General features: G+C 60.6%; 61 protein-coding genes (2 of these 61 cut by a window edge). 26 read left to right on the plus strand and 35 right to left on the minus strand.

Annotated features, from left to right (window positions below):
* Positions 1 to 1071: the 5' portion of a TIGR03808 family TAT-translocated repetitive protein gene (locus tag ACIQWS_RS04455; RefSeq protein WP_403170673.1), read on the minus strand. Its footprint begins 258 nt before the window's first position; 1071 of the gene's 1329 nt are visible here — the first part of the coding sequence; it begins with the start codon at positions 1069 to 1071; the stop codon falls past the left edge of the window.
* 107 nt (positions 1072 to 1178) lie between these two features.
* Here ACIQWS_RS04455 and ACIQWS_RS04460 point away from each other — a divergent pair, with 107 nt between their 5' ends.
* Positions 1179 to 1664: a GreA/GreB family elongation factor gene (locus tag ACIQWS_RS04460; RefSeq protein ID WP_403170676.1), complete on the plus strand. Its 486-nt coding sequence runs from the start codon at positions 1179 to 1181 to the stop codon at positions 1662 to 1664.
* Between the two features lie 91 nt (positions 1665 to 1755).
* Here the strand turns inward: ACIQWS_RS04460 and ACIQWS_RS04465 are convergent, their stop codons facing one another.
* The 13 genes from ACIQWS_RS04465 to ACIQWS_RS04525 form a co-directional block, all read right to left on the minus strand.
* Complete coding sequence (locus ACIQWS_RS04465) at positions 1756 to 1932, minus strand: AbrB/MazE/SpoVT family DNA-binding domain-containing protein (protein ID WP_403170681.1); 177 nt, start codon at positions 1930 to 1932, stop codon at positions 1756 to 1758.
* Between the two features lie 79 nt (positions 1933 to 2011).
* Positions 2012 to 3004: a magnesium/cobalt transporter CorA gene (gene corA, locus ACIQWS_RS04470; protein WP_288192885.1), complete on the minus strand. Its 993-nt coding sequence runs from the start codon at positions 3002 to 3004 to the stop codon at positions 2012 to 2014.
* Between the two features lies 1 nt (position 3005).
* Positions 3006 to 5138 (minus strand): methylmalonyl-CoA mutase, encoded by a 2133-nt coding sequence (gene scpA / locus ACIQWS_RS04475; protein WP_403170687.1) that lies wholly within the window; start codon positions 5136 to 5138, stop codon positions 3006 to 3008.
* Complete coding sequence (locus tag ACIQWS_RS04480; RefSeq protein ID WP_346305649.1) at positions 5135 to 6577, minus strand: methylmalonyl-CoA mutase subunit beta; 1443 nt, start codon at positions 6575 to 6577, stop codon at positions 5135 to 5137. The genes scpA and ACIQWS_RS04480 overlap by 4 nt, the downstream gene beginning before the upstream one ends.
* A gap of 304 nt (positions 6578 to 6881) precedes the next feature.
* Positions 6882 to 7244 carry a hypothetical protein gene (locus tag ACIQWS_RS04485; protein ID WP_403170711.1) on the minus strand — a complete coding sequence of 121 codons (363 nt, stop codon included), beginning with the start codon at positions 7242 to 7244 and terminating at the stop codon, positions 6882 to 6884.
* Between the two features lie 184 nt (positions 7245 to 7428).
* Positions 7429 to 7995 carry a GNAT family N-acetyltransferase gene (locus ACIQWS_RS04490; protein WP_403170724.1) on the minus strand — a complete coding sequence of 189 codons (567 nt, stop codon included), beginning with the start codon at positions 7993 to 7995 and terminating at the stop codon, positions 7429 to 7431.
* A 51-nt stretch (positions 7996 to 8046) separates the two neighbouring features.
* Positions 8047 to 8277: a hypothetical protein gene (locus ACIQWS_RS04495; protein WP_204276690.1), complete on the minus strand. Its 231-nt coding sequence runs from the start codon at positions 8275 to 8277 to the stop codon at positions 8047 to 8049.
* A 95-nt stretch (positions 8278 to 8372) separates the two neighbouring features.
* Entirely contained in the window at positions 8373 to 8783 is a 411-nt protein-coding gene (locus ACIQWS_RS04500; protein WP_403170730.1) for a GFA family protein, read from the minus strand.
* A 51-nt stretch (positions 8784 to 8834) separates the two neighbouring features.
* Positions 8835 to 9149, minus strand: coding sequence for a cupin domain-containing protein (locus ACIQWS_RS04505; RefSeq protein ID WP_346305645.1), 315 nt, complete (start codon positions 9147 to 9149; stop codon positions 8835 to 8837).
* A gap of 84 nt (positions 9150 to 9233) precedes the next feature.
* Positions 9234 to 9578, minus strand: a complete 345-nt coding sequence (locus ACIQWS_RS04510) for a hypothetical protein (RefSeq protein ID WP_403170735.1) — start codon at positions 9576 to 9578, stop codon at positions 9234 to 9236.
* A gap of 313 nt (positions 9579 to 9891) precedes the next feature.
* Positions 9892 to 10155 (minus strand): hypothetical protein, encoded by a 264-nt coding sequence (locus ACIQWS_RS04515; RefSeq protein WP_403170738.1) that lies wholly within the window; start codon positions 10153 to 10155, stop codon positions 9892 to 9894.
* 108 nt (positions 10156 to 10263) lie between these two features.
* Positions 10264 to 10776 (minus strand): hypothetical protein, encoded by a 513-nt coding sequence (locus ACIQWS_RS04520; RefSeq protein WP_346305643.1) that lies wholly within the window; start codon positions 10774 to 10776, stop codon positions 10264 to 10266.
* Between the two features lie 67 nt (positions 10777 to 10843).
* A complete protein-coding gene (locus ACIQWS_RS04525) occupies positions 10844 to 11269 on the minus strand; it encodes a hypothetical protein (RefSeq protein ID WP_346305642.1) in 426 nt (141 codons plus the stop codon).
* A 244-nt stretch (positions 11270 to 11513) separates the two neighbouring features.
* Between ACIQWS_RS04525 and ACIQWS_RS04530 the strand changes: the two genes are divergently transcribed.
* Positions 11514 to 11891 carry a nuclear transport factor 2 family protein gene (locus tag ACIQWS_RS04530; protein ID WP_223611433.1) on the plus strand — a complete coding sequence of 126 codons (378 nt, stop codon included), beginning with the start codon at positions 11514 to 11516 and terminating at the stop codon, positions 11889 to 11891.
* Positions 11892 to 12089: 198 nt separating this feature from the next.
* Here the strand turns inward: ACIQWS_RS04530 and ACIQWS_RS04535 are convergent, their stop codons facing one another.
* The 5 genes from ACIQWS_RS04535 to ACIQWS_RS04555 all read right to left on the minus strand — a co-directional run bounded on the left by ACIQWS_RS04535 (position 12090) and on the right by ACIQWS_RS04555 (position 14499).
* Complete coding sequence (locus ACIQWS_RS04535) at positions 12090 to 12341, minus strand: GlsB/YeaQ/YmgE family stress response membrane protein (protein ID WP_223611432.1); 252 nt, start codon at positions 12339 to 12341, stop codon at positions 12090 to 12092.
* Positions 12342 to 12415: 74 nt separating this feature from the next.
* Positions 12416 to 12745, minus strand: coding sequence for a hypothetical protein (locus ACIQWS_RS04540; RefSeq protein WP_346305641.1), 330 nt, complete (start codon positions 12743 to 12745; stop codon positions 12416 to 12418).
* Positions 12746 to 12909: 164 nt separating this feature from the next.
* Complete coding sequence (locus ACIQWS_RS04545; RefSeq protein ID WP_403170750.1) at positions 12910 to 13299, minus strand: DUF930 domain-containing protein; 390 nt, start codon at positions 13297 to 13299, stop codon at positions 12910 to 12912.
* 131 nt (positions 13300 to 13430) lie between these two features.
* Positions 13431 to 14279: a class I SAM-dependent methyltransferase gene (locus tag ACIQWS_RS04550; RefSeq protein WP_403170754.1), complete on the minus strand. Its 849-nt coding sequence runs from the start codon at positions 14277 to 14279 to the stop codon at positions 13431 to 13433.
* 40 nt (positions 14280 to 14319) lie between these two features.
* Positions 14320 to 14499 carry a hypothetical protein gene (locus ACIQWS_RS04555; RefSeq protein WP_223611428.1) on the minus strand — a complete coding sequence of 60 codons (180 nt, stop codon included), beginning with the start codon at positions 14497 to 14499 and terminating at the stop codon, positions 14320 to 14322.
* A gap of 226 nt (positions 14500 to 14725) precedes the next feature.
* Between ACIQWS_RS04555 and ACIQWS_RS04560 the strand changes: the two genes are divergently transcribed.
* A complete protein-coding gene (locus tag ACIQWS_RS04560) occupies positions 14726 to 15490 on the plus strand; it encodes an SDR family oxidoreductase (protein ID WP_403170760.1) in 765 nt (254 codons plus the stop codon).
* A gap of 384 nt (positions 15491 to 15874) precedes the next feature.
* A complete protein-coding gene (locus ACIQWS_RS04565) occupies positions 15875 to 16015 on the plus strand; it encodes a hypothetical protein (protein ID WP_223611426.1) in 141 nt (46 codons plus the stop codon).
* Positions 16016 to 16448: 433 nt separating this feature from the next.
* Here the strand turns inward: ACIQWS_RS04565 and ACIQWS_RS04570 are convergent, their stop codons facing one another.
* Entirely contained in the window at positions 16449 to 17942 is a 1494-nt protein-coding gene (locus tag ACIQWS_RS04570) for a PLP-dependent aminotransferase family protein (protein ID WP_403170765.1), read from the minus strand.
* Positions 17943 to 18048: 106 nt separating this feature from the next.
* On the opposite strand from ACIQWS_RS04570, the gene ACIQWS_RS04575 reads away from it, so the two are divergent.
* On the plus strand, positions 18049 to 19266 hold the full coding sequence (locus tag ACIQWS_RS04575; protein WP_403170769.1) for an MFS transporter: 1218 nt from the start codon (positions 18049 to 18051) through the stop codon (positions 19264 to 19266).
* Here ACIQWS_RS04575 and ACIQWS_RS04580 read toward each other — a convergent pair.
* On the minus strand, positions 19194 to 20402 hold the full coding sequence (locus ACIQWS_RS04580) for a TIGR03862 family flavoprotein (RefSeq protein ID WP_403170771.1): 1209 nt from the start codon (positions 20400 to 20402) through the stop codon (positions 19194 to 19196). The two genes, ACIQWS_RS04575 and ACIQWS_RS04580, sit on opposite strands and share 73 nt — an antisense overlap.
* Positions 20403 to 20633: 231 nt before the next feature.
* On the opposite strand from ACIQWS_RS04580, the gene ACIQWS_RS04585 reads away from it, so the two are divergent.
* Both ACIQWS_RS04585 and ACIQWS_RS04590 read left to right on the plus strand, forming a co-directional pair.
* The gene (locus ACIQWS_RS04585; protein WP_162700345.1) at positions 20634 to 20843 is read left to right on the plus strand and encodes a cold-shock protein; all 210 of its coding nucleotides are present in this window, start codon (positions 20634 to 20636) and stop codon (positions 20841 to 20843) included.
* A 202-nt stretch (positions 20844 to 21045) separates the two neighbouring features.
* The gene (locus ACIQWS_RS04590; protein WP_403170782.1) at positions 21046 to 23001 is read left to right on the plus strand and encodes an elongation factor G; all 1956 of its coding nucleotides are present in this window, start codon (positions 21046 to 21048) and stop codon (positions 22999 to 23001) included.
* A gap of 55 nt (positions 23002 to 23056) precedes the next feature.
* Here the strand turns inward: ACIQWS_RS04590 and ACIQWS_RS04595 are convergent, their stop codons facing one another.
* Together ACIQWS_RS04595 and ACIQWS_RS04600 are read right to left on the minus strand one after the other, a co-directional pair.
* On the minus strand, positions 23057 to 24586 hold the full coding sequence (locus ACIQWS_RS04595; protein ID WP_403170786.1) for an ABC-F family ATP-binding cassette domain-containing protein: 1530 nt from the start codon (positions 24584 to 24586) through the stop codon (positions 23057 to 23059).
* Between the two features lie 356 nt (positions 24587 to 24942).
* Positions 24943 to 26421: a DUF2778 domain-containing protein gene (locus ACIQWS_RS04600; protein ID WP_403170790.1), complete on the minus strand. Its 1479-nt coding sequence runs from the start codon at positions 26419 to 26421 to the stop codon at positions 24943 to 24945.
* A gap of 339 nt (positions 26422 to 26760) precedes the next feature.
* On the opposite strand from ACIQWS_RS04600, the gene ACIQWS_RS04605 reads away from it, so the two are divergent.
* Together ACIQWS_RS04605 and mctP are read left to right on the plus strand one after the other, a co-directional pair.
* Complete coding sequence (locus ACIQWS_RS04605; RefSeq protein WP_223611419.1) at positions 26761 to 26958, plus strand: DUF3311 domain-containing protein; 198 nt, start codon at positions 26761 to 26763, stop codon at positions 26956 to 26958.
* A complete protein-coding gene (mctP, locus tag ACIQWS_RS04610) occupies positions 26948 to 28420 on the plus strand; it encodes a monocarboxylate uptake permease MctP (RefSeq protein WP_223611418.1) in 1473 nt (490 codons plus the stop codon). Before ACIQWS_RS04605 ends, mctP begins: the two co-directional genes overlap by 11 nt.
* A 182-nt stretch (positions 28421 to 28602) precedes the next feature.
* Here the strand turns inward: mctP and ACIQWS_RS04615 are convergent, their stop codons facing one another.
* A complete protein-coding gene (locus ACIQWS_RS04615) occupies positions 28603 to 28965 on the minus strand; it encodes a DUF2267 domain-containing protein (RefSeq protein ID WP_403170800.1) in 363 nt (120 codons plus the stop codon).
* A 272-nt stretch (positions 28966 to 29237) separates the two neighbouring features.
* Between ACIQWS_RS04615 and ACIQWS_RS04620 the strand changes: the two genes are divergently transcribed.
* From ACIQWS_RS04620 to ACIQWS_RS04640, 5 genes are all read left to right on the plus strand, one after another.
* Positions 29238 to 30773 (plus strand): helicase HerA-like C-terminal domain-containing protein, encoded by a 1536-nt coding sequence (locus tag ACIQWS_RS04620; protein WP_403170805.1) that lies wholly within the window; start codon positions 29238 to 29240, stop codon positions 30771 to 30773.
* Between the two features lie 29 nt (positions 30774 to 30802).
* Positions 30803 to 31699: an alpha/beta hydrolase family protein gene (locus ACIQWS_RS04625; protein ID WP_403170808.1), complete on the plus strand. Its 897-nt coding sequence runs from the start codon at positions 30803 to 30805 to the stop codon at positions 31697 to 31699.
* A 231-nt stretch (positions 31700 to 31930) separates the two neighbouring features.
* Positions 31931 to 32638 carry a L,D-transpeptidase gene (locus ACIQWS_RS04630; RefSeq protein ID WP_223611415.1) on the plus strand — a complete coding sequence of 236 codons (708 nt, stop codon included), beginning with the start codon at positions 31931 to 31933 and terminating at the stop codon, positions 32636 to 32638.
* A gap of 382 nt (positions 32639 to 33020) precedes the next feature.
* Positions 33021 to 33899, plus strand: coding sequence for a branched-chain amino acid aminotransferase (locus tag ACIQWS_RS04635; protein WP_223611414.1), 879 nt, complete (start codon positions 33021 to 33023; stop codon positions 33897 to 33899).
* Between the two features lie 155 nt (positions 33900 to 34054).
* Complete coding sequence (locus ACIQWS_RS04640; protein WP_105737248.1) at positions 34055 to 34654, plus strand: superoxide dismutase; 600 nt, start codon at positions 34055 to 34057, stop codon at positions 34652 to 34654.
* 224 nt (positions 34655 to 34878) lie between these two features.
* Here ACIQWS_RS04640 and ACIQWS_RS04645 read toward each other — a convergent pair whose 3' ends face one another.
* A complete protein-coding gene (locus ACIQWS_RS04645; protein WP_346307893.1) occupies positions 34879 to 35322 on the minus strand; it encodes a helix-turn-helix domain-containing protein in 444 nt (147 codons plus the stop codon).
* Positions 35323 to 35456: 134 nt separating this feature from the next.
* Here ACIQWS_RS04645 and ACIQWS_RS04650 point away from each other — a divergent pair, with 134 nt between their 5' ends.
* Complete coding sequence (locus tag ACIQWS_RS04650) at positions 35457 to 36749, plus strand: MFS transporter (RefSeq protein WP_403170822.1); 1293 nt, start codon at positions 35457 to 35459, stop codon at positions 36747 to 36749.
* Here the strand turns inward: ACIQWS_RS04650 and ACIQWS_RS04655 are convergent.
* The 5 genes from ACIQWS_RS04655 to ACIQWS_RS04675 all read right to left on the minus strand — a co-directional run bounded on the left by ACIQWS_RS04655 (position 36667) and on the right by ACIQWS_RS04675 (position 40114).
* Positions 36667 to 37176, minus strand: coding sequence for an EVE domain-containing protein (locus ACIQWS_RS04655; RefSeq protein ID WP_403170826.1), 510 nt, complete (start codon positions 37174 to 37176; stop codon positions 36667 to 36669). The genes ACIQWS_RS04650 and ACIQWS_RS04655 overlap by 83 nt on opposite strands.
* Positions 37173 to 37559 (minus strand): VOC family protein, encoded by a 387-nt coding sequence (locus ACIQWS_RS04660; RefSeq protein WP_403170829.1) that lies wholly within the window; start codon positions 37557 to 37559, stop codon positions 37173 to 37175. The genes ACIQWS_RS04655 and ACIQWS_RS04660 overlap by 4 nt, the downstream gene beginning before the upstream one ends.
* Positions 37560 to 37628: 69 nt before the next feature.
* Positions 37629 to 38321: a YafY family protein gene (locus ACIQWS_RS04665; RefSeq protein WP_346307897.1), complete on the minus strand. Its 693-nt coding sequence runs from the start codon at positions 38319 to 38321 to the stop codon at positions 37629 to 37631.
* Positions 38322 to 38382: 61 nt separating this feature from the next.
* Positions 38383 to 39051 (minus strand): hypothetical protein, encoded by a 669-nt coding sequence (locus ACIQWS_RS04670; RefSeq protein ID WP_403170837.1) that lies wholly within the window; start codon positions 39049 to 39051, stop codon positions 38383 to 38385.
* Between the two features lie 178 nt (positions 39052 to 39229).
* A complete protein-coding gene (locus ACIQWS_RS04675) occupies positions 39230 to 40114 on the minus strand; it encodes a carbon-nitrogen hydrolase family protein (RefSeq protein ID WP_403170841.1) in 885 nt (294 codons plus the stop codon).
* Between the two features lie 195 nt (positions 40115 to 40309).
* Between ACIQWS_RS04675 and ACIQWS_RS04680 the strand changes: the two genes are divergently transcribed.
* The gene (locus ACIQWS_RS04680) at positions 40310 to 40783 is read left to right on the plus strand and encodes an SRPBCC family protein (protein ID WP_403170843.1); all 474 of its coding nucleotides are present in this window, start codon (positions 40310 to 40312) and stop codon (positions 40781 to 40783) included.
* Here ACIQWS_RS04680 and ACIQWS_RS04685 read toward each other — a convergent pair whose 3' ends face one another.
* Positions 40784 to 41653 (minus strand): LysR family transcriptional regulator, encoded by an 870-nt coding sequence (locus ACIQWS_RS04685; RefSeq protein WP_403170846.1) that lies wholly within the window; start codon positions 41651 to 41653, stop codon positions 40784 to 40786.
* A 224-nt stretch (positions 41654 to 41877) separates the two neighbouring features.
* Here ACIQWS_RS04685 and ampC point away from each other — a divergent pair, with 224 nt between their 5' ends.
* The 5 genes from ampC (at position 41878) to ACIQWS_RS04710 (ending at position 46359) form a co-directional block, all read left to right on the plus strand.
* Positions 41878 to 43056 carry a class C beta-lactamase gene (gene ampC, locus ACIQWS_RS04690; protein ID WP_403177483.1) on the plus strand — a complete coding sequence of 393 codons (1179 nt, stop codon included), beginning with the start codon at positions 41878 to 41880 and terminating at the stop codon, positions 43054 to 43056.
* A gap of 214 nt (positions 43057 to 43270) precedes the next feature.
* On the plus strand, positions 43271 to 43615 hold the full coding sequence (locus tag ACIQWS_RS04695) for a hypothetical protein (protein WP_346307901.1): 345 nt from the start codon (positions 43271 to 43273) through the stop codon (positions 43613 to 43615).
* Between the two features lie 188 nt (positions 43616 to 43803).
* Complete coding sequence (locus tag ACIQWS_RS04700; RefSeq protein ID WP_346307902.1) at positions 43804 to 44256, plus strand: cytochrome c; 453 nt, start codon at positions 43804 to 43806, stop codon at positions 44254 to 44256.
* A gap of 22 nt (positions 44257 to 44278) precedes the next feature.
* On the plus strand, positions 44279 to 45202 hold the full coding sequence (locus tag ACIQWS_RS04705; RefSeq protein WP_403170853.1) for a c-type cytochrome: 924 nt from the start codon (positions 44279 to 44281) through the stop codon (positions 45200 to 45202).
* 188 nt (positions 45203 to 45390) lie between these two features.
* The gene (locus ACIQWS_RS04710) at positions 45391 to 46359 is read left to right on the plus strand and encodes an aliphatic sulfonate ABC transporter substrate-binding protein (RefSeq protein WP_403170856.1); all 969 of its coding nucleotides are present in this window, start codon (positions 45391 to 45393) and stop codon (positions 46357 to 46359) included.
* A gap of 18 nt (positions 46360 to 46377) precedes the next feature.
* Here the strand turns inward: ACIQWS_RS04710 and ACIQWS_RS04715 are convergent, their stop codons facing one another.
* The gene (locus ACIQWS_RS04715) at positions 46378 to 46824 is read right to left on the minus strand and encodes a MarR family winged helix-turn-helix transcriptional regulator (protein ID WP_403170860.1); all 447 of its coding nucleotides are present in this window, start codon (positions 46822 to 46824) and stop codon (positions 46378 to 46380) included.
* A 73-nt stretch (positions 46825 to 46897) separates the two neighbouring features.
* On the opposite strand from ACIQWS_RS04715, the gene ACIQWS_RS04720 reads away from it, so the two are divergent.
* Positions 46898 to 48001 (plus strand): FAD-dependent oxidoreductase, encoded by a 1104-nt coding sequence (locus ACIQWS_RS04720; protein ID WP_403170865.1) that lies wholly within the window; start codon positions 46898 to 46900, stop codon positions 47999 to 48001.
* Positions 48002 to 48003: 2 nt separating this feature from the next.
* On the opposite strand, the gene ACIQWS_RS04725 is transcribed toward ACIQWS_RS04720, so the two are convergent.
* Complete coding sequence (locus ACIQWS_RS04725) at positions 48004 to 48342, minus strand: metallophosphoesterase (protein ID WP_346307906.1); 339 nt, start codon at positions 48340 to 48342, stop codon at positions 48004 to 48006.
* A 170-nt stretch (positions 48343 to 48512) separates the two neighbouring features.
* Between ACIQWS_RS04725 and ACIQWS_RS04730 the strand changes: the two genes are divergently transcribed.
* Positions 48513 to 48959 (plus strand): hypothetical protein, encoded by a 447-nt coding sequence (locus ACIQWS_RS04730; RefSeq protein WP_403170870.1) that lies wholly within the window; start codon positions 48513 to 48515, stop codon positions 48957 to 48959.
* A gap of 98 nt (positions 48960 to 49057) precedes the next feature.
* Here ACIQWS_RS04730 and ACIQWS_RS04735 read toward each other — a convergent pair whose 3' ends face one another.
* On the minus strand, positions 49058 to 51163 hold the full coding sequence (locus ACIQWS_RS04735) for a S9 family peptidase (protein ID WP_403170873.1): 2106 nt from the start codon (positions 51161 to 51163) through the stop codon (positions 49058 to 49060).
* Positions 51164 to 51919: 756 nt separating this feature from the next.
* On the opposite strand from ACIQWS_RS04735, the gene ACIQWS_RS04740 reads away from it, so the two are divergent.
* Positions 51920 to 52357, plus strand: coding sequence for a MucR family transcriptional regulator (locus ACIQWS_RS04740; RefSeq protein WP_091880604.1), 438 nt, complete (start codon positions 51920 to 51922; stop codon positions 52355 to 52357).
* A 62-nt stretch (positions 52358 to 52419) separates the two neighbouring features.
* On the opposite strand, the gene ACIQWS_RS04745 is transcribed toward ACIQWS_RS04740, so the two are convergent.
* Entirely contained in the window at positions 52420 to 52755 is a 336-nt protein-coding gene (locus ACIQWS_RS04745) for a cytoplasmic protein (RefSeq protein ID WP_403170878.1), read from the minus strand.
* Between the two features lie 196 nt (positions 52756 to 52951).
* On the opposite strand from ACIQWS_RS04745, the gene ACIQWS_RS04750 reads away from it, so the two are divergent.
* Positions 52952 to 53407: a helix-turn-helix domain-containing protein gene (locus ACIQWS_RS04750; protein ID WP_346307910.1), complete on the plus strand. Its 456-nt coding sequence runs from the start codon at positions 52952 to 52954 to the stop codon at positions 53405 to 53407.
* A protein-coding gene (locus ACIQWS_RS04755; protein ID WP_403170886.1) for a DUF6456 domain-containing protein crosses the window boundary here: on the plus strand, positions 53404 to 53961 show its 5' portion. It continues 249 nt past the right edge of the window; 558 of the gene's 807 nt are visible here — the first part of the coding sequence; its start codon is at positions 53404 to 53406; its stop codon lies off the right edge, out of view. Before ACIQWS_RS04750 ends, ACIQWS_RS04755 begins: the two co-directional genes overlap by 4 nt.

Genomic DNA, 53961 nt, shown 5'->3' on the forward strand with positions numbered 1-53961 from the left:
GTACAGGGCCGCGTTCTCGATGACGTTGCCCGTCACGGCAATATCCGCTTCGACGCTGATGCCGATGCCGAAACCCGGCGCATCGGCGGGATAGGGCCCGATGGCGGTGAGGTTGCGCACCACATTGCCGCTGCAGGTGCCCATGCGACCGCCGCCATCGAAATTGACCATGGAAATGCCGCTGGCCGCGCCATCGACGATGTTGTTGGCGATCACCGCGCCTTCGAAGGCGAATTCGGAATAAAGCGCCATCTCGCCGCTGCCGGTGCAATTGTTGCCGATGATCTGCACATTGTTTCCGGCATTGGCGCGGACGGCGGAGAAGGCGCACCCCACCAGCACATTGTTGGAAACAAGCACATTGCCGGCACGGAACACATTGATGCCATTGCCGTTCTGGCCGGTGCCACCGCCATCGGCGCGGATATTCTCGACGCGGTTGCCGCTGACGATGGTCCCGTCCGGCCCCTGTGCATCGCGAAAAATCAGAATGCCGCCATTGCCGCAATCGCCGATATGATTGGCGGTGATGTCGAGCCCGGCGGATTGCGACGCAAAAATACCCGCATCCCGGGCGCCGCTGATGCGGTTGTTGCGGATACTGCCGCCGCATTGGGAAAGCGCAATGGCGTTTTTGCCCGATGCCGCGAAATCGCAATCCTCGATGACAATCCGGGTGACATTGGCAGCATCGGCCAGCGCCTTGGCACCGCCGGCAAGCGGTTGGTTCGCGCCGTCGATGACAAGCCCGCTGAGGCGGATCTGCGCGCCGCTGCTGGCCCTCAGAAAGGAACCGCCGCCGCCATAAACGAGGCGGGTTGCGCCGGGAATGCCGGCGAGATTGGTCCGTGCGGGCAAATCCACGCCGGAAACAATATAGGTTCCGGGTTGCAGGAAAATCTGATCGCCGGTCGCGCTCGCCTTGTGCAGGAGGGCATTGAGGGCCTTGCCCTGATCGTCAGGCGATCCCGGATTCAGCCCTGTGGACGCCGCCGCAAAAGCGCGGCCGGGCAGGAGTGCCCCGGCACCGAGCCCGGCCATTCCACCGAGAACAAGACGTCTGTCGATCACGGGCTTTACCTCAGGTTCAGCGTTTGGACAGGCCAAGGATTGTGTGTCTTTTGGCCAATCGATTGATGGCACTTGCAGCTTGGTCAGGCAAGGCATACCTTCACCGGATGAGCAGAGCTTTCACCAAGGAAGATGACAGCAATTCATCGATTGATCTGGGCGAGCGCCCCGTCAGTCCGCACCGGAATCTGGTGACCGAAAACGGTCTTGCCATGATCGATGCGGAAATTGCTGCCCTGCATGAGGAACTGGCCAAGGGCAATGCCGAGGCCGACCGTGACCTGATCGCGCGGGCCTCGCGTGACCTGCGTTACTGGACGGCGCGGCGGGAGACGGCGGAGGTTTCCCATCCCGACCCCGGCAGCTCCGTGGTGCGCTTCGGCATGACGGTGACCATCGCCGACGAGCATGATACCCGCCACAGCTGGGCCATCGTCGGCGAGGACGAGGCCGATGCCAGCCACGGCAAGATTTCGCACGTCTCGCCCATGGCGCAACTGATGTTCGGCAAATCGCTCGGCGATATTTTCGAACTCAACGGCCGCGAATGGGAAATCATTGCGATCGGACTGCCGCAGGTTGAATCAGAATAACCAGAGAAAGCCTTAAACCATTCACTTATAACGGCTTTTGGCTGGCCGCCCCAATTAGGCTGGAAAAGGCAGGCTCAGCTTTGCAGATGCATCACAAGCCATTTCGATCTGCCCCAGAAGCAACAGCAGACGGTATTAGGATCAATCCCTTGCCTGTTTCTAAGACCTCAAGTTCGTCACCAATTTTAAGATTGTAACGATCAAGAATTTCATCTGGAATAATGAAACCAACTTCGTCTCCGATCTCGATCAAGGTGACCACATACATGATCTGCGCCCCAGTGTTGCGAATGAATTACAACACCTGCAGTCAAGTGAATCAAGATTGCTGATCTCATCACTTCGTCTTACAGCCAGCCCTTCTTGCGGAAGATCAGCAGCGGGATGACGGCCGAGGCAATCATCATGCCGATAGCCATGGGATAGCCCCACATCGTCTTGAGTTCCGGCATGAATTCGAAATTCATGCCGTAGATCGAGGCCACCAGCGTTGGCGGCATGAAAGCGACGGCCGCCACCGAGAAGATCTTGATGATGGCGTTCTGTTCGATGGAGATGAGGCCAACCACCGTATCGAGCAGGAAGGTGATCTTGTTGGAGAGGAAGTCGACATAGGTGCTCAGCGACTGCGTGTCACGCTCCAGCGACTTGATCCACGCCTTCGTCTCTTTCTTGTAGCTGTTCTGTTCGGTAATGGCGGCGAGGTAGACCAGCAGGCGGCTCACCCCGGCAATGCTTTCCCGCACCTTCGACAGAAACGCACCCTGGCCGCCGATCCGCGTGAGGCTGTCGCGGAAATTCTTCGTCGTCATCGGCTTGTCATTGTCGGAACGGCGGAAGATCGTGTGGGAGTTCTGGTCGATATCCGAGGCGACGCCTTCGAGAATATCGGCAATGCGATCCGTCACGGCTTCGATGATCCCAAGCAGAATGGTCACGCCGCTGCATTTGTCGTTGATCAGCCCGTTGCCGGGCTTCGACGCCCGGCTGACATAGAGGCTGAAGGCGCGCGGCTCGGCATAGCGCACCGTGACAAGGAACGAACCCGTCAGGATGAACGAGATCGGACTGATGGCGTGATGCTTGTCCTGGGTGAAATAGAGGATTGGTGCCGTCAGGTACTGTCCGCCATTTTCCGTATAGAAACGGCTGGACTCCTCGATCTCCACCATATCCTCGCGGGTAGGGATGGCGGTCTTGGTCCAGGTCTCGGTCTGCACATCCTCGTCATGGGTGGGATTGAGCAGGTCGATCCAGACCGTATTGTCTGGCAGGGCATCGCCGACCTTGGCCGGGCGTGCGGCCAGATGATCTGCTTCAAGCGTATAAACAACGATCATGTCACAATGAACCCAGCAAGGTATCGATCAGCTTTTCCGCCGCTTCGCCGATCACGGTTCCCGGCGGGAAGATAGCGGTCGCGCCTGCCTTGAGCACGGCATCGAAATCCTGGGGCGGAATGACGCCGCCGACAATGATCAGAATATCGTCGTGCTCGCGCCGTTTCAGCGCCTCTTTCAGTTCGGGAACAAGGGTGAGATGCCCGGCTGCCAGCGAAGACACGCCGACAATGTCGACATTGCTCTCAATGGCAAGCTCCGCCACTTCATCCGGTGTCTGGAACATGGCGCCGACGATCACGTCGAAGCCGAGATCGCCGAATGCCGTTGCAATCACCTTCTGGCCGCGGTCGTGGCCGTCCTGGCCCATCTTGGCGACGAGGATGCGTGGCTTTTCGCCGGTGCGCTTTTCATAGGCGGCGGCCTTGGCCTGCACCCGGTCGATCACCGCGCTCTTGCCGACTTCCTTGCGGTAGACGCCGGAAATGGTGCGGATATCGGCGACATGGCGGCCATAGGCCTTTTCCAGCGCCAGCGATATTTCACCGACCGTTGCCCGGGCCCGTGCTGCCTTGATGGCGAAATCGAGGAGGTTGCCGGCGCCGGATTTGGCGGCGCTGGTCAAGGCGGTCAAGGCGCCGTCCACGGCGGTCACATCGCGCGTGCCCTTGAGCTGCTGCAGCTTCGACAGCTGGCGGGCCCGCACCTCGGCATTGTCGATCTTCAGCACATCGATTTTGACGTCATCGACCGGCCGGTAGGAATTGACCCCGATCACCGGCTGCTGGCCGCTGTCGATGCGTGCCTGGGTTCGTGCCGCTGCCGCCTCGATGCGCAGTTTGGGAATGCCCTGTTCGATGGCTTTCGCCATGCCGCCGAGCGTCTCGATTTCCTCGATATGGGCGAGCGCCCGCGTCGCCAGATCGTGGGTCAGGCGCTCCACATAGGCCGAGCCGCCCCAGGGATCGATGATCCGCGTGGTGCCGGATTCCTTTTGCAGGATCAGCTGGGTGTTGCGGGCGATGCGGGCCGAATGGTCGGTCGGCAGCGCCAGCGCCTCGTCAAAGGAGTTGGTGTGCAGCGACTGGGTATGCCCTTGGGTCGATGCCATCGCCTCGATCATGGTGCGCATGATGTTGTTGTAGGGGTCCTGCGCGGTCAGCGACCAGCCGGACGTTTGCGAATGGGTGCGCAGGGAGAGCGAGCGTTCGTCTTTCGGGTTGAAGTTCTTCTTCAGCAGCACCGCCCAGAGCAGGCGCGCGGCGCGCATCTTGGCGACTTCCATGAAGAAATTCATGCCGATGGCCCAGAAGAACGACAGGCGCGGCGCGAACGTATCGATGTCGAGCCCGGCGGCGACACCGGCCCGGACATATTCGATGCCGTCGGCAATGGTATAGGCAAGCTCGAGATCGGCGGTCGCGCCGGCCTCCTGCATGTGATAGCCGGAAATCGAGATCGAGTTGAATTTCGGCATATTCTGCGAGGTATAGGAGAAAATGTCCGAAATGATCCGCATCGAAGGTTGCGGCGGGTAGATGTAGGTGTTGCGCACCATGAACTCTTTCAGAATGTCGTTCTGAATGGTTCCGGCCAGCAGTTTCTGGTCGACGCCCTGTTCTTCGGCGGCAACGATGTAAAGCGCCAGAATCGGCAGGACCGCGCCGTTCATGGTCATCGACACGGTCATTTCGCCGAGTGGAATGCCATCGAACAATTGCTGCATGTCGAGAATGGAATCGATGGCCACGCCCGCCATGCCGACGTCACCGGCCACGCGCGGATGATCGCTGTCATAGCCGCGGTGCGTGGCAAGATCGAAGGCTACGGAAAGGCCCTTTTGGCCGGCCGCCAGATTGCGCCGGTAAAATGCGTTGGATTCTTCCGCCGTCGAAAACCCCGCATATTGCCGGATCGTCCAGGGCTGCTGGACATACATGGTGGGGTAGGGCCCGCGGATGAACGGGGCCGATCCTGGAAACGTGTCGAGGTGGGACAGGCCCTTCAGTGCCGCATCGCCATAGGCACGCTTGACGCGGATACCTTCCGGGGTTTTCCACGCCGCTGCTTCGGGCTTGCGGGCAGACGCTTTGGGCTCTTGCCAGTCGATCTGGGTAAAATCGGGAACTCTCATTCTGCGGAAGCCTGCAATGTTTCATCGATGCGCGGGAAGGTCAGCGGCTCGCAGTGAACCACACCATCCGTCGGCAGCGGCATATGGGGGGCATCAAGCACGGTCACTGGCCGCTCTTCCTTCGCAGGGAAAAGTGTCGTTCCGATGATCGCACGCGTGCCGGACCGGTATTCTTCGTTGCGCGCCGTCCGCGCCGCGATGATGCGCTGTTGGAAGCGGTCTTCGACCAGACTTTGCAGAATGCCGCCTTCCTTTTCCAGCATCTGGAATTCCTTCCATGCGGCCTCGCACAGGGCGTCGGTCAAGGCTTCGATCGCACCCGAACCGGCTCCCGGATCGGCGACGAAGGCAAGGTTGCTCTCGTCGGCCAATACCAGCTGGGTGTTGCGGGCAAGCCGCCGGGCAAACGGGTCGGGCAGGCCGTGGGTGATGGTATGCGGCAGGATGGCGAGGCTATCGGCACCGCCCACTGCCGCCGCAAACGCCGCAATCGTGGTGCGCAGCGTATTGGTTTCGCAGTCCTTTTTCGTCATCATCCGCATGGAGGTTTCCGCATGGATGGTTGCGGCAGACGGGGGAATGCCACAGGCCTCCTGCAGGCGAGCCCAGAGGCGGCGCAGCGCCCGCAGCTTGGCGATGGACAGGAACTGATCCTGATCGACGGCGATGGAAAAACCGATATGCGGAGCGGCGTAGACAATCGGCTGGCGCGCTTGCTCGAACAGGCGGAAATGGCCCGATGCGATGGACAGCATGGCGCCCAGCTCCTGCGCCTCCGTTGCACCGGCATTGTGGTAGACGCGGCCATCGGCTTCCAGCACGATCCCCGGCAGGTCGGTGGAGAAGAACCCGGCTAGCGACTGCGGCAGGGATGCCTTGAGCGCCGCCAGCGTCATGCGCAGGCGGCCGGTTCCGGCCAGCGTTGCCGCGGGATCGATCCCCAGCGAGAAGCTCAGTGTTTTCGGGTTGATGTTGCGCGGGCGCATGTAATCGACGAACCAGTCGGCACAGGCGCGGCTTTTCGGATGCACGTCCATGCGCAGGTGGATCATCTCCAGATGCACGCCGCGCAGCACCTGATCGACCGCCTCGCGCGTTGACGGCAAACCGTAGCCAAACGCATTGGGTGCCCCTTCGAACACCAGCGAAATACCGGTCGCGCCGTTTTCCAGATCTTCCAGAAGCTGCCTGTTGGCGCGAACCGGGTCCGGATCGTCAATGCGCTGGACGATATGCCATGGCTGCGCCGGATTGCGGCGCGGGGTCAGTTTGGCATTCTTGCGGCGTTCATACAGCGGCTCGATGGGAATATTGTCGTCGGTCCGCGAGACGAGGGCCTCATGGAAATCCGCACCCTTCAGGGCCTTTTGCGCCAGTTTGACCCAGCCCTCGCGGTTTGCCGCGGCAAACGCCGTGTCCTTTAGGATAGACGCGTCCATGCTCACTCCCGGTCGAATCAAACCGGCTTTCCGCCGAATGAGATCATTTCGGCCGGAAACCGGCGTCACTGTTGGTTTTCGGTACGCAAAAACGCAATTTGCGTCAGGCCCGATATTTCCTGCCAACTTTAGGGGGTGTTATGCTGCTTCGCAATAAAACAAAACATGTGGCCCTGAGATAGTGGGCCCGGAAAACCTGCTTCGGCTGGTCGATATGGTCCAGCTGTCGGCACCGTCGACGTGACGGACCGGTGAATCCCTGCTTTCCGCGGGATCGACGATGCCGGCAGCAGCCTCGATCCGGTTATTGATGTGACCGGCCGGGACCGCCGTCATTGCTGGTCCGGTAGCGGGGAATGAAGACCCGGCGGCCGTCTGACCGTGCCATTCCGGAATGCCCATTCCAACCCGGACGATTACCGCGGTAGTCCCAGTGGCGCCTGCCATAATCGCGGCGGTAATAGTCCCGCCCGTAATAGTTGCGCCCGTAATAGCTGCGTCCATAGCGCGGACCGCCAAAATAGACCGAATCATAGTAGCCGCCGTAGCCACCATAATAACCGCCATAGCCGCTATATCCCCGGTAGTAGGTACCTTCGACGCACCCGGACAGCGCCAGGCCTGAAAAGCCGATTACGGCTGCAACGATAAGAGACTTGATAGACATCGGATTTACTCCCGAACATCATACTTGTTTACTCAAACAAGTTCAGCCGTGAATGGTTCCTTAAATTCTTCTTCTGTTCCAGTAGATTTTATACGGCCAAGCCGGATGAACAGTCACAATTCAGCTGTTCCGGTAATCTATTGTGTTGTCTACAGAAAGTCGGCGTATGGCCACCGCGTGAAAATCAATGCGCCGCGCGCAGGAAAACATATTCGATCCCGTCAATCTCATCCATTTCCTCGCCGACCTTGGCAAAGCCCAGGCGCTGTACGATCCGAAGGGAGGGCGGGTTGTCCGGCGATACGGAGGCGGCAAAATGCTGGACGCCATGGACATCGCCCGCCCACTCCATGACGGCTTTGGCCGCTTCGGAAGCGTAGCCGTGGCCCCTGTCACTTCTGAAGATGAGATAGCCGAACTCGACGGCATTGCGCGCATAGGACTGCAGATAATCGGGATCGGGCCGGGTGTGAAACCGGATGTGGCCGATCATGCGCCGCTCCGCGGTCAATATGATCGCGCGCACGGACCACGGCAGATAATCCGGGTCTTCGCCCAGACGCATCCGGCCAGCTTCAAGAGCACCGGGGTCCTCAAGCAACTCGTGCGGTATGGATGTTCCGGTCATGCGGCTGGCGTGGGCGAGATCACCGGCCAGGCAGGCGGTGACCGCATCGGCGGGCATGAGCCGAAGGGTAAGGCGGGGGGTGACGATGTCGTCGATGGCGGGTGCGGTGCGGTCTGTGATCATGCGCTGCAACCTATCCGCCCGATTGAAGCTCATCAAGCGGGCAGCGGCCGGTCAGGATCGGATGGCCGATCCCTTGTCGAGTACGGCGCACAGCTGCACGAACTCGGTCGCCTCGATGGGCGTATCGCCGTTGATGTAAATTCTCGACACGTCCCGAAGCTGGGGAATGGCCATGCACGCCTGATCGACACTCGGATATTTGTGCTCTGTCGAAGCCAGATTGTTGTCGAGGGTGAGTACGATTGTTTCTGCGTCGCGATTGACATCAGATGGATCGATCACGGTCTACTCCTGGTGCTCATTGACTTGCGAGCACCGATTTTACGGCAAAAGGCAGCAATGCCAAGCGGCGAAAAACCAGCGCTGTGGATAACCTGTTAATCATCCTCTTGGTCAAGGGACCTGTCGCAATGCAGGTTCGGCAACCAGGGAAGGGCGGATCGCCGCCACAGTTCCTCCCGGGGAACAAGGCTGTCGCGTTGCGTCATGCAGCCGGTACGCAGCATGTAATGGGCTGGATGCGCATCGATACCGGTGGAGTAGAGCGGTGTGCCGCAGTCCGCGCAAAATCCCTGAATGCGCTGTCTGCCGCTATCGGCTGTCTTTACATAAGTTTTTGGGGTGCACCCGACAAACCGCAGTGTGCTCGCAGCTGCAGGCACGGAGACCCGGAACGCGGTGCCTGTGAGCTGCTGGCAGTCGGTGCAGTGACAGATCGTGACCGCAGCAAGGTCCACATCCGCTTCGAATCTGATCTTGCCGCAATGGCAGGAGCCATCCACTTTCATTGTACTTCTCCCGTTGCGGCCACGAACCCGGGCAGTCTGAAATTTCCAGAGCTAGGCACCGAGCGTTTCCGGCTTCTTGATCTCGATTTCGACAAAGGCAATCGCATGCGGGGAGCCGTTCATGACATCGTGCTTGATGCCGGACGGGCGCTGATAGGACTGGCCGGCGGCCAGCGGCACGTCGGTGACATCGGTTCCGTTGTGAATGCGCAGGGTTCCATCGACCAGCATGACGACGAAATAGGGCCATCCATGCTCATGCCAGCCCGTGACGGCGCCCGGCTGAAAATCCCAGCGGGTTATGCGCACGGCATCATCGTCTTGCTGAACGGTCGGTATTGCGGGCAGATCGCACTGGAAGGCCAATTGTCATATTCCCGATTGATATTGCAGTTTTCGTTGCCGATCCAATCCTGCCCGCGGCGGGAATGCAAGTGGCCTGGCCTGTTGTCACAGTCCGGGGCTGCATGTTTCCGCCGTGCGGTCCTGCTGCCGTTGCTCGCGCAGTGCCGCTGCCGCATTCAGTCCGGCGAACAGGCACAGGGAGGCGCACATCAGCGCGACGGCCAGACTGAACGGCTTTCGCAGCGTTCTGGCGTGCAGCGCGAGGCCGGTGCCATACACCAGCAGGGCCGGCACGGCATAGAAAAGCACCTGAAGCGGACCGTCGCAATCCACGCCGTCGATGCCTTGCGCCTTGTATTCGTTGACGGGTAGTCCGCCCGCCAGAAGCGCCAGCGGCAATGCCGCAGCCAGTATGAAATATCCCAGCCATTTCAGACGGATGCTTGCCATGAACACGATGATCTCAGGGAGCGCGAAGGGGATCCTGCAGGGAATGGGGCGGTATCTGGCCGGGCCCGGCATGTTTCTTTGAGAACAGCGCAAGGGCTCCCAGAAGGGCAAACATAAGAACAAGCACGCCGATCACAAGGCATTTGTGTCTCATCAGGCATCTCCATTGTGACGTCGATGTGACTGTGAAACAGTTTTTTGGCAGCAATCGGGTCGCAGGTCAAATTCGCTCCGCTGGCGCGGGCCGAATGGGCGATGCAGACAAGAAAAAACCCGGCAGGACGGCCTTGCCGGGTTTTGGTTCAGATGGAAATCAGCGGCAGACGCGGACTTTTCTGATGATGATTCGGCCATGCACACGGTGCCGTTCCGTCCGGACGAAACAGTGGCGATTCCACCGGCGATAATGACGCCGGTAGCCCGGCCGGTAATCGACGTTCTGGACAACGCTGCCCGTCGTGCCGGAAGGGCTGGTGGTCTGGACCAGCGGTACGGAGAGCGGGGCCGCTTCGGACGGCGCGTTGAACGCCATCAGGGATGTAACGGCAATCGCCGTGGCAAGTATCAGGCTTTTCATGTTGAACCTCTGAGCTGTTGACACGACAACAATACATTGGCTTTGCGCCCGGTTCCCACATGACAAAAATTTTAGGTTCGGCAGCGCTGGGAAGACACTGTTGCAATCCTAGGGCGAATCGCCGGCTTGCCACCCGGGCAGAGTGCGCTGTTCGTCCTCGGTCAGATCCATCGCAAAGGTGCCAATGGTCCTGTTTCCCTTGGCAAAGGCCAGGACCGACAGGAGACTGGTTACCAGGGCCGGGTCTTCGGCTTTCGGATAGATGTGCAATGCAAGGGTGGCCATATCGACCCACGCCCGTTCATAGGCGTCCATCAACCATTCCGGAATCGGGGGATTGCGGTCATTGTTCAGGCGGGCGGCTTCAATGGTGGCGACAAGGGCGAAGGCGTTCCAATCCCTGAGCTTGAGCTGCCAGGCGATCCGCACGATTTCCGGGACGGCGGCATAGGCAGCCGTGTCCACATCCCCGTGATGATGCAGGTTTTCCCACAATTCGTCCCAGGCGAGGGTGAAATCCCCCTGTTCGAGTGCCTGAAGCGCATCGGACGGGTTGTAGAGATCACGATAGCCGCTGCGAAGTGTGTACCAGCGCTCATCGGTCCAAGCCAACAAACTCATGACTGTCCCCTGCATGTTTTCACCGGGTCAATCAATCGCGTTGTTCAGGCGAAAGCAAGAACGTCTGCTAATCCTGATAAATATAGGATGCGCACATATCGCTGTTGCTGGCCGGCGCCTTGTCGCCGGTGAACACGGCAACCTCCGTCAGCCCTTCGCCGGCGCGCCAGGTGGCGACATAGGAAACATCGCCGGACCCGCACAGCCTGTTGCCGTTTTCCAGTTCGGGATCCGCAGGGGTTTCGACTTTGTAGACCGATGCGTTGAGATTCTTTCCATCGACAATGAAGTGGTCGCCGAGCAACGACGAAAAAGCCAGCGCCTCGCCATTGGCAAAGGTAATGCTGAAATCGTCCATTTCTATATCGCCGGTGATGCTTTGGGCCGTATTGCTATAGGCTGTATAGGTGTCACCATCGGCCCATGATTGGCCGCCTTGGGCGGCGAGAATGAAAAAGGTGGCGGGCAGGAGATAAAGTAAGCGGTATTGCATGCGGGCCCTCCGGTCAAACCTGTCGGGGTGGATCGCGATACTGCCGCACCCCTTCTGGACGAATTTGCAGCGATCATCTTGGCATTGATCTCATGGGGCTTTTCCCGGCATCGTGCAAGCGCGAACGGCTGTCATCAAGCGCTTTAAAATACCCTTTTGCGTCTTCCTGCACCAGGCCGGATTTGCTACCACCCCATGCCCGTATCGCACGGGAGAAACAGCCAGGCGCAAGGAAATGCCCGATATGAATGCAAACGTGGACACCAGCGACGCGACGCGCCCCGTTCAGGGGCAGCTCGAGGCCTACAATGCGCGCGATATCGATGCATTCATGCGGTTCTGGGCCGACGACTGCCAATACTACGCATTTCCCGATCAGCTGCTGGCCAATGGGGCGGCGGAAATCCGCGCGCGACATATCGTGCGCTTCCAGGAGCCCGATCTGCAGGGCAAGCTGCTCAAGCGCATGGCGGTCGGAACGATGGTCATTGACCAGGAAACGGTCACGCGCACCTTTCCCGAGGGGCCGGGCGAGGTGGATGTCCTTGCCATCTATGAAATCAACAATGGCAAGATCGCCAAGGCGTGGTTCAAAATGGGCGAGCCGAGGCTGTTTGTCTGATCAGTCCCGGCTGCTTCAACGCCTCACAGGTGGATTGCTTGCTACCCAGGATTGTGGCAAGCAGTGGCATGCAGGGGCCTCGACAGGCCGAACACCCGAAGGCACAACGAAAACCGCCATTTGCCGGGTTATCGCTTCGGCAAACGGCTGAAATCGTCAAAACTGCCCGGTTACGCGCAACCGGCCGGGCAGCGGCTGTCAGCGGCGGATGGCTCGCCCGACACCGACCAGAATGCAGGCACCGATGAATCCGGCGATGAGATAGCCGATCCAGCCGGTCAGAACGATGCCGAACACCGATAGAATGGCATTGGCAAGAACCGCGCCGACGATACCCAGAATGATATTCATGACGATGCCGGTGTCGCTCTTCATGAACATCTCGGCCAGCCAGCCGGCCAGACCGCCGATAATGATGGCTGCAATCCAGCCCACGCCTGCAGTTCCCATATCAATACCCTCCGTTGTGAACATTCACGATCATTCAAACGGCGGATCGCGCCGTTTGTTCCGCGCTGCAAAATCTATTTCCACTGTTTGCCCGGCCGCCAGTCGTCCTCGTCGTCCCGTTCCCGCAGCCAGCGCCTGATCTCGCGGCAGCTGCGCGGGCGGCCATCGCTGATCCGGCCGTCGGTGCAGGGGTCGTAGCGCTCCCGCCGTTCCCGGTAGCGGTCACGGCGCTCGAGCATGCGCAGGAGTTCACGGCAGCTGCGCGGCTTGCCGTCGCTGTAGCGGCCATCGGTGCATGGGTCCGTGTCGTACTGGACGAAAAGGGCCGGCGGCTCGGCCGCCATGGCGGGAGCAAGGCTCATCATGAGAGTGGCCGAGAGCAGTGCATGGCAGAAACGTCGCATGGTGGTTCTCCGGAACCGATGCGATGGGAGTGGCGGGAAGCATCGGTCCGCAACAGCAATCGGCGTGCACCATTGCCATAGCATTGCAAAATTGCGGGCCGAGGTAACTTATTTGCCCGGTTTGCGGCGCACGTGCGTGGCACGCCGCTGCCCCGAAGATGCGGTCAGGGCACCAGATAGTGCTGACCCCATTCGTTCCTGGGGATTTTTTCGCCGATCCGGTATTTGAAAGCGACGATTTCCATATTGTCGTCATTCGTCGCGCATTTGAATGCCAGATGATACCATTCGCCCCGGCTGCGAAAGGCCGCGCCGCGCGATTTGATCGCGTGCTGGTCGACTTTCGGGTCGGCAAAGGCGTAGGCCAGCACCTTGTCGGGATTATAGCCGTTCTGGTCCTTGCGGATGCGCTCCATCGCCTCCACATCGCAGCGCTGTTCGAGCCGGGTCTGCGGATCGAGTTTCTCGAGGCCGGTTTCCATTCTGGTATCCATGGCAGCTGCGGATTGCAGGGACACGGCAAGAACGGCGAACAGCAGCGTTGGCTTTTTCATGGATGGGATCAGCCTTCTCTATCTGCCGGTGGGCCGTGCCCTTGGCAGCGATGTTGAGGAATCAGGCGCTGGCCTGCTTGTCGAATCGCGGGGAGAGGAAATTTGCCCAAAGCGGCAGCAATGTCAAAAACTTATGCCCGCCGCGCGGTTACGATCCATGTGCCCGTGCCGATGAAGACGCCGTCCGGTGTCGCATAGGCGGCAAGTTCGCGCCGGATGGCCTCCCAGGCGGCCTCTGCCCCATCGGGAAACTGCCTGATGTGCTCGCCGACAAAGCCGATCTTGAGGATGCTCAGCACTTCGTCGATATCGCCGCCGCCGGTCGTCAGATCAAGCGGCGCGACACCGATGTCCGAAAAACCGGCCGCTGTCAGGACAGAGTGAATACGCTCGGGCCTTGCCAGCGAAAATGCGCCCGGCCCCTGGCCCGGCAGATCGGGGGCGGGAAGGTGCCGGCTTGCAACCCGGATCGGCATTTCGAACCATTCCACCTCACGCCGGTCGCGCCAGCAGGCGAAGGCAAGCCGCCCGCCCGGTTTCAGCGCCTTGGCCAGATTGGCAAAAGCTGCCACGGGATCGTCAAAGAACATCACGCCGAAGCGCGAGAACAAGCCGTCGAACCGGGCCGGGCCGAAGTCATGGGTTTGCGCATTGGCCTCGATGAAACGCACATTGCCGAGACGTTCGGCGGCCGCCTCCGCGCCGCCCGTGGCCAGCATCGACGGGGAGAGGTCGGCGCCCGTGACGCTGCCATCCGGCCCCACGGCACGGGCCAGCGCCAGCGATGTGCGGCCGCAGCCGCAGCCCACATCGAGGAAGGCCTCGCCCTGCCGCGGCGCGAGCGCCTTGATCGCCGCATCGCCGATCGGGCCAAGCATCCGTTCCAGTGCATCCTGCAGGACGATCCAGTTGTGCGACCGGCTGTCGTCCCAAACACCCGGTGTCCCTGTCTCCGGTTGGCTCGCATGGGGATCTGACATGGGAATCCTTGCTGTTGGCGGGCGCGTCACTGCTCCGCGATCATTCTTCCGCGCCGAGATCGAGATCGGCAAGTTCCTTTTCGCCGGCGCTGCGGGCTTCCTGCTCGGTCCTGTAGGGACCGATCTGCGGGCCGGCGTCACCATCGATCACCAGAACATAATACCAGCTTGTATCATTCTTCTGGCTGACGGCGACATGGCAGGTCTGTTCGTTGCTCATGGGGATTCTCCGGCCTTCGGCGCACGATCTTTCGCACGCCATTGGCGCAGTCGAAGCCGGGGAGTGTCTGGTTGCATGGCACAATTATGGGAGTGAAGTCATGAGCCGTCAAGGCGAGGGGCGGAACCCGCAGGTTTCGGGTGGCGCGGCGCGGGCGCGAAAGCCATTGATGGCCGCGCTGGTGTGGCTGTCATGCCGGCTTTGTTGAGATCCAAGAGGCGATGATATGCATAGTTTGAATGGAAAAACCGCCATTGTCACCGGTGCCAGCTCCGGCATCGGCTACGAAACGGCCAAGCTGTTGGCGCGGGAAGGCGCCCGTGTTGTCGTTGCCGCACGGCGCGGGAATGAACTGGACAAACTGGTGGCGGAGATTGCCGGCGAGGGCGGTGAAGCCGCGGCGCTCGCGGGCAGCGTCGGCGATGCCGCCTATGCGAGGGCGCTGGTGGAGCTGGCCGAAGAAAAATTCGGTGGATTGGACATCGCCTTCAACAATGCCGCAACCAATGGCGAAATGGGCCCGACGCCGGATGTTTCGCTTGGCGGCTGGCAGGAGACCATCGACATCAATCTGACATCGGCTTTCCTGGCGGCAAAATATCAATTGCCCGCCATGCAGAGGCGGGGCGGCGGATCGCTGATCTTCACATCGACCTTTGTCGGGTATACCGCCGGCATGCCCGGCACGGCCGCCTATGCGGCCAGCAAGGCGGGGCTTATCGGGTTGATGCAGACGCTGGCGGTGGAATTCGGGCCGCAGGGTATTCGCGTCAATGCACTGCTGCCGGGCGGTACCGATACAACTATGGCTGAAGCCTGGATCGACACGCCGGAAAAGCGTGCCTTTGTCGAAGGGATGCATGCGCTCAAGCGGCTGGCAAAACCAGCGGAAATAGCCCGTTCCGTGCTCTATCTTGCCTCGGATGCCTCCAGCTTCACCACGGGCACGGCCATGCTGGTCGATGGCGGCGTATCGATCAACCGGACATAGTGCCGGGCGTCGTTTGAGGTGACGGCGCGCACCAGGCCCACGGACATTTCTGGGTACATTTACCTATTCCATTGACACCCTGTTCCGTTCAATAAATGTAAGCATGCTGATGGTGAGTATGCGATCTGTCGAACTGGTCCCCCAAAGACGAAAGTGCCCAGGCCGCATATGGAACGACTGTTGGCAGAGGCTCGGTGCTCTCCATGGTAGTGACATGCAATGGCCGGTGTCGAGCCTCACAATCTCTCTGTTTTGTCTTCCATCATCTGGCCACTGCCGTTTCGGGCAGTGGCCGGCAGGCACGTTTTCTCCAGCCGCCGCACCGCATTTACAGGTCGTTAAGCATGCAGGCTTATTCTTGAGGCCTTGGAGGGCGTATATTCCATGTTGGATGTGAAGGCTGATCCGATGATAAGCGACAATGACAACGACAGCATCTGGACTGATTTCGTCTGCCGCACCTGTGCTCTGGCAATCTTCATGGTTGGCGTTGCGATACCGGTTGCGTTCAAGCTGTTTATCTGACCCGACCGGTTTCATTGCCGATTTGTAATTTGACCCGCGCCGCGCCGGGGATCACCATGGCGGCGCTGGTTTGTCGTGGGGCCAGCATGGGGCTCGACGGCTGCCAGTCCTTCGAAATTAGCTGTTGTCGAGCCTCCTCCCATCTCTTGGGTCTATGGAGGCAGTATTGCCTGCAGTGGCGCTGTTAACGTTACTCACAATAGAGCTATTCTAAAAATAACCGGAAAAGCGCATAACCAGCATCTCTCATACAATGTCATGAGACAATGTGAGGATAGTATGGTTGTGCGTGCCAGGATTACTTACGTCGATCCGCAAAACCACAGGAACAAGATATGTGTCCGGGCGCAGGGGTGCAGTGAAATGGCCCACGCCCATTTTCAGGCTGCCATGCGGCGATTGCGCCGGCGCATGCGGATGAAGATGCTTGTGGTCAACAGGTAGCCACCTCATCGAGTGCCGCCCGCAGGCGCGCCGTGGCAGGTTCCGCTTCACCGGATGTCAGCGCCGAAAAACCCAGGAGCAGACCCTGGCGCGGCATGGCTGAGATATGCATCGGCGAAACCGGCATCACCTTGACCCCTCGAGCGGCACAGGCCGCCGCAACTGCCCGATCTGCCTGCCACGTTCCGGTGCTGCGGCCGACAAGATGAATGCCCTGGTGCGGGACCGCGACCGTCAAATGATCGGCAACCTGTTCCTGCAGCAGTGCAACCAGCAGGTCGCGCGATTTGCGGTAGCTCTCCCGCAGCCGCCGCAGATGGCTGGAAAAATAGCCCTCCGCCAGGAAATCCGCCAGAACGCTCTGCTGGAAGGGTGGCGGGAAGCGGTCCAAAAACGGGCGTATGGCTGCAAACGCCGGCACGAGATCATGCGGCACAACGGCGTAGCCGACACGGAAACTCGGAAGAAGCGCCTTGCTGAACGTGCCGAGGTAGATGACACGTTCGTTTTCATCCAGCCCCTGGAGCGAAGCCAGCGGCCTGCCATCATAACGGAACTCGCTGTCGTAATCGTCCTCGATGATCCAGCTGTGATTGTCGCGCGCCCAATTGAGCAGTGCGAGGCGGCGCGGCAGCGACATGGCTGCGCCTGCCGGATATTGATGCGACGGCGTCACATAGATTGCACGCACCTGGCCGGATAGCGGAGGCAGCAGCGCCGTCTGCAAGCCATTGTCATCGACTTCAACGCCGACAAGCTCGGCGCCGTGCAGCGCGAATGCGTGGCGGGCACCGGGATAGCAGGGGTCTTCCATCAAAATCCGGTCACCCGGCGTGACCAGGGTCCGGGCCACCAGATCGATGGCCTGTTGTGTGCCTGAGGTGATGAATATCTGGCTGGCGTCGCAGCGGACGCTGCGCGAAGCGGTGAGGTAGGCCACGATGGCTTCACGCAGATCTTCCTGGCCCTGCACATGGCGGTAATGGTCGCGGCTGAAGTTCAGGTGACGGGCCGAAAGCCTGCGCAGCAGCGCGCTCGTCCGTTCGTCGTGCACCACGCGGCCGGTGACGAACGGCACCTGCGTGCTGGTATCGAAGCTGCCTGCACTGGCGAGGGCGCGGCGGGCGGCTGCGGAAACGGTGCGCTCCGCCGGTTTCTCCGTCTGGGGTGTCTTCGGCGTCTGCTGCCGGGCGGGAATGCTGGCCGCAACGAATGTGCCCGCACCGTGCACGCCGCGCGCATACCCCTCGGTGATGAGGATGTCATAGGCCTCCGCAACCACGCCGCGTGAAAGCCCCCATTCCATGCCGGCAAGGCGCGTCGATGGCAGGCGCGATGCGGGACGGATCTGGCCGGTCAGAATTGCCTTGCGCAGCGACAGGTAGAGTTGACGCGCCACGGGCGAGGCCGCGTCCCTGTCAATGAACGGCTGGAACGAATGCACGGGACTTTCACGCCGGCGCGTTTTGCGGGGAACGGGCATTTCCTCTCCCAAGTGGTCCACGCGGGCGGCGTGAAGTGGACCTGTATTTTATACAGGATTGCAGCTTTTATGAAGCCACTTATTCCTCCTCGTGCGAGTCAAGACCATGCGCTTCACCACTGCGATTTTTCTGTTCCTCGGCACCCTGCTGACCTCTGCCGGTTATGGCGCCACCTTCCTGCTCAACGATTATTTCCACACGCTTGGCGGCAATGAAGTCGATACGGGTCTGGCGCTGGCAGCGGCCATGGCCGGTACTTTCGTCGGCGTACCGCTTGTCGGCTGGTTTTCCGGCCGGGCCGGTGCGGCAAATCTGGCCGCCTGCGGCGCCTTGAGCGTCGCGGCGGGTTTTGTTCTCCTTGCGATGCTGACCTCCATCACGCCGCTGATCGCCGTTGGCGGGTTTCTCATCGGCCTGGGCTGGGGCACCTTTTATCTTGCGGCGCCCATGGCGGTCATTGAAAGAACAGATGATGCGGATCGTGCATTCTGGTTCACCCGGTTTGGTGCGTTCCAGATGGCCGGCATCGGCGGCAGTCCGATTCTGGCGGATTTTGCCATTCGCACGCTGCATTTTGCGACGGTCACCACATTCCTGATTGTCGGCGGCATTGCCCTTGCTGCCGCAGTCCTGCTCGCGGCCTTCCAGCGGGTGGCGGTGGCATTGCACCCGGCCAGCGGTTCACGCCGGTGGCTGCGCGATTTTCCTGCCATCAGCCGCACGGCGGCAATCTATCCCATTGTCATGGTTGCCCTTGGCGCCTGCGTCTTCTCCGGCATCCTGACATTCCAGACCGCGCTGGTCGCCGATACCGCAGCACGGGCAAGCACGTTCTTTGCCATTTATGCGGTTACGGTTGTCCTTTCACGCTGGCTGCTCGCACCGCTGGTCAACCGGGCACCCAAGGAAATCAGTGCGCAAGTCCTCCTGTTCATCATGGTTCTTGGCATCATTGCCATGTTCGCCGTTCCGGCGAGTGCCATGTTTCACGTGCTGGCCGCGTTGCTGCTCGGGATCGGCTACGGGCTTGTCTACTCGATCATTCAGACGCAGGCGGTCAACGACTCGCCCGCCGAACACCGCCCTGCCGCGCTCACTTGGTTTGTCCTGTCCTATTTTGTCGGGGTGTTCGGCTTTCCGTCGGTCGGCGGCTGGATGCTGGTCCATGCGGGCAAGAACGGGCTTTTGCTGTTGATCTTGGCATGCGGCATGGCAGAGCTGGCGCTGGCCATGTGGACGGGCAGGATTGTCTACCGGTTCAACCAGGCTTCCATGCCCAGCGCTGCGGCGCGGCCGGTGGCAAAGCAGGCGGTCAGGAGGTAGCCGCCGGTCGGTGCCTCCCAGTCCAGCATCTCCCCGGCGGCGAAAACGCCCGGCAGCGCCTTGAGCATGTATCCGTCATCGATGGCGTCCAGACGAATGCCGCCCGCCGAGGAAATGGCTTCGGCGATGGGGCGCGGGCGCAAGACCGCCAGCGGCGTGGCCTTGATCTGCCGCGCCAGCTTTTCCGGATCGGCAAGAGCCGCGGGAGGCGCGAATGTGCGCAGCAGGGCGATTTTCACGCCGTCGATGCCGGCGCCCTTGCGCAGGCGATTGGCGAAACTGGCCTTGCTGTCCTGCCGTGCCAGGTCCCTTGCCAGCCTTTCCACGCTCCGGCCCGGCGCAAGGTCGAGCATAAGGGCGGCCCTGCCTTCGCTTTGAAGCCGGTCGCGCAGACTGGCCGCATGGGTATAGACAAGGCTGCCTTCGATCCCGTTCCGGGTGATGACGAACTCGCCGGGAAATGTACCCGCGCCTGACGTCGCCGTGACGGATTTTACCGGCTGGCCGGCAAACCGCTCCTTGAACCCATCGTCCCAAGCGACGTCAAAACCGCAATTGGCCGGACGAAACGCGGTGATCTCAACACCTTTCCCGCTCAGCCAGGCCGTCCATCCGCCATCGGAACCGAGGCGGGGCCAGCTTGCACCGCCGAGTGCCAGCAGAGCGGCATCGCAATCGATGATCTTGGGGCCTTCGGGCGTGTCGAAGGCGAAACCGTTCTCGGCAAAGCCCGTCCAGCGATGCCGGGTCAGAATACGGACGCCGCGTGCCTCGAGCCGCCGCAGCCAGGCCCGCAGCAGCGGCGAGGCTTTCATCGCCGTCGGGAAAACCCGGCCGGATGATCCTGTGAATGTTTCCGTGCCAAGATCTGCCGCCCAGCGCTGCACATCGGCCGGTGTGAACCCGTCCAGTGCCGGGCGCAACCGTGCCGATGCGGCGCCGTAACGGGTGATGAAGCGGTCATAATCTTCCGAATGGGTGATGTTGAGGCCGGATTTTCCCGCCAGCAGGAATTTGCGGCTGACGGTCGGCATGGCGTCGTAGACGGTCACGGCGTGCCCGGTGCCGGACAGCATTTCCGCCGCCATGAGCCCGGCGGGGCCGCCGCCGATAATCGCTATTTTCTTACCCTGCATATGTCTGTCCGACGCCCGAAACCCTGCGCTCACTCATGGCGCGGACGCGCCGCAAGTGCAAGGCCATCGGGCCGGAGAACCGGGCTCTGTCGCGCCATTGTAATAAAACAGTTGCAAGACACGTTAACACTTTCACGCATATGGGCTTTACGGCTTCTATAAAAAATCGCTACAAGGGTGCGTCGTGCGCTATGCGCGACACTCGATACATCTGCCCTACGGAGGTTCATTATGGCCACAGGCACAGTTAAATGGTTTAATTCTACAAAGGGCTTCGGCTTCATTCAGCCTGAAGATGGCGGTGCAGATGTATTCGTACACATCTCTGCAGTTGAACGCGCAGGTCTGCGTGATCTCAACGACGGCCAGAAAATCAATTACGAACTGGTGCGCGACAAGAAGTCGGGCAAAATGTCAGCGGATCAGCTGAGCGCCGCTTAAAGCGTCGCCAGCGGGACCGCCGTCATGGCGGTCCGCGATGACAGACCGGAATGAAACAGGTCGGACGAAAGTCCGGCCTGTTTTCGTTTACATGGCTGGAAAAGCGCTGCCAAACCAAGAAAAACAACCGCACTCTGGCGCTTTTGGCCATGTTGAGGCATCCTGTCAGGCGAGACTATGATCGTAGCAGGGGAGGACGCGAATGCGCTGCTTTACGGTACTTGGGCCCTCGCAGACCGGAAAATCCACGCTCGTGGAAAAACTCGGCGCGCTGGAGGGCGCGCCAAAGAAGTCGGTCTCGCCCTATGGGCTTAATCTGACGGAATTCACCTTCGGAAACGAGGCATGGTGCGCGCTGGACACGCCGGGCGGCAATGAAGCCCTGGCCCACGCGCAGGATGCTTTGATTGCCAGCGATGCCTGTATCCTTTGCGTCTCGCCCGTGCCGGAAGAGGCGGTGCTCGCCGCCCCGTACCTCAGGGTTATTGAAGCGTCGGGAACACCCTGCATCGTCTTTGTCAACCGCATCGACGAGCCAAGGGGGCGGATACGCGATGTCATTGCCTCGCTGCAGGGCTATTGCAGCCATTCCCTTGTCCTGCGGCAGATTCCGATCCGCGAAGGCGACAAGATTGTCGGCACCTGTGACCTGATCTCGGAACGGGCCTGGCGTTATCGCGAAGGCCAGACATCCGCCCTGATCGCCATACCGGAAAGCGAGCTTGAACGGGAACACGAGGCGCGCGCCGAGCTGCTCGAACATCTCTCTGAATTCGACGACTGGCTGCTGGAAGAGCTGATCGAAGACCGCGAGCCGCCCAGTGACGCCGTTTTTGCCATCTCGTCGCGCGTGGTGCGGGAGAACAAGATCATTCCGGTCCTGCTTGGCGCGGCCAGCCACAGCAACGGCATGCTGCGCCTGATGAAAGCCCTGCGCCATGAAGCGCCGCCGGTCGATGCACTGCGCAAGCGCCTTGCCGCGGCCAACAGCACGCCGGAAAACGCACTGGCAGCTGTCAGTTTTCATGCCTATCACCGCCAGAACATCGGCAAGATCGTGCTGGTGCGTGCGCTGAAGGAAGGCCTCAAGCAGGGCGCGCTTCTGGGTGGCGGGCGTCTTGGCCCTGTGCAGGACCCTGGAACCGGGCGCCCCACGGCGTCGGGAACCGCAGCGCCGGGCGATGTGTTCAGCACCGTCAAGTCGGATCATCTGCCGGTGCCGTCCCTGCTGACAGTGGATGCGGCCATCGCGGCGCCGGAATGGACGACACCGCCCACACCCATGCTGGAGCGCATTCTCGTTCCCGAAAGCGAGCGAGATGAAACAAAGCTTTCCGAAACTTTGGCGAAACTGGTGGAAACCGACCGCGGGCTCAAGGTGGCGCAGGAAGAGGGCACCGGTGCACAGCTCGTCAGCGTGCAGGGGCCGGTGCATCTGCGCGACCTGTGCAAAACCCTGGCGGAGGTCTTCCACGTCAATGTCACCGACCGCATGCCAAGTCCGGTCTATCGGGAGACGATCTCCAAACCCGCCGATGTTCACTACCGCCACCGCAAGCAGACCGGCGGTGCCGGCCAGTTTGCCGACGTGAAACTGAGCGTGCATCCCAACGGGCGCGGCGAAGGTTTTTCCTTTGGCGAAACGGTGAAGGGCGGGGCGGTGCCGCGCAATTACATCCCCGCGGTGGAAGCGGGCTCGCGCGAAGCGATGGAGCGGGGCCCCTTGGGTCTTCCCGTCATCGATGTCGGCGTGATGCTGACTGATGGCCAGCACCATTCGGTCGACAGTTCGGAATTTGCCTTCCGCGCGGCGGCAAAAATGGGTGTCCGGCAGGCGTTGTCGGAAGCCTCGGCCGTGCTCATGCAGCCGGTCTTCCGCATCGAAATTCACATACCATCGGTCTACTCAGGCAATCTCGTGCCCATTGTATCCGCCTTCAAGGGACAGGTTCTGGGTTTTGACCGGGATGACAACACCAAGGGCTGGGACGTTTTCCGCGCGATGATCCCCGGCAGTTCACTGGATGAACTGGGGCGGGCCTTGCGCTCCGCCACGCAGGGCATCGGCAGCTTTTCCAAGGCCTTCGATCATTTCGAGGAGCTTTACGGCAAGGAGGCCGACGCCATCGTCACGGCGCAGGCCGCGCACGCCCATTGAACGGGCACCATTGAAAAGGCTCCGGGCCGCCTCGGCGGGACGGCCCGGTATCGTATCAGTCTTGATGGCCGCTGACGGAAGCGAAGAACGCTTCCGGGCTTTCCACCTCGACAAGGCGCCGTTTCTCGATCAGCCAGAACCGGTTGCCGACCGCCCGGACAAAGCTGCGGTCATGCGAGACCAGCAGGCAGCTGGCCTCATGCGCCATCAGTTCGGACTCCAGCGCTTCCTGCCCGTCAATATCCAGATGGTTGGTCGGTTCATCCAGCAGAAAGAAGTTCGGATTGGCCAGCCGCAGCACCAGCATGCCCAGCCGCGCCTTCTGCCCGCCCGACAGCACGCTGTTGGGCTTGTTCTGGATATCGATGCCAAGTCCGGCCCCGGCCAGAAGGGTGCGCGTGCGCTGGTCACCGATATCGAACCGCCGGCTGATCGTGTCGAACGGCGTATCGCGGTCCGGCAGGTCGGCCAGCGCCTGGTCGCCATAGCCAAGCACCAGCGAGGGCGTGGCCTTGACTGTTTCAGGCGAGCCCAGCGGATCGGTGATGGCGCGCCGGATCATGCCGACGAGGCGTGACTTGCCGGTGCCGTTGGCACCCAGAAGCACGATCCGGTCGCCCTGGCATATCCATTTCCTGCCGGTTTTGAACAGCAGCGTACCATCCGGCGTCTCAACGGAAGCATCGTCAAGCGTCACCAGCACCTTGGCGTGCGTGCCGCTGTTCGCAAGTCTTATCGCCCCGGCTGACCGTTCCTGATGGGCGGGCCGCGCGGCATCCTCCAGCTTTTCCGCCCGCTGCTTCAGCTGTTTCGTCTTCACGACCAGCAGGTCGCTGCCGGAATTGATGCCGATATTGTTGAGCTTGGCCGCCTGCTGGCGCAGCTGCTGCGCCACCTTCATATCGCGCTCGTAGCGCCGCGCTTCCGCCGCGTCGATCTCGTCCAGCGCCACCCGGGCCCGCGTGTAGGGCAGGGCGAAGGCATGCGAATTCTCCGGCCGCAGGAACAGGGTCCTGTTGGTGGTCGCATCGAGAAAGGCCCGGTCGTGGCTGCAGATCACCACCGGCACATCGCGGGGAAGAGTGTTCAGCCAGTCTTCCAGCTGCGCGATCTTGGCAAGGTCGAGATGGTTGGTCGGCTCGTCCAGCAGCAACACATCGGGGTCGGTCACCCAGACGCGGGCAATCAGCGCAAGCCGCTGCCAGCCGCCGCTGAGCTGGCTGACTGTACGCTCGCGCAATTCATCCGGCACGTCGAGCGAGGCGAGCACGACATCGACGCGCCAGCTTTCGGTCTCCTGCTGTTCGGCGGACAAGGCCTGCAGGACCATGTCGTAGAAGGTGGTGCTAAGAAGAGCGTCCGGTACGGCCTGCTCGACATAACCGATACGCAGGCCGCGCGTGCGGGTGATGTCGCCTGTGGTGGAATCGAGTGTTCCCGCGAGGCAGCGCAGCAGGGTGGACTTGCCGCGGCCATTGGCGGCAACGATACCGAGACGGTCGCCCGCGCCGACGACAAAACTCAGGTTGGTGAAAAGCGGGGCTCCAAGGGTGACGCCGAGGTTTCTTACGTTGATGAGTGCCATTTTATTCTCTGGTCTGCCGGGCCATGTGCTGCGACGCAGTTCTCTTCTGCTGTCGTCGGGTGCACGAAACGGTGAGGTAACCGTGTTGGCTCGGTGGGTTGTGAAGAGACGCAAGGCCGCTCAAAAAGCGAGCAGACGCTGCGTGACCACGAAGGGCAGACCTGGAATGGGTATGGAAAGCTGTTTCCGGTCAGCCCTGCAAACGTATCTGCAGGGCGTTGACGGGGCCACGCTGGCGATGATGCCGGAAGAACGTATTCATGCGCAGCCCTCCTTTCCTGAATTGAGCTGTGTGCTCAATAACACCAGCCGTAATAAATGTCTATTGCCTTGGCATAAAACATTAGAGCCAGACCTTAGCGCGTGGCCATGCGTGAGAACGACGACATGCGTTCCACCACGACGAGACGCGAGACTTCGCCGCGCTGGAACGCTTTGAGGAAGCGGCGATAATCCTTGAAAACCACGCATCCGTTCGAATCGCCGCGCGGTCCCAGCATGTAGGTGTGGGCGAGCAGACCGTTGCGGCCGAAGGCATTGCGGCCGTCGACCGGTGTCAGGCGGATCGCCGCGACGCCGTGGAAAAGCTGTTCGCGCATGGTCAGATTATAGGTATGCGGCGGTGTCGGCCCGCGGTTCGACTCGCGCGTATAGCGGGGATTGTCCAGCATGTGTCCCATGCCCGAATGCGCTTCAAGCCGTTCGCCATTGGGCAGGTAAACCGTGCGCGCCGAGATGTCATAGACGGCGACACCGTTGCGCGACCCGCCGAATAGCGACCCGAACAGGCTTTTCGATCTGGGCATGGCTTCGATGGCTGCATCATCCGGCCGGATGGAAGCCATCTTCACGTCAGGCCGCTGTTTTGCCGGAGCGGTGGGGGCTGCAGGAGCGGTCCCGGCAGCCAGTTTCGGCCGCTTCGAAGGGAGGGGAACGTCAACCGTGTCCTGCGTATCATCGGAAGAGGCCGCGTCGTCCGGTGCCACGCTGGCGGTCTTTCTGTCCGGCGCTTCTTCCGGCACGGGCACGGCCACTTCAAGGTCCGGCGCGAGCGGCCCCATCATCGGGTTGCTCTCGGTTGCAGAGGGTGCGTAGCTGGCGAGGATCGGTATTTCCGGTTCGTGGCGGCGCTTGTCCACGAGATCAGGCTGGGCGTTGAACGGATTGTCCGATGCCGTGGCCAGGGCCGCGCCTGCGGCGGCGATCTCCAGTTTTTCCCGGTCGGGGGCGTTGGCGGGCAGCGGTATGGAACCAACCGGCCTGCTGTCGAGCGCCGGCGCGGACCTGCCATTTGCTGCCAGCGCCAGGGCGCTGTTCACCATTGCGGCGCGGATTGCGTTCTGCACCTCGGCGTCGACCGGTCCGGATGGCGTGTTGAGAAGCGCGGTGACGTCGGATTCGGACAATGGCGATGTCTCAAGCATCACCAGCGCGGATGCGGGCTCGGCGAAGGCATCGTCATGGCTGACCACGACGCGGTCGGCTGTATTGGCGTTTTTGGCGTCCATCGGTGCGCCGTGGGGTATACGATGCCGCAATTCGGGATTGAGCGCCGCCAATGCGGCACTGCTTGGCCTGCGGACCTTCTGATTGTTCGGGTCGACAAGCGCGATGCTGTCAAGCGCATGGGAGCCATGGTGCAGCACCGCCGGGCTTGCACCCAAGGAAGCCACCATTTTCTGCGTCGTGCTCACGGTTGCCAGAACCCACACGGTGGCGGCTATGCCGACGCCGATGGCCAGCGCGCTGACAAGCGCACCGCGCGGTTTGCCCACGCGAAAGGCCGAAGGGTTAAAGGAACCAGCCTGCCTGAATGTATCGGTCGCGAACGCCATCGTACTCTTTTTCCAAACGCTTACTCAAACCTGCGACTGCCCCAAAGGGGTCCGCCACGGCCAATACCAACCATCAGGCACGGAACACGCGTGTCTGGCGTCAATTGCCGACTGCCTGGGAGCATGAAGAATCTTGGTTACTAATTTCTTTATGTATCGGGGTCTTGTTGATCACGAATTGCCACAGTGCCGAAAAGAACATTGTTGATAATGCGCGTTTGGAACCATATCCGCGCGCTGCCCGCATCGATCGCGTCTTGCGCAAATGATGGCGGAGCCTATTAATGAAACCCTCGGGTTTCATCTTTCCTCAAAAGTTAATTTCGAGAGGACATATCCATGGAAAACGGTTCAAAAAAGGCCATATTATGGCTACTTGCGATTCCCTACATCGGACTTCTCTGGGTTCCCTTCTATAATTCCCGCGAACCGGAGCTGCTCGGCTTCCCCTTTTTCTACTGGTATCAGCTGGCTTTTGTGCCGTTGACGGCTTTCGTGACGTGGATCGTCTACCGGAGTGTGCGCTATGACGACTAATCTTGATCCGGTTGCCGTTTCGGTTTTTGTCTTCTTTTTCGCCCTTGTCACGGTGCTCGGATTCATTGCTTCCCGCTGGCGGGCGCCCAAGACCATGGCGCATATCGATGAATGGGGCTTGGGCGGCCGCAATTTCGGCACATGGATCACCTGGTTTCTCGTCGGCGGCGATTTCTACACCGCCTATACGGTGATCGCGGTTCCGGCGCTGGTCTATGCGGTCGGCGCCTATGGCTTCTTTGCGCTGCCCTACACGATCATCGTCTATCCCTTTGTCTTCATGGTCATGCCGCTCCTGTGGAAACGGGCCAAGGACAATGGCTACGTGACTGCCGGCGACGTGGTGTTCGGACAGTATGGCTCGCGCGGGCTGGAACTGGCGGTGGCGCTCACCGGCGTCATCGCGACCATGCCCTATATCGCGCTGCAGCTGGTCGGCATGGCTGCCGTGCTGCAGGCTCTGGGCTTGACCGGCGAGCTGCCGCTGGCGGTCGCCTTCGTCATCCTGGCGCTTTACACCTATTCGGCGGGCCTGCGCGCGCCCGCGCTGATCGCCTTCGTCAAGGACATCATGATCTATATCGCTGTCATCGCCGCGGTGGCACTGATCCCGTCGAAACTCGGCGGCTATGCCAATGTATTCGCCTCGGCGGATGCCGCCTTCAAGGCCAAGGGCTCAGGCAATCTGCTGCTCGGTGGCAACCAGTATGTGGCCTATGCGACGCTGGCGCTCGGGTCGGCGCTGGCGGCCTTCATGTATCCGCATACGCTGACCGGCATCTTTGCGTCGAACAGCGGCAACACCATCCGCAAGAATGCGGTGATGCTGCCGGCCTACACGCTGCTCCTCGGCCTGCTTGCCCTGCTGGGCTATATGGGCCACGCCGCCCATCTCAACGTCTCCAGCCCGAACCAGGTGGTTCCGGCGCTGTTCCAGACCCTGTTCCCCAGCTGGTTCGCCGGTTTTGCCTTCGCCGCCATTGCCATCGGTGCGCTGGTTCCCGCCGCGGTCATGAGCATCGGCGCCTCCAACCTCTTCACCCGCAATTTCTGGAAGGCCTATGTCAATCCTCAGGTGACGGATGCGGGGGAGGCGAAGGTCGCCAAGGTGACATCGCTGATCATCAAGATCGGTGCGCTGCTGGTCATCGCCTTCCTGCCGACGCAGTTTGCATTGGACCTGCAGCTGCTCGGCGGCATCTGGATCCTGCAGACACTGCCGGCGCTGGTGTTCGGGCTCTACTCGAACTGGTTCCGTGCACCGGGCCTGCTGGCCGGATGGCTCGTCGGCTTCTGCGGCGGCACCTATCTGGTGTGGATCAACGGCCTGAAACCGCTGCAGGCCATCAGCCTCGGCGGCGCCCCGTTCACGGTCTATATCGGGCTGCTGGCGCTCGCTGCCAATGTTGTCGTGGCGGTACTGGTCAATCTCGTCACGGTCCCGGCGAGAAAGCCTGCGTGAGGTAAAGAGCAGAATATGCGGTGCGTGGTTCGACAAGCTCACCATGAGGGAAGTTTGTGGGCTGCAATCAAATCACCTCCCTCATGGTGAGCTTGTCGAACCACGAGGGAATTGCCAAACGAAAACGCGCGCCAGGAGGCGCGCGTTTGACATGCTGGTTGTGAATGGCCGCGGCGTGCGTCTCAGACGAACTGGCTGAGGCCCGGGATCGAATTGACGACTTCGTCAACCACGTCGCTGCCGGCCTTTTCACGGGCAAAGGCAATGGTTTCCTTGGAAATGCCGGAGATTTCGCTCATGCCGAGGCCAGCGCCCATCAGCTTAGAGCCGAGGCCCATGACGCCGGGCATCAGGCCGGACAGGAAGCCGCCGCCGGAATTGGCTTCGGCAATGGCCGCGTCCGCGCCGGGGATGCTGCTGATCAGGTCGGTTGCCTTGGCCGGGCCTTCCTTCTGCAGGAAAGCAAGGATGAGGCCAACGGCCTTCTTTGCGGTTTCCGGATCGGTGCCGACATTGGCGGTAATGCGCGCGATAAGTTCGTCCATGAGCCTAATCTCCCGTGTGTCATGAATTACGTTTACGTAATATGCGGATATCATCCGCCTTGCAAGCCACTGCGTCAATCTGGATCAGCCAGCATGACATTCTTCAGGCGGCGCCGCTTCCGTTGTGGCACGGGAAGATGACACAAAAACGTCAGCAATTTCAGCGCGGCCTTGCAATCTTATGCATGAGTCCCGGCTGCAAGGCATTGTCCCCCGGGCATCCGGCCTTTATATCGGATGGCAGAAACACCACAGTGAAGAGGATCACCCCCATGGCCGCTGACGACAGTATCTTCCTTGGTGCGAGCCGCAAACCGGATGACAGCTACCAGCAGGCCGAAGCGCTGCTGCTGAAATACGGCAACCGCCACGGCCTGATCACCGGCGCGACAGGGACGGGCAAGACCGTCTCGCTGCAGGTTCTGGCGGAAGGTTTTTCGCGTGCGGGCGTTCCGGTCTTCTGTGCCGACATCAAGGGCGATCTGTCGGGCATCGGCGCGAAGGGCGAGGAAAAGGATTTTCTCGTCAAGCGGGCGGCGGAGGTCAGGCTCGATCCCTATGCGCTCGAGGCGTCGCCGGTTATCTTCTGGGATATTTTCGGCGAACAGGGCCATCCGATCCGCGCCACCATTTCCGAAATGGGGCCGCTGCTGCTCTCGCGACTGATGAACCTCACCGAAGCGCAGGAAGGCGTGATGAACATCGCCTTCAAGATCGCCGACGAAGAGGGGCTGCTGCTGCTCGACATGAAGGACCTGCAGGCTCTGCTGGTCAATATCGCCGAGCGTGCCGAGGAAATTTCCGCGCGTTACGGCAATGTCACCAAACCTTCCGTCGGCGCCATCCAGCGTTCCCTCCTGGTGCTTGAGCAGCAGGGCGGCACGAAATTCTTTGGCGAACCGGCCCTGCGCATCGCCGATATCATGCGCACCAGCACCAATGGCCGCGGCGTGGTCAGTGTGCTGGCCGCCGACAAGCTGATGATGAATCCGCGGCTTTATTCCACCTTCCTGCTCTGGCTCCTGTCGGAGCTGTTCGAGGAACTGCCTGAAATCGGCGATCCGGAAAAGCCGCGCCTCGTCTTCTTCTTCGATGAAGCGCATCTTCTGTTCAATGAGGCCCCGAAAGCCCTGCTCAACCGGGTGGAGCAGGTGGTGCGCCTCATCCGCTCCAAAGGGGTCGGGGTCTACTTCATTTCGCAGAATCCGCTGGATGTGCCGGAAACCGTTTTGGCCCAGCTCGGCAACCGCGTGCAGCATGCGCTGCGCGCCTATACGCCGCGCGAGCAGAATGCGGTGAAGACGGCGGCCGATACCTTCCGCCCCAATCCGGATTTCAACACCTTCGCTGCAATCACCAACCTGTCCACCGGCGAAGCGTTGGTGTCGACCCTGGCGGAAAAAGGCGTGCCGTCCATCGTGCAGCGCACGCTGATCCGCCCGCCCGCGGGACGCATCGGCCCGTTGACCGTTGACGAGCGGCAGAAGCTGATCAATGCCAGCCCGGTTGCCGGCCAGTATGACCAGATGATCGATCGCGAATCCGCCTATGAGGTCCTGCAGAAAAAGGCGGCGCAGGGACAGGCGGACGCTGCAGCCACGAAGGAACAGGAAGCCGACAGCACCAGCGGCTGGCGCCTGCCGGATATTCTGGGCGGCGGCAGCAGCACGCCGGGTCCGCGCGGCGGCCAGCCCCGTGCCCGCCAGACGGTGGCGGAAGCGGCGATGAAATCGGTGGTCCGTTCGGTGGGCAGCTCGCTTGGCCGCGCGCTGGTGCGCGGCATCCTGGGAAGCCTGAGCAAGCGCTAGGGCTACGACAGCGGACAAGGCGGGCGCCGATGAACAGCACAGGCCAATCTTTCGCTCTGCCACGCCCCGTGTTGCGATTGATCGCCGCCATTCTCACTGCTGTGCTGGCCACGGCGGGAACCGCCCTTGCCAAAGACAGCGAAGCGGTGATCGGCGGGGTGCCGGTCCATGTGTGGGAACCGGACCAGCGGACGATTGCCCGCCAGCCGGTCATTTTCTTCTCGCACGGGTTCCACGGCTGTTCGACCCAATCGAAATTCCTGATGCGGGCCTTTGCCAAGGCGGGCTACATCGTCTTCGCGCCCAATCATCACGATGCGACCTGCAACAATGGCGACCAGAGCATTCTCGACAAGCCGCAGGTTTCCCTGCGCAAGCCCCTGCGCTGGACGGAGGCCACGTTCAGGAACCGCGCCTATGATTTCAGCAAGGTGATTGCCGCCCTGAAGCGCGACCGGCAGTGGAACAGCCGGATCAACTGGAACGAGATGGGGCTCGCGGGGCATTCCCTCGGCGGCTATACCGTGCTGGGCATGAGCGGCGCCTGGCCCGGCTGGCGCATCGATGGCGTCAAGGCAACGCTCGCCCTGTCCCCCTATGTCGGTCCCTATCTGCACCGGGATTCGCTGCGGCATCTCGAAGCCCCGGTCATGTACCAGGGCGGCACGCGCGATATTTTTGTGACCCCGAAAGTGAGGCGGCCGGGCGGCGGCTACGACCTGTCGAAGGGCCCGAAATATTACGTGGAATTCCTGGGTGCGGGTCATCTGACGTGGACCGATCTCGGCCTGTTCACCCGCACGCGCATCAGTGAAGCCAGTGTCGCCTTCATGGATCGCTATGTCAGAGGCAAGACCGGCGATGCGCCGCTCAGCAGTCTTGCCGGGCGGTTCGGCGTGTCGGATTTTCGCTATGAACCCCGGTGATTCGGCGATGGGAATGCGGGTTTGGCGGTCTCACGAATTGTTTATCGCCCGGTGAACGGTGCAGGCATCCTTCAGGCAGTCTTTCTGTTGCGGGAGGGCAACAGTCCGCCACCCGCCTTGTTTGCGCCATATTGCCAACGGTCCGTTGCCATATTTTATGTGCGTTTAGAGCTGGTAAACCCGATCCATGCTATCTCACACTCCATCTCCCACCGCTAAATTGGTTCAATGATGCAAAACATGATTTCCCGCCGCGGTTTCCTGACTGCATTGACCGCAACAGCGGCCGTCGGCCTCGCCGGATGCGCCGCAATCCCGGATATGCCGGTTATCAAGGTTGACGACAATGGCCAGCCGCTCGCACCGCAGGCGGATGTCGATCCGGCCTTTGGCTCCTATGAAGCCATGTATGCGGCGCGCGAGGATGACGGCTATCAGTTGCCCGCCATTCCGATCAAGAGGATGAACAAGCGCTATCTGCGGCAGGTCGTTCAGGACCCGACCGGCGAACAGCCCGGCACCATCGTTGTCGATACCCAGAACAAGTTCCTCTATCTGGTGCGCGAGGGCGGTCAGGCGATCCGTTACGGCGTCGGCATCGGCCGCGAAGGCTTTGCCTGGTCCGGCCGCGCTGTTATCCAGTGGAAGCGCCACTGGCCGACTTGGACTCCGCCGGATGAGATGGTTGCCCGCCAGCCGGAGCTGGTGCAGTACAGCGCCCGCAATGGCGGCATGCAGCCCGGCCTGACCAATCCGCTGGGCGCCCGCGCCCTCTACATCTTCCAGAATGGCCAGGACACGCTCTATCGCCTGCACGGCTCGCCGGAATGGTGGTCCATCGGCAAGGCGGTTTCGTCGGGCTGCGTGCGCCTGATCAACCAGGACATTATCGATCTCTATGATCGCGTGCCGAACAAGACGCCGATCCTGGTGATGTAATCTGTCGCCTTTGTCCACATGGAAGGCCGGTGACCTGGGGTTGCCGGCCTTTTCTTTGAGCCAAAAGAAAAGCAGACCCGGCAAGGGGTCCGCCAAGAAGCCGTATCCTGAGGGGAGCGGGGGGAAATGATACGGTGCGTTTTCTCACAACATTTGAAGTCCGGAACTGACAAACGGCTCAATGCTGCCGTGTCATAGTGGACCGGCGATATTCCGATGCGCAATTCATCAAAAGTATGAGAAGCCGTGGTTTGACGCGGAAAAGTGCTGGTTATGGCGGTCCGTTTGTCGCAATTTGCCTTCCGCAGCGTCTGAACCATTGACCTTGCGGTCGAATAACCCTTCGATAGGGCGACCTATTCTCAGCGACGGAATCACTCTCATGGCAGTCAATACAGCAGCGCAATCAACCACCTGGACCTATGTCGACGGTGACTGGCACGAGGGCAACGTGCCTCTGATCGGGCCGCGCAGCCACGCCATGTGGCTGGGTTCGACAGTTTTTGACGGCGGACGCTGGTTCGAGGGCGTCTCGCCCGATCTTGACCGCCATTGCGCCCGGGTGAATGCCTCCGCCGCCGCGCTTGGTCTCCAGCCGACCATGAGCGCGGAAGACATTGCCGGTCTTGCCCGCGACGGGCTGAAAAAATTCGATGGCCGGATCGCCGTCTATATCCGGCCGATGTATTGGGCCGAGCATGGCGGCTATATGGGTGTGCCCGCCGATCCCGCTTCAACCCGCTTCTGTCTCAGCCTGTACGAATCGCCGATGCAGGAGCCCACGGGTTTTTCCGTCACCGTTTCGCCCTTCCGCCGTCCGAGCTTCGAGACGATGCCGACCAATGCCAAGGCCGGTTGCCTCTATCCCAACAATGGCCGCGCCATTCTCGAGGCCAAATCCCGCGGTTTCGACAATGCGCTGGTGCTCGATATGCTGGGCAATGTCGCTGAAACCGGCAGCTCGAACATTTTCATGGTCAAGGACGGGCATATTTTCACGCCCGCGCCCAATGGCACGTTCCTGTCCGGCATCACCCGCGCCCGCACGATCGACGTGCTGGCCGATTACGGTTTCCGCACGACGCAGGCGACCTTGACGGTGCAGGATTTCCTCAACGCCGACGAGATTTTCTCCACGGGGAACCATTCGAAGGTCGTGCCCGTTACCCGTATTGAAGGCCGCGACCTTCAGCCGGGTCCGATCACCAAGAAGGCGAGGGAGCTCTATTGGGAGTTCGCCCACTCCACGCCGAAAATTTAACGCCGAAACCGGATCAAACCGAAATATTGATCCGTTCCGCATTGCCCCCGGGGAAATACGGACCTATGTAACAAGCGCAGGTTTTGTCAGGATTGGCGTGCGCCCCGACGGGCTAACCAATTCTGATCACAGATTGAATCGAAGAGGAGACTTCCATGGCTTTCGAACTGCCCGCACTGCCGTATGATTACGACGCACTCGCCCCCTTCATGTCGCGCGAGACGTTGGAATATCATCATGACAAGCACCACAAGGCTTATGTTGACAACGGCAACAAACTGGCTGCCGAAGCCGGTCTTGAAAATCTCTCGCTTGAAGAGATCGTCAAGCAGTCCTATGGCAAGAATGCCGGCCTTTTCAACAATGCCGGCCAGCATTACAACCACCTGCATTTCTGGCATTGGCTGAAGAAGAACGGCGGCGGCAAGAAGCTTCCGGGCGCTCTGGAAAAGGCCATTGACTCGGATCTCGGCGGCTACGACAAGTTCCGCACCGATTTCATCGCTGCCGGCACCACGCAGTTCGGCTCCGGCTGGGCATGGCTCTCCGTCAAGAACGGCAAGCTTGAAATCTCCAAGACACCAAACGGCGAAAACCCGCTGGTTCATGGCGCAACGCCAATCCTCGGCGTCGACGTATGGGAACACTCCTATTACATCGACTACCGCAATGCCCGCCCGAAATACCTCGAAGCTTTCGTCGACAGTCTCATCAACTGGGATTACGTCCTCGAACTCTACGAAAAAGCCAAATAAGCTTTTTCCCGCGTGATATCGATGGAAAGGCCCCGTCATGGATGGGGCCTTTTTCTATTGTCCGCCCGGGCCGGCCGGAACCAGCGTTCCACTGGCACCATCACAGAATACGAATAATTGGATTGTCGTCAAGTCTTATTGCAAATGATTTTCATTTGCATATTAGAAAGGCGCAACTGCCGGACACCGCGGAGCGATGTCAGGCAGGGCGAGGGCAGGGAAATCTAGTTCCCGACAACCACCGTATCGTCAGGCCCGAGCAGGCGCCCGTCATCGGAGCGCAGCTCCAGCCGCCGCACCGGTTTACCCGTTTCGCGGTCGACCAGTTGGACTTTCGCCTGATAGCTGTCGGAGTAGTATTCTTCGCCCCATTGCCGCAGGGCGACAAGCAGCGGGAAGAGATCGCGGCCTTTTTCGGTCAGCACATATTCATTGTAGGCGCTGCCATCGGCGCAGGGCGCAATGGTGAAAATGTCATGGGCAACGAGATTACGCAGCCGCGTCGACAAAATATTCTTGGCCAGGCCAAGACTTCTCTGAAATTCCCCAAAACGCCGCGATCCCTCAAACGCGTCGCGTATTATCAGCAGTGACCACCAGTCTCCGATCGCATCCAGTGGCCTTGCCACCGGGCACGGATCATCCTTGTGGCTCGTTCGCTTGACCATTGTAGTCCCCCTTTTTTGGTCGCAGAGCAGTGCTCATCTTGTTTCTCCCTCTGCGAAGGGTAGTTGCAATATAAAACCGATAGAGCTAAGACGCAACAGGTTTTAATTTGCAACCACATTCGCAGGAGGATGCGATGAAGCTTGAGCAGGACGATAATCTGGTCACTGGCGGTGGACAAGCGGTCTATACGGATGAAATTGCTGAAAAAACGCCTTTCAGCGGGCCGCAGGCCATAGAATTCTCCCGCCCCCTGGCACTTCTGTTTGCCATTGCCTGCGGACTGGCCGTGGCGAACGTCTATTTTGCGCCGCCGCTGCTCGACGCCATTGCCGACAGCTTTGGCATGAGTCACGCCACCATCGGCATGATCGTCTCGATTTCGCAGGTCGGTTACGGGCTGGGCCTGCTGCTGATCGTGCCGCTGGGTGATCTGATCGACCGCCGCCGGCTGATCGCCGGCCAATCGGTTCTCTCCGCACTGGCCCTGCTGGCGGTGTGCTTTGCCCCGACCTCGCTCGCGCTGCTGGTGGCGATGGCCGCCATCGGCCTGCTCGCCGTTGTCACGCAGGCGCTCGTCGCCTATGCCGCCAGTCTGGCAAAGCCGCATGAGCGCGGGCAGGTGGTCGGCATCGTCACCAGCGGCATCGTCATCGGTATTCTGCTGGCCCGCACCATTGCCGGTGCCATGGCCGATCTGGCGGGCTGGCGCTCGGTCTATGCCGTCTCGGCGGTGCTGACGCTGATCATTGCAGCGCTGCTGTTTCACCTCCTGCCACGCAACGAAGTGCGGCGGACAAAAATCGCCTATCCGAAGCTGATCAGATCTGTCTTCCTGTTGTTTGCCGAAGAGTCGGTGCTGCGCATCCGTGCCGTCATTGCCATGTTCATCTTCGCCGACATCACCATGCTTTTGACACCGCTGGTGTTGCCGCTGAGTGCGCCGCCGTTTTCGCTGTCGCACACGCAAATCGGGCTGTTCGGTCTTGCCGGTGCTGCCGGAGCGCTGGCGGCCTCGCGGGCCGGGCGCTGGGCCGACCGGGGTCATGCGCAGCGCACCACGGGCATTGCCCTGACCATCATGCTCCTGTCGTGGCTACCGGTCGCCTTCATGCAGGTGTCGCTGTGGTTCCTGATCATCGGCATCGTGACCATCGATTTCGCCCTGCAGGCGGTGCATGTTTCCAACCAGAGCCTGATCTACCGTGTGCGTCCGGAAGCGCAGAGCCGCCTGACGGCGGGCTATATGATCTTCTACTCAATCGGCAGTGCGGCAGGCTCGCTCGGCTCCACGCTGGTCTATGCCTCCGCCGGCTGGACAGGGGTCAGCCTTGCGGGGGCGGGCATCAGTGCGCTTGCCCTGATGTTCTGGGCTGCAACCCGTCATCGCACGCCAGCCGGAGCGATGGCAGAGGCGGGGCAACATTAAACCCTTGGCGATGGGCATGCATGGCCCCGGCGATGACATCAAAATCCTCCGGGCTGATGGCTAGCACCCCGAAGCGGAACTGGTAGCCCCAGTTCTGCCTGCCCCTGGTGAAGCTGAGACTGTCGAGCAGCGGGCGGATGTCCGCTTCCGTGGCATCGAACCAGCCGATATTGCGGCGCCACGGCACGAATCCTCCGCCCATGTCGTGGCGGTAGGCGTCTTGCGCCTGCACCACGCCGATGGCGGTGAAAGCCTGCAGGCGGTCCTTGCCGCCGAATATCTCGGTCGGCGAATAATAGACCACCCCGTCGCCGGGCTTGATACGCTTCAGCGGGCCTTCCTTGCCGTGGCACACCTGCATGAAGCCGTCCTGCAGGCCGCGGCGGACATGGTCCGCCGAAGCAACTGCAATCCAGTGCCGGCTCATTGCGCCGTTCCCTGTTCCGGGGTTGCGGCAAACATCCGCAGCCGGTGACCATCCGGATCGAGGGCAACAAAGGTGTAGCCGAAATCCATGTGCACCGGCGCCTGAACGATCGGCAAACCGCGTGCCGCCCAGTCCTTGTGCGTTGCCTCGACTTCGCTGTCCGTATCCACGCTGAACACGAGTTCGCTGCCTGAACCAATGCTGGTAACGGCCGGTTCAACCTTGTCATGCGCCCAGACGCCGAGCAGCAGGCCGGAGTCGAGGGCAAACATGGCAAAATTGACCGTTTCTTCCAGCGGCTCGCGCTTGAGCAGAGCCGCATAGAAGGCGCGGCTGGTAGGGGCATTGGCAACGTAGAGAATGATGAGATTGGGGTTGGCCACGGCATTTCTCCTTCAGGTTGTGATGGGAACACCATAAAACGGCATGCTGCCAGTTTCTGGCAGTAGTGATCAGCGCGGCTGAGCGATACCCTGCGCGTCGCGCCACTCCTGCAACAGGACCTGCCGGCGCTTGGGATAGCGTATATCCGTTGCTTCGAGCCGCGACAGCCGGTCCGTGCGGAAATGCCGGAAATCCTGGCGCAGTTCACACCAGGCAACGATGACGCGCATTTTATCGAAGAAACCCAGCGCGAAGGGCCAGATCAGGCGGCTGGATTGACTGCCATTGCCGTCGCGATAGGTGATATCGAGCTTGCGCTCGCTGCGGATCGCTTTGCGCACGTCGGCCAGATCGATGCCATCGGTTGCCGATCCGTCTCCGGGACCAACCAGCAGGGCAGAGGTGTCGACGCTCTCTCGCAGGTCGTCCGGCAGCACCGCCGCGATCTTGTTGAGGGCATCACGCGCCGCCGTGGAAAGCCGGTTGTCCGGCTGTTTGGCCACCCAGCGCGAGCCGAGCACCAGCGCTTCGATCTCCTCTTCGGTGAACATCAGGGGCGGCAGCATGAAGCCGGGACGCAGCACATAACCAAGGCCGGGTTCACCCTCGATATGGGCGCCCTGCGCCTGCAGGGTGGCGATATCGCGATAGAGCGTGCGGATGCTGATGCCGGTTTCCTCCGCCAGCACCTTGCCGCTGACCGGACGCCGATAGCGGCGCATGGTCTGAATCAGGTCGAGAAGGCGCTGGGATCGGGACACGGTTACTCACCTGCGGGGATGCGTTGCCACATCATGCCATATTTTGGCAGTGGTTGCGAATTCAGAGTCTTGGCCGGTCGTTGATGACGTTTTGCAATCTGGACAGTTGCTTTGAAAGCCAGCAGGTGTTTTCGCAGATAAGGCCGGTGATATGGATGACGTTCTGAAATTCTTTTTGCGGAGAACGGTCGAAAATTGCCGCGTGATGCGCAATGTCATTGCGAAAGCGTCGCATGCTATCCAGACGGGCGCGGATACTTTCACGGCTTTCTCGCGGATCCGCATGCGGGAATGCGGCCCTGACCCCCTGTGCCCATAACTGCTTGTCGTAGGCGGCGGTCATGAGGGAGACCCAAAAGCCGAGTGACAAGCCGGCGACAATGTGGTCCTGACGGAGCATTGCGGCATGCTTCTTTTGCTCCCTTCGCTTGGTATCGATCAGCTCATCCTTCATTCGCGCCGGAAGAAGATTGATGAACCGGGGGTTCTCGTACCAGCGGTTGTGGAATCGTCCGACGACCGGCTTTTGAATTGCATTCCGCGCCGCGACTTCCGCAAATTGCATCGGCAGATACAAGGATTCGCAAAGACGCGCGTTCCAGATGTAGAGCCGGAGTGCCAGATGCCGGTCGCCTCCAGCGGCTGGCAGGTAGCGAGCGAGGCGGGCCGGAGACAGTGTGCTTTCGATGTCGGAGTGGACGGCCGGCACGCACGAAAACGGATATTGCATTCCTTTCCACCGTATCTTAAATTTTGAGCATGAGCTGCGGATGTGATCACTGCGCCAAGCGCAAATCTGCTGCAGACAAAAGTGAGGGCGGGCCGGAAGGCGCCGCCTTCGTCTTTTCAATCCCTTCAGATCTGCATATTGCGCGTTTGGACGCTATACGATTTTGGTCGTAGTCAGGTTAAGCCTTGTTGGCTTCCAGATAGGGCGCATAGAGGCTGCCGTCGCTGGCTGAACGCCGGAATTCCAGCACCCGCTGGCAGAAGGCGTCGAGTTCCGGATCGTCGGTCAGCACGTTCAGGATGAAACCGGTTTCGTCCCGTGCCGCGCTGCCGCCGTGATGGCCGGTGCGCTCGATCCAGAAGCTGGGGAAATTCTGGCGCGGCCGGCATGAATTGGATGAGCTGACGGCATACTGGTTGAGCCAGGCATAGCCCTGGATCAGCGGCTGGATGGTGTGGGCCTCAATCCGGTCGCGCGATACATTGTCCGTGTAGCAGGAATGGAAGACCAGCTCGACCTTGCCGGCGTGTTCCTGCCAGAGTTCGGGAAAAGCCCAGTCGAGGCAGATGAGAAAACCGCAGCGCACACCCTTGATATCGAGAGTCAGCGGCGTGTCGCCCGGCGCAAAGGCGCGCAGATCGTTGATCGAGCAGCGCCGCTTGTCATAACGCCCGGCAATCGCTCCCCTATCGTCAAACACGAACAGCGCATTGGTGGGCCGGGTGTGCGCGTGATCCCAATGCACCGAACCGGTGACGATCCAGATCGCATGGGCGCGAGCCGCCTCGGCAACCCTGTCCATGGCGGCGTTGAGCGTTGCCCATTCGAAATCATCCCAGGATGGCCATGTCGCGGCGCCATAGCCGGAGAGGGCGCATTCGGGAAAATGCACGACATCAGCACCGGCAGATGCGGTGCGGGCGATGAGATCGAGCATGTGGGCCAGATTGGCGTTGATGTCATGTGAAACCGGAAACTGGCAGGTGGCAACCGTCAGCCGGGCGGGCTTGCCGCGCGCGGAAGGCGGGACATCCCAGACGTGGTCGGCGCGTTTTTTCTTCACGGGCTTTTCCTTCGACTCACCAGCACCATGGAGTTTACCCGATTGCCGCTTATGCAAGAACCGGTGCGCTGCGCTGGCAGCGGACATTTTCGGGGGTAAGACACTTAAGTCAATAATTAAGTATTAGTTGCGCGATCGCCAATCGCGTGATACTTAAGCAATCGCTTAATGAATTGACCGGCAAGGGAGGACATCATGACCGGAGGTTCCGTCAACCATGCAACCATCATTGTCGAGCGCACCTATGATGCCCCGCCGGAGCGCGTCTTTGCTGCCTGGTCCAGTGTCGAGGCGCTCCTGCGCTGGAACGCCATGGGCGATGGCTGGCACGCGGCCTATGATCACTTCGATTTTCGTGTCGGCGGCGGTGACATCTTCCGTTTCGGCAAGACTGGCGGCGAAACCTATATCAGCACCAGTTCCTACCAGGATATCGTGCCGAATGAACGGATCATTTCCGCCGGCACGATGAGACGCGAAACGACGCCCATTTCCAGCAGCATCGTGACCGTTGACCTCACGCCATCGGGCAAAGGCTGCCGCCTTGTCCTCACAGAACAGGCGGCCTTTCTTGATGATGAAGACAAGCCGGAATACCGCCGGGCCGGCTGGAGCGCCATGCTCGACAATCTCGGCGCTGTATTGAAAAACCAGACGGTTTCAATCTGATCAGGGCGCTGAAACGATCCATTCGGCAAAGGCGGCCATGGCTGGTGTTGGCGTGCGCGATTGCAGCCGCGTCAGCCAGTAGCTTCCCAGCGAGATCGAGGTCTGGAACGGCTGTTCGATGGCGCCTGCGGTCAGGTGGCGTGAAAACATCATCGGCGGCGCAAGAGCAACGCCGATCCCCTGCAGGGCGGCTTCCATCATGGCCAGGGACGAGTCAAACACGATGGCTTTGTTCAATTGCGGCGAGGCGGGAACATTGGCCGCCGCGAACCAGTTGTTCCACTCATCCATGCGATAGCTTCTCAGCAGCGTGTGACTGGCAAGATCGGCGGGCTCCAGCAGCGTCTCGGCCAGCTGCGGCACGCACAGCGGCGAGAGCGGCGCCTCGAACAGGCGGGTCGCATCCGTGCCGTGCCAGGCGCCGCTGCCGAACCGGATGGCAAAATCAAGCCCTTCCGCCGCCATGTCGACGCGATTGTTGTTGGTCGACAGCCGAACCTCGATAAAGGGAAACTGTCGCTGGAAATCCGGCAGTCTCGGCAGGAGCCAGCCGACGGCGAATGTGCCGACCGCCCCCAGAAACAGCAGCTCGCGGACCTGTCCGCCCTCGATCCGGTCAAGCGTGTCGGCCATCCGGTCGAAGGAGCCGGTGACCACGGGCAAAAGCGCTTCGCCTTCCGCCGTTATCTTCAGGCCGCGCGGCAGGCGCAGGAACAGCGGTACGCCCAGGCGCATTTCCAGGCTCTTCACCTGCTGGCTCACCGCAGCCTGCGTCACGCACAATTCGATGGCCGCGCGGGTGAAGCTCAGGTGCCGCGCGGAAGCTTCGAAGGCTCTGAGGCCGTTGAGGGGGAGAAATGGCCGAACCATGGATACCCTAATTTTTCTTATGTCTGCCCCGAGATATCATGTTTTGACAGGGCATCCCAGCCGGTTAGATAGATGCGGCTCAGCAGGTCTGCGATGCAATGCGGAAGCCAGTCTTATGTCAGGCGATCTCCATGACCAGCACCTGCGGGGTTTTCAATCGGCGCGCAATCCGCGCCGGTCGCGGACCCGTCCACAATGCCGAACCAGCAAAGGAAGTCGAAGAAATGCCAGCGAAAGCCACCAGAGTTCTGCTCTCCATCCTGTTTGCCGCCTGTGCGCCAGCCGCCATGGGGCATGCGGCCGACAAACCGGCGACGGCAGTCAGGGCCGTCGTGGATGCGGCAATCAGACCGGTCATGGAAAAATACAATATTCCCGGAATGGCCGTCGCCGTGACGATCAAGGGAAAGCCCTATCTGTTTGACTACGGCGTTTCCTCCCGGGAAACCGGCAAGCCGGTCACGGCCGATACGCTCTTCGAGATCGGATCGATCAGCAAGACCTTCGTGGTCACGCTTGCGGCCTATGCGCAGGCAAACGGTCAGCTTTCCCTGTCGGACAAGACCAGCAAGTATCTGCCGTCCATGCGGGATACGGCCTTCGGCAATGTCAGCCTGATGCACCTTGGCACCCATACGCCGGGCGGCTTCCCGGTGCAGGTTCCCGACGAGGTGAAGAACGACGACCAGCTGATGACCTATCTGCAGAACTGGAAGCCGGCCTATGCCGCCGGAACATACCGGACCTATGCCAATCCGAGCATCGGCATGCTGGGTTACATCGCGGCAAAGGCGATGAACCGGAATTTTGCCGCGTTGATGGAAGGGCAGCTGTTTCCGGCCCTTGGCTTGAAAAGCACCTATATCGACGTGCCGGACACCAAAATGGCGGACTATGCCCAGGGTTATACCAGGAAGGATGTTCCGGCCCGGGTGAGCAAGGCGGTCCTTTCCTCGGAAGCCTATGGCGTGAAAACCACAAGCACGGACCTGATCCATTTCCTGGAAGCAAACATGAAAATGGCCAGGCTGGAAGGCAAGCTGCAGCGGGCGATCGCCGATACGCATACCGGCTATTTCAAGGTCGGCGCAATGACGCAGGACCTGATCTGGGAACAATATGCCTATCCGGTCGATCTGAAGACGCTACTGCGCGGCAACTCTCCCGACATGCTCAAGCCGACGCCGGTGACCGCGCTGACGCCGCCGCAGCCTGCCAGCGACGAAGTGCTCATCAACAAGACAGGTTCCACCAACGGGTTCGGCGGCTATGTCGCGTTCGTGCCGAAAAAGCAGTTCGGCATCGTCATTCTGGCCAACAAATACTATCCCAATGAGGACCGCATCCGCATGGCCTATCAGATACTGACGCGGCTGGATGCCAACAACGGCGCGAGCGAATAAGGGATGCCCTAGCGGGCCGTGCGAAGGTGTTTTCACATATTCGCACGGGCCGTTTTTATATGTGATCGCCCGCATCCCCCGTGCCATTGCTGCGCCATATTGATTATTCATCTCTGGTTCATGGGATTAGACTTAAGTCTATTCCCAAGGGACTTAACATGTCGAAATGCACGTTCTCAGGGCGCATTTCACTGGAGGCACTATGAAAAAGTTGATGTCAGCTCTTTTTGCCGTCGTGATGTCGATCGGAGCCCTCGGAGCAGCCGGACCGGTGTCCGCCGCCCCGATGACTGTCGAAAAGCCCATCACCGCAACAGGGCCAGCGGCTGCAGACAGCAATGTGCAGCGCGTTCAGTATTACCGTGACTATTACGATCGCCGCTACGACCGCCGCTATTATCGTCACTATGACCGCCGCTGGGATCGCCCGCACTGGCGTCACCGCTATGATCGCCGTTGGGACCGTCGTTGGGACCGCCGCTATTATCATCGCTATGACCGCCGTTGGGATCGCCCGTACTGGCATCACCGCCATGATCGCAGATGGCGCCGTATCTGACGGACAGAAAGCAAAACCCCGGCCGAAAGCCGGGGTTTTTCGTATGCGAACCAATGTCTGTCATACGAAAATGTGATCGTATGGGGCGGGTGCAATCCGGGATGTTTACTGTAGGGTTCGGACCCGGGAATGCCCCTGAAAACCCTTGAAGCCACATGTTTTTGAAGCCACGAGAGTTGGAGACATCCATGAAGAGACTGATTGCATTCGCTGCGGCGCCTTTGCTGGCCATGACAGTGTTTTCGGCTGCCGCAGGCGCTGATCCGATTGCGGACCGGCAGGCGATTATGAAGGATCAGGGCAAGACCATCGGCAGTATCGCCCCGATTGCCAAAGGCGAAAAGCCGTTTGATGCGGCTGCGGTGCTGGCGGCTCTCAGCAAGCTGAACGAGGATGCCCAAAAGATCGATCCGGCAGCGCTGTTTCCGGCCGGCAGCGACACCGGCGGCGAGACCACCGCTTCGCCGAAAATCTGGGAAGACAATGCGGGCTTCGTCGCTGCTGTCAACAAGTACAAGGCCGATGCCGCAGCAGCGGCTGCCACCAAACCGCAGGACCTTGACAGCTTCAAGCTTGCCTTCGCGCAGGTCTCGCAGAATTGCGGCGCCTGCCATCAGACCTTCCGCATCAAGAAGAACTGATCGGACAGGCGGGGGAGGCACAATGATCCGCAAGCTGCTGCTGCTCGTCATTGTGGCTGCCCTGGTGGGCGGAGCCGGATTCTGGTTGCTGTCTGCGCCGTCGCGGGTTGATCCGGCACGGCTTGCCGCCGCGGCTCCCGGTGATGCCAAGCGCGGCGAACGGGTGTTCTGGTCGGGGGGCTGCGCCTCCTGCCATGCCGCACCGGGCGCCAGAGGCGATGCGCGTCTGGTGCTGACAGGCGGCCATGAGCTGGTCACGCCGTTCGGTACTTTCGTTACCCCCAACATTTCTCCCTCCGGCAAGGGCATCGGCGCCTGGTCGTTCGAAGACCTGGCCAATGCCATGCTCGCCGGGGTATCGCCGGATGGAAGGCACTATTATCCCGCCTTTCCCTACACCTCCTATGCGCGCATGCAGGTGCAGGATATCGCTGATCTCTATGCCTACCTGAAAACGCTGCCGCCGTCGGACAATGTGGCGGCGGATCACCGGCTGCGTTTCCCCTTCACCGTCCGCCGGGGATTGGGGCTGTGGAAGCGGCTCTATCTGGCATCCGATCCGGTTCTGACCGTTGCCGGGGCGAGCGATGCGATCAAACGCGGCCAGTATCTGGTGGAAGGCCCCGGCCATTGCGGTGAATGCCATACGCCGCGCAACGCCATTGGCGGGCTGGATAAGAGCCGCTGGCTGGCGGGAGCCAAAGCACCAGAGGGCAAGGGGGTCGTTCCCAACATCACTGGCGGCGAGGGCGGTATCGACAGCTGGTCGGAGAAGGATATCGCCTATGCGCTGGAAAGCGGGTTTACGCCCGATTTCGACTCGCTCGGCGGTTCCATGACCGACGTCGTGCTGAACACGGCGCATCTGGAGCCAGCCGACCGTGCGGCGATTGCGGCTTACCTGAAAGCCATTCCTGCCCATCCCCGCGGTTTCCCAAAGCCCTGAATCGGCACGCCGCTGGGATGGCCTTTCGGCCAAACGATTTCATTTCATCCGGCCTGCCGGGGCATGATTTTTCTGATCCTGCCCATTGTTCAATATTTATGACGTCGATCCGGTTCCGCGTTTACCCCATCCTTGCGTCACAGGTGCCTGCTTATGGCAGCCCGCATGAGATGGAAAGGATGGCATCGATGTTAAACCGCAGACAGACTCTCGCCCTGATTGGTGCCGGTGCCGTGACCGCGCTCATACCCCTGACCGGCCGTGCTGCCACTGCGCCGGTCAAAACACTGCGCATCGGCTGGCAGAAGAACGGTGTCCTCGCCCTGGCCAAAGGGACGGGCGCGCTGGAGAAACGCTTTGCGGCGCGCGGCATCGCCGTGAGCTGGGCCGAATTCTCCTCCGGTCCGCCGCTGCTCGAGGCGCTGGGCGCCGGTGCGGTCGATTTCGGCCCGACCGGCGATGTGCCGCCGCTCTTTGCGCAGGCCGCGGGCGGCAATCTGGTCTATGCCGGCACCTACAAGGGCTCGCCGGACGGATCGGCCATTCTGGTGCGCAAGGGTTCGCCGATCAACAGTCTTGCCGATCTCAAAGGCAAGCGTGTTGCCTTCAAGCGCGGCTCAAGCGCGCACAATTTTACGGTCAAGGCGCTGCGCACGGCGGGCCTGTCGGTGAACGACATCACGGCGTCGGACCTGTCGCCGCCGGATGCGGCGGCGGCTTTTTCCTCCGGCCAGATCGATGCGTGGTCGATCTGGGACCCCTATCTGGCGGTTGCCGAAAAACGCCCCGAAACCCGTATTCTGGCAACGGGCCGGGGAATCGTCGACAGTTGGTCGTATTTCCTGAGCAATGGCGATTTCGCCGCTGCCCATGGCGATATCCTGAGCGACGTGCTGGACGAACTGGCGCGGGTTGGCCGGGCGGCGCAGGACAATCTGGATGAGACCGTCGCCGCCCTGTCGAAAATCACCGGCGTGCCCGAGGATATCCAGAGGGTCACGCTGACACGCGACGGTGCCCAGCTGGGCAATGTCGGAGCCGTCACCCCGGAGGTTGTTGCCTATCAGCAGGCGCTGGCGGATGAGTTCTATGCGTTGAAGATCATTCCCAAAAAACTCAACGTCAGCGATATCGTCTGGAAGGGCAGGCCCGCCTGAGCCGCCCATTCGGGGGAATCAGGACTTGCTATCCTCATTGCGCAGATTGGCATTGACGCGATTGAGAAAGGCCACGAACTGCGCCGTCTCGCCGGCGGAAAAACCCGTCATGGCCAGAATGTTGCCCTCGTTCAGCGCCGCATAGGCCTGCGGCAGGCGCTCGAAGGCGAGCGCGGTGAGCTCGATGATCTGGCTCCGCCGATGGGCCGGATCGGGCTTGCGCTGAATGAAGCCGTCCCGTTCCATCCGGGCCAGCGCCTGGGCCATGGACGGCTGTTCCACCTGCAGCAGCCGGGCCAGATCGGCCTGCGTCGATGCTTCGCCATTCTTCACCGCCACCAGAACCGGGAGATAGGCCGCGCCGAGACCAAGCGGCCGCAGCCGCTCCTCGCCTCTGCGCATCAGCTCTCGCGCTGCCTGCTTGATGAGGAAAGATGGGGTTTGTCTCGGGTCCGGGCCGGGCATGGCGATTCTCCTTGCATAGGACCCTATGATATAATAATAGGACCCTATGCAATCTACCAGTGAGATGATGAACATGTCAAAGAATTCAGGGATCGCCATTGTCGGCGGTGGCCCCGGCGGGCTGTTGCTCGCGCGTATGTTGTATCTGAAGGGCGTCGCCTTCACGGTTTATGAGCGGGATGAATCGGCCCTGCATCGCGGGCAGGGCGGTATGCTCGACCTGCATCCCGGAACCGGGCAGTACGCCATGAAGCGGGCGGGGCTGTTTGCCGAGTTTCAGCATTTTGCGCGCTACGAAGACCAGGGCACGCGGCTTTATGACAAGCACGGCCTGCTTGTCTACAAGGACGATGCCTCCGACGGGGACCGCCCGGAAATTGACCGCAGCCAATTGAGAGACCTGCTTTTGCGGTCCATTCCGGCAGACAGTGTTCGCTGGGGCTGCCGTTTGACGGAAGCCTTGGGGTGCGATGACGGCACGTTCGAACTGCATTTCGAAAACGGTTCCGTCGCCCGGCAGGATTTCGTTGTCGGAGCTGACGGCGTAGGGTCAAGGGTACGTGCACTGGTGTCGGACGAAAAGCCCCGGCATATCGGACTGACCCTCTATGAACTTGCGATCGACGATGCCGACGCGCGCCATCCCGATATTGCGGCGCTGGTCGGACGCGGCACGATGATTGCCAAGGGCGACGGCAAATCGATCTTCGCGCAGCGCAACGCCAATGCGCATATCCGCGTCTATGCGGCGCTGCGGGGCAAGGAGAAGCCGGGGTTCGAGGCGACGAAGGAAAGCCTTGCCGCGCAGTTCGCCGGCTGGGACGGCAGTCTGCTGCAGCTCATAGAATCGGCAAAGGACCCGGTGCGGCCCTGGCCGATTTGCGCGCTGCCAGTCGGGCACCGCTGGCAGAGCCGCGCTGGTGTGACGCTGATCGGCGATGCAGCGCATGTCATGCCACCGGCGGGCGAGGGTGGCAATCTGGCGCTGCGCGATGCCGCCGATCTCGCCGATGCCTTGACCGGGGACGAGGACCGGAACACGGCTGTGCGGGCTTACGAAGCCACGATGTGGGCGCGGGCCGCGACTGCTGCCAGCAATGCAATGCAGGCGATGGATGACGGTTTTGCTCAGGACAGTCTGGAAGCCACGATGAAGCGGATCAGCGGCGCGGCCTGAACTCAGCGCCTGTTGCACCCGATCAGCACGGAGTTCCCGTCGACATATTTGCTGCGCATGGTGTAGAGCCAGCCGCGGCATTCTTCCATCGTGCGGAAGCAGCGAAAGTCGGAAACCGGCACATTGTCGCTGCCCATGGAAATGATCGGATTGTCGGTCGTGCCGGAATAGCGGCCGACGATCACGCCTGATCCGCGCGGCGGGTTGTTGCAGCGCTGCCCGGCAAATTCGCTGACATTCTTGCGAACCGCTGCCTGCACCCCGGTTGTATCCAGAACCGAAAGCAGGGGCTGGGCGGCGAACGCCACGCCGAGCATCAGGACAAGAGCGCTTCGTTTCATCATAAACCTCCGCAGTGAACCAAGTCTGACATTGCTTCCCCACAAGCGCTTTGTGCCTTTATAGCCGAAACCGCAGCACGTGTAACCGTGACGAGGTGCACTGGCGAACACATCTGCGCGACCAAAGTCGAATTGACGGCGGAATAAGAAATAGGAATATTATCCCTTGAGTGCTTTCACGAGAAGTTAAAACCACCGCAGTTCCTGAGACCGTTTTGAGGATTTCGTCGATGGCAACGCGATTTTTTGACGATGCGCCCCATGCTTGGGAGCTTGCCGGGCCGGGCTCGGTCCGGGTTTCCGTCCGTGCCTTGCAACTGGCGCGCGATTTTGCTGCAGAAATCGAGCGAATGCGGCCGGGCGAAAGCTGGATCGTTTCCTTCGACTGGGCTGATGCCCGCAGCTTTCGCCAAGCCAATCAGCCGGGGCTATGGCGACATATCGGCCCCGGTATCGATCTGGCGGCATATGAGAGGCGGAAACTGCCGGAACACGCTCTGGCAATATTTGGAAATATGGAAATTGTCTTCAAGATTCCGGCTTATATCCTGGCAGTAAAGACAGAGCGCCTTATCGATACCGATCCGGATGACAGGTCAAAACTGATCTTGCGATAGGGGTACACGCGCGGGAAATGCCGTGCTGATATTTCCAGCTACCCAGTGCACCGGCCGCCCGCTGGTGTCAACGGGCGGCGGGGATGACGTGCCTGTGATCAGGCCGCGGTCTTGTTCACGAGCTTGAGGGCATAGGCATAGACATAGGCGACTTCCTCCAGATGGGAGAAGCGGCCGGAGGCACCCGCATGCCCCGCATCCATGTTGACGCGGAACAGCACGGGATGATCGTCGGTCTTCAGCTCGCGCAATTTGGCCACCCATTTGGCCGGTTCCCAGTAGGTGACGCGCGGATCGGTCAGCCCGGCAACCGCCAGAACAGGCGGATAGGCCTGTGCCCGGATATTGTCGTAGGGCGAATAGGACGCCATGTAGGCATAGTCCGTCGGCGAGGTGATCGGATTGCCCCATTCGGTCCATTCGGGCGGGGTAAGCGGCAAGGTATCGTCCAGCATCGTGTTGATGACATCGACAAAGGGCACTTCGGCGATGATGCCGCCAAAGGCTTCCGGCGCCATGTTGGCAACCGCGCCCATCAGCAGGCCGCCGGCCGAGCCGCCATGGGCTATGGTGCCTTGCGGGCTGGTAAAGCCTTCCGCCACGAGATGGCTGGCGACCGCGATGAAATCGCTGAACGTGTTCTTCTTGTGCAGGCGCTTGCCGTTCTCATACCAGGCATAGCCCTTGTCCTTGCCGCCGCGAATATGGGCGAGGGCATAGATGAAGCCGCGATCGACGAGCGACAGGCGCGTGGTGCTGAAACTTGCCGACATGGTCGAGCCGTAGGAGCCATAGCCGTAGAGCAGGCAGGGTGCGGAACCATCCAGTTTCGTATCGCGGTGATAGACGATGGAAACCGGCACGGTTTCGCCGTCCGCCGCCGGAGCCAGCAGCCGCCGCGTGACATAGTCGTCCGGGTTGTGGCCGGAGGGGACTTCCTGGGTTTTCAGCAGCGTGCGCTCGCGCGTGCGCATATTATAGTCGTAGAGCTGCGATGGTGTGGTCATGGAGGAGTAGGAGAAGCGGATGACCTCGCTGTCATATTCGGGGCTTCCCTGCAGGCCGAGGGAAAACGCCTCTTCGTCAAAGGCGATGGCGTGTTCCTCGCCCGTGTGGCGGTTGTGGATCATGATGCGCGGCAGGCCGTTTTCCCGCTCCAGCCAGACCAGATAATCCCTGTAGGCGCCATGGCCGAGCAGCAGGCGTCCCGGCTTGTGCGCCACCGCCTCGGTCCAGTTGGCCGGTTCCGGCGCGGTCACCGGCGTGCTCATGATCTTGAAATCCTTGGCACCGTCGATGTTGGTGAGGATGTAGAAGACGTCGCCGCCTTCGGTCATGCTGTATTCCACACCGGACTGGCGCGCGGCGACAAGGCGGGGTTCGGACGCGGCATCCCTGGCATCGAGCAGCCAGACTTCCGACGTTTCGTGATCGTGACAATCGATGAAGATGAAATCATCGAGCGCGCTGCCGCTGACGCCCATGAAAAAGCCGGGATCCATTTCCTCATGGATCAGGCGGTCCGCGCTCTCCGGCTGGCCGAGCACGTGGTAGAACAGGCGCGACGGGCGATGGTTGGCATCCACCTTGGTGTAGTAAAAGCCGGTTGACTGGGCATTCCACACGCCGTCACCCGATGTTTCGGTGACCACATCGGTCGCGTCGGCCAGCGTCGTCAGATCGCGCACCCGCAATGTGTAGAACTCGGATCCCTTGTCATCGAAACCCCAGATCATTTTGGCGTGATCCGGCGAATGATCGGCGGAAGCCAAGCTGAAATAGGCCTTGCCTTCGCCTTCCAGATCGCCGTCCAGCAGCATCGTCTCCGCGCCGCCGTCGCGCGGTATGCGGAAGAAGCGCGGATGCTGGCCGCCGGTCTTGTAGGACGTGCCATAGGCAAAGGGGCCGTCCTTGGAGGGGACCGAGGAATCGTCTTCCTTGATCCTCCCCTTCATCTCATCGAACAGGGTGCTCTGCAGCGCCTTCGTGTCGGCCATCAGCGCGGTTTGATAGGCGTTTTCCGCTTCCAGGTGGTTGCGGATGGCCGGATCGAGCACGGACGGATCCTTGAACACGTCCTGCCAGTTGTCGGCGCGCATCCACGCATAGTTGTCGACACGGGTTATGCCGTGGCGCGTGTCCGATACCGGGTGTTTGGCTGATTGCGGGGCGGGAAGAGAGGTGAAACGTGATGTTTTGGTCATGAAATACTCTAAGTACAGTGGATGGAAAGGCTGATGACTTTGCAACGGAACAATGTCGCACTTTGCCGGAGAACACGATGACAATCACATCTGCGAAGGATTCGTCAATCCTGCCTGTCCGGAACAGCGCCTTGCATCGGATGTGCCGATAGACGAGATCCGCCGGTTCATCTGCGAATACTGTGGCGCGCCGCCTGCAACACTATTGCGACGCTCGCGCGCCCGTCGCCAATCCGGTGACGAAAGTCGCGTCTTTTGCCGGTTTTACACCCATTCGGCCTCTGATCCGGGCTCCTGAGCAGGATTTTTCGCGCATATTTCCACGTAATTTGTCTTTTTGATCAAAAACAGAATTACTTATTATTGTCTCATGTTGCACTAAAGTAGGTCTGGCACTGCTCTGAGCGGCCTCCGTTGTTATAGAATGCTTGTGAAATGCGGATTGGTTCCTCATTTTTGCCATTTTTGGTCTTAGTGGTGTTGTGCGGATGTTCACGTGTGAACATTTATGTTATCATATGTGTAGCGGGATTTTAGCTTTCCTGGCCCAATCAGCGCCAGGTTCGCAGTAAATTCAATATCAAGGAAAAATTACAAATATTTCTTTTTTAGGTGAAGTATTGATTTGACAATTAGGGCTCCATCCTGAATACAGTGTCGTCATCAGTGTCAGGGTTTCTGATATTTGCAGATTTATACTGCTTGCTTTCCCGTGTAATACCAACTTTTCAAATTAGATGAAGGATTTGGACTTTGATGACAACATTCGACAATTCAAATACAGCTGCTGGAGACGTTCTCCTGGAACTGACCGCTGAATTGGTTGCTGCTTATGTAAGCAACAATTCAGTGCCATCTGGCGATCTTCCCGCGCTTATCGCTGATGTCCACGCTGCTCTTGGTCGGGTCGGCAGTGGTGCAGAAGCAGTCGTCGCGATTCAGGAAAAGCCAAAGCCTGCAATCAACCCGAAGAAATCCGTTGCGGATGACTACATTGTCTGCCTCGAAGACGGCAAGAAGTTCAAGTCTTTGAAGCGTCACCTGATGACCCATTACGGTCTGACGCCTGAGCAGTACCGCGAAAAGTGGGATCTGGATGCTTCCTATCCGATGGTTGCACCCAATTACGCTGCTGCGCGCTCGCGTCTGGCCAAGAATATGGGCCTCGGCCGCAAGCGCAAGAAGGCTGCGTGACAGCAAGCGGTTCAGACTATTTGCAAGACGGCGCCTTCGGGCGCCGTTTTGTTATCGGGGCTCTATTTCCCGCGCATAGGCGCCGGCACGGATTTCAGCCCGTCATGGATTTCAGCCCTCATGGACTTCAGCAAAGTATCCAGGGCTTGCTTGAGACCGATATGACGATTGAGGTCGTAGCTCCAGTGCCCCTTGCCGCCCTTGATCCTCTCTCGTTCAATCAAACGCTTTAACCGCCTGCAATAGGTCTGCTTTTCGGCCGCACCAAGCGCGATCACCGTGTCAAGGTCTTCGCCGCAGAGGATTTGCAGCGCCAGGCGTTGCCGCGCCATGCTGCGCTGTGCGTCCCTCGCAGCCAGGAATGCCGCCTTCTGCCTCGTCCATTCGCTTTGAGCCATGTTTCCGTCCTCGATGGTGGATGGACACACTTTGCCTTGGTTTAAGGAGTGTAGGACAAAAGTCCTAGATTGCGTGGGCGGTTTCAAAAAATAATTCATGAAAACAATGGCATGATGTTTGTGCGCGGGAAAACTTATCCACGGTCTTGCTGGGAATAATATAAGAAGATATTCCTATATATGAAGTGGAGCGAGCATGTCCGAGAATTTCCCCCATCTGATCCGCTCTGCCGGCGAGGCGCGGGCGATGATTGAGATCCTCCGTCAAGCGCGTCCGAAACCGAAGCGGGCAGAGCCCGTTGCCCCGGATGGGAGCGAACTGCCGGACGACCGTCTCTTTCATGTCTGCGACGGCGTCATCGACATTCTCGCCAGCTTCTTCAATGTCAGCGGCCGCGAACTGCGCGCGCATTCCCGTTGCGAGCGGTCGGTGGCCCGCGTCCGGCAGATCGGCATGTATGTGGCGCATGTTACGTTGTCGCTGAGCATGACGGAGGTTGGGCGTGCCTTCGGGCGCGACCGCAGCACGGTCAACCATGCCTGTCATCTGATCGAGGATATGCGCGACGAGCCGGAGTTCGACCGGGTTGTGCAGACCCTTGAAAACATTCTGCGGGCGGCGTTCCTGCGCAGCGGCATGGTGCGCCAATGAGCGTCCGGGGCAAAAGCGGTGCCGGCGTGCGCCGGGTGCTGTGCTTTCTGGCCAAGGCAGCCGCAGAACCTGCAACTGCAGGCAATGGCAAGATGACGCTGGAAAGTGCAGGGGGCGGCGCGATTTCCATCGGGACGGCGGTGCTTGACCATGTCCTGCGCGAAGGACTGGCGCGCGCCGCTGACGGTATGCTCATCATCACCGATGCGGGCAGGGCGTTCCTGCGCCGGCTGGATGGCGGGGCCGATGCCTTCGCCGCCCAGCATCGCCTTGAAACGCTGGCGGCACCGGTCGTCCGTCACGGCACGGCACGGGTCCGGCGCAACGAAGCGGAATCGCCGCTCGGCCTGTTGCGCCGGCGCAGGGATTCATCCGGCGCCCCGCTGATCAGCGAGGCCGCCTTCAAGGCCGGGGAGCAATTGCGCAACGATTATACGCTCGGCAATTTCATGCCGCCGCTTGGCGCCAACTGGAGTGCCGTGGGAAGCGGTGCCAGCCGCCGATCCGGCAATGGTGTCCTGGAAATCACCGATGCCGCACTGGCGGCACGGCAG

The organism is Phyllobacterium sp. NPDC097923 (assembly GCF_044760925.1).
Classification (GTDB): domain Bacteria; phylum Pseudomonadota; class Alphaproteobacteria; order Rhizobiales; family Rhizobiaceae; genus Phyllobacterium; species Phyllobacterium calauticae.

Excerpts from the sequence above, each read along its gene's own strand:
- ACIQWS_RS04460 (WP_403170676.1), top strand. The coding sequence starts at position 1,179 with ATGAGCAGAGCTTTCACCAAGGAAGATGACAGCAATTCATCGATTGAT.
- ACIQWS_RS04465 (WP_403170681.1), bottom strand. The coding sequence starts at position 1,932 with ATGTATGTGGTCACCTTGATCGAGATCGGAGACGAAGTTGGTTTCATT.
- corA (WP_288192885.1), bottom strand. The coding sequence starts at position 3,004 with ATGATCGTTGTTTATACGCTTGAAGCAGATCATCTGGCCGCACGCCCG.
- scpA (WP_403170687.1), bottom strand. The coding sequence starts at position 5,138 with ATGAGAGTTCCCGATTTTACCCAGATCGACTGGCAAGAGCCCAAAGCG.
- ACIQWS_RS04480 (WP_346305649.1), bottom strand. The coding sequence starts at position 6,577 with ATGGACGCGTCTATCCTAAAGGACACGGCGTTTGCCGCGGCAAACCGC.
- ACIQWS_RS04485 (WP_403170711.1), bottom strand. The coding sequence starts at position 7,244 with ATGTCTATCAAGTCTCTTATCGTTGCAGCCGTAATCGGCTTTTCAGGC.
- ACIQWS_RS04490 (WP_403170724.1), bottom strand. The coding sequence starts at position 7,995 with ATGATCACAGACCGCACCGCACCCGCCATCGACGACATCGTCACCCCC.
- ACIQWS_RS04500 (WP_403170730.1), bottom strand. The coding sequence starts at position 8,783 with ATGAAAGTGGATGGCTCCTGCCATTGCGGCAAGATCAGATTCGAAGCG.
- ACIQWS_RS04510 (WP_403170735.1), bottom strand. The coding sequence starts at position 9,578 with ATGGCAAGCATCCGTCTGAAATGGCTGGGATATTTCATACTGGCTGCG.
- ACIQWS_RS04515 (WP_403170738.1), bottom strand. The coding sequence starts at position 10,155 with ATGAAAAGCCTGATACTTGCCACGGCGATTGCCGTTACATCCCTGATG.
- ACIQWS_RS04520 (WP_346305643.1), bottom strand. The coding sequence starts at position 10,776 with ATGAGTTTGTTGGCTTGGACCGATGAGCGCTGGTACACACTTCGCAGC.
- ACIQWS_RS04525 (WP_346305642.1), bottom strand. The coding sequence starts at position 11,269 with ATGCAATACCGCTTACTTTATCTCCTGCCCGCCACCTTTTTCATTCTC.
- ACIQWS_RS04530 (WP_223611433.1), top strand. The coding sequence starts at position 11,514 with ATGAATGCAAACGTGGACACCAGCGACGCGACGCGCCCCGTTCAGGGG.
- ACIQWS_RS04535 (WP_223611432.1), bottom strand. The coding sequence starts at position 12,341 with ATGGGAACTGCAGGCGTGGGCTGGATTGCAGCCATCATTATCGGCGGT.
- ACIQWS_RS04540 (WP_346305641.1), bottom strand. The coding sequence starts at position 12,745 with ATGCGACGTTTCTGCCATGCACTGCTCTCGGCCACTCTCATGATGAGC.
- ACIQWS_RS04545 (WP_403170750.1), bottom strand. The coding sequence starts at position 13,299 with ATGAAAAAGCCAACGCTGCTGTTCGCCGTTCTTGCCGTGTCCCTGCAA.
- ACIQWS_RS04550 (WP_403170754.1), bottom strand. The coding sequence starts at position 14,279 with ATGTCAGATCCCCATGCGAGCCAACCGGAGACAGGGACACCGGGTGTT.
- ACIQWS_RS04555 (WP_223611428.1), bottom strand. The coding sequence starts at position 14,499 with ATGAGCAACGAACAGACCTGCCATGTCGCCGTCAGCCAGAAGAATGAT.
- ACIQWS_RS04560 (WP_403170760.1), top strand. The coding sequence starts at position 14,726 with ATGCATAGTTTGAATGGAAAAACCGCCATTGTCACCGGTGCCAGCTCC.
- ACIQWS_RS04565 (WP_223611426.1), top strand. The coding sequence starts at position 15,875 with ATGTTGGATGTGAAGGCTGATCCGATGATAAGCGACAATGACAACGAC.
- ACIQWS_RS04570 (WP_403170765.1), bottom strand. The coding sequence starts at position 17,942 with ATGCCCGTTCCCCGCAAAACGCGCCGGCGTGAAAGTCCCGTGCATTCG.
- ACIQWS_RS04575 (WP_403170769.1), top strand. The coding sequence starts at position 18,049 with ATGCGCTTCACCACTGCGATTTTTCTGTTCCTCGGCACCCTGCTGACC.
- ACIQWS_RS04580 (WP_403170771.1), bottom strand. The coding sequence starts at position 20,402 with ATGCAGGGTAAGAAAATAGCGATTATCGGCGGCGGCCCCGCCGGGCTC.
- ACIQWS_RS04585 (WP_162700345.1), top strand. The coding sequence starts at position 20,634 with ATGGCCACAGGCACAGTTAAATGGTTTAATTCTACAAAGGGCTTCGGC.
- ACIQWS_RS04590 (WP_403170782.1), top strand. The coding sequence starts at position 21,046 with ATGCGCTGCTTTACGGTACTTGGGCCCTCGCAGACCGGAAAATCCACG.
- ACIQWS_RS04595 (WP_403170786.1), bottom strand. The coding sequence starts at position 24,586 with ATGGCACTCATCAACGTAAGAAACCTCGGCGTCACCCTTGGAGCCCCG.
- ACIQWS_RS04600 (WP_403170790.1), bottom strand. The coding sequence starts at position 26,421 with ATGGCGTTCGCGACCGATACATTCAGGCAGGCTGGTTCCTTTAACCCT.
- ACIQWS_RS04605 (WP_223611419.1), top strand. The coding sequence starts at position 26,761 with ATGGAAAACGGTTCAAAAAAGGCCATATTATGGCTACTTGCGATTCCC.
- mctP (WP_223611418.1), top strand. The coding sequence starts at position 26,948 with ATGACGACTAATCTTGATCCGGTTGCCGTTTCGGTTTTTGTCTTCTTT.
- ACIQWS_RS04615 (WP_403170800.1), bottom strand. The coding sequence starts at position 28,965 with ATGGACGAACTTATCGCGCGCATTACCGCCAATGTCGGCACCGATCCG.
- ACIQWS_RS04620 (WP_403170805.1), top strand. The coding sequence starts at position 29,238 with ATGGCCGCTGACGACAGTATCTTCCTTGGTGCGAGCCGCAAACCGGAT.
- ACIQWS_RS04625 (WP_403170808.1), top strand. The coding sequence starts at position 30,803 with ATGAACAGCACAGGCCAATCTTTCGCTCTGCCACGCCCCGTGTTGCGA.
- ACIQWS_RS04630 (WP_223611415.1), top strand. The coding sequence starts at position 31,931 with ATGCAAAACATGATTTCCCGCCGCGGTTTCCTGACTGCATTGACCGCA.
- ACIQWS_RS04635 (WP_223611414.1), top strand. The coding sequence starts at position 33,021 with ATGGCAGTCAATACAGCAGCGCAATCAACCACCTGGACCTATGTCGAC.
- ACIQWS_RS04640 (WP_105737248.1), top strand. The coding sequence starts at position 34,055 with ATGGCTTTCGAACTGCCCGCACTGCCGTATGATTACGACGCACTCGCC.
- ACIQWS_RS04645 (WP_346307893.1), bottom strand. The coding sequence starts at position 35,322 with ATGGTCAAGCGAACGAGCCACAAGGATGATCCGTGCCCGGTGGCAAGG.
- ACIQWS_RS04650 (WP_403170822.1), top strand. The coding sequence starts at position 35,457 with ATGAAGCTTGAGCAGGACGATAATCTGGTCACTGGCGGTGGACAAGCG.
- ACIQWS_RS04655 (WP_403170826.1), bottom strand. The coding sequence starts at position 37,176 with ATGAGCCGGCACTGGATTGCAGTTGCTTCGGCGGACCATGTCCGCCGC.
- ACIQWS_RS04670 (WP_403170837.1), bottom strand. The coding sequence starts at position 39,051 with ATGCAATATCCGTTTTCGTGCGTGCCGGCCGTCCACTCCGACATCGAA.
- ACIQWS_RS04680 (WP_403170843.1), top strand. The coding sequence starts at position 40,310 with ATGACCGGAGGTTCCGTCAACCATGCAACCATCATTGTCGAGCGCACC.
- ACIQWS_RS04685 (WP_403170846.1), bottom strand. The coding sequence starts at position 41,653 with ATGGTTCGGCCATTTCTCCCCCTCAACGGCCTCAGAGCCTTCGAAGCT.
- ampC (WP_403177483.1), top strand. The coding sequence starts at position 41,878 with ATGCCAGCGAAAGCCACCAGAGTTCTGCTCTCCATCCTGTTTGCCGCC.
- ACIQWS_RS04695 (WP_346307901.1), top strand. The coding sequence starts at position 43,271 with ATGTCAGCTCTTTTTGCCGTCGTGATGTCGATCGGAGCCCTCGGAGCA.
- ACIQWS_RS04700 (WP_346307902.1), top strand. The coding sequence starts at position 43,804 with ATGAAGAGACTGATTGCATTCGCTGCGGCGCCTTTGCTGGCCATGACA.
- ACIQWS_RS04705 (WP_403170853.1), top strand. The coding sequence starts at position 44,279 with ATGATCCGCAAGCTGCTGCTGCTCGTCATTGTGGCTGCCCTGGTGGGC.
- ACIQWS_RS04710 (WP_403170856.1), top strand. The coding sequence starts at position 45,391 with ATGTTAAACCGCAGACAGACTCTCGCCCTGATTGGTGCCGGTGCCGTG.
- ACIQWS_RS04715 (WP_403170860.1), bottom strand. The coding sequence starts at position 46,824 with ATGCCCGGCCCGGACCCGAGACAAACCCCATCTTTCCTCATCAAGCAG.
- ACIQWS_RS04720 (WP_403170865.1), top strand. The coding sequence starts at position 46,898 with ATGTCAAAGAATTCAGGGATCGCCATTGTCGGCGGTGGCCCCGGCGGG.
- ACIQWS_RS04725 (WP_346307906.1), bottom strand. The coding sequence starts at position 48,342 with ATGAAACGAAGCGCTCTTGTCCTGATGCTCGGCGTGGCGTTCGCCGCC.
- ACIQWS_RS04735 (WP_403170873.1), bottom strand. The coding sequence starts at position 51,163 with ATGACCAAAACATCACGTTTCACCTCTCTTCCCGCCCCGCAATCAGCC.
- ACIQWS_RS04740 (WP_091880604.1), top strand. The coding sequence starts at position 51,920 with ATGACAACATTCGACAATTCAAATACAGCTGCTGGAGACGTTCTCCTG.
- ACIQWS_RS04745 (WP_403170878.1), bottom strand. The coding sequence starts at position 52,755 with ATGGCTCAAAGCGAATGGACGAGGCAGAAGGCGGCATTCCTGGCTGCG.
- ACIQWS_RS04750 (WP_346307910.1), top strand. The coding sequence starts at position 52,952 with ATGTCCGAGAATTTCCCCCATCTGATCCGCTCTGCCGGCGAGGCGCGG.